Here is a 56,101-nt window from a genome sequence, read left to right on the forward strand (position 1 = left end):
CATCCCTGCCGGGTTACCCACGGCTCAATACCTGCGTTCGGCCATCGTGGTTAACGGGGCGTTCAGATCAAAAGCGAAAGCAACGCGAGGCGGCCTGCCGGCCGGCCTGGCTGAGAATGCAGTCTCTGTAGCCGCTGCCGAGCCCTAGCGAGGCTGCGATCGACCGCGAAGCGGGCGCAGGATCTTGAGACCGCTGGAGGACCTTCGGTCCTATCGCAGCCTCGCCAGGGCTCGGCAGCGGCTACAGGTTTAGCGCCGACTGGCAGGGCGCGCATTTTGATCTACCCGCCCCACCGGAACGAGCAACCGTGTCGAAACTCAAGCCGTTTCGGCGAAATTTTTTTGATCTCGGACCATAGCGTTCAGATCAAAAGCCAAAGCAACGCGGGGCGGCCTGCCGGTCGGCCTCGCGTCCGGGGTTGTGCGTAGGGGGCTTCTCGGTTCTTAACGCCCCAGCTTTTCCATCGCCGCATCCGCCAGGAAAGACGACCGGCTCTTGATGTTGTGCTCCCGTACAAAGCGGTCGATTCGTTGAATCACGTAGCCCGGCAGGGTCACATTGACCTTTTCGGTTTTGCCCAGGTAAGGCGTGATGTCGATATCCAGCATGCCCCAGCCCATCCCCTCGAAGTCGGGGTTGGCGCGGTGCGTGCCGGTGGGCGAGGGCAGGGGAATGGCTTGCCCCTCGCGGGCCAGTTCTTCGAGCATGACGTGGGCGATCTCGATGGCGGCGCTGTACGCGGCCTCGAAGGTGTCGCCGGCGGTTACCGCCCCAGGAATATCAGGAATCTGGATGCCGGTAGCAGTGTGCTCGTCACCCCACTCGATGCAGATGGGATATTGCACGGGGATCTCCTCAAAAGGTGCGAAGGCTGAAAGGGCTATATCAGCCCGGCCAGTTTCTGGATGGCCCTGACCGTCCCCCGTGGCAGATCCTTCTTCGGGTGAGGCACCGGAACGGTCTCGGGCCGATAGGGATGCTTGAACAGATGATGGCTGCCGGTAACGCGCTCCAGCACCCAGCCTGCGGCTTCAAGCTCCTTGATCAACTGTCTGCTTTGCACCTCCATCTCCTTATTGGGGTGAGAGGTGCTTTATAACTCCAGGCGCATAATAGCGCAGGTTGAATTGTGTGTCTGGAGTTATGTTTCGGGGCGTGTCATTCAGAGGGCGCGTCGCTATGGAATGGACGCTCCCTGTAGCCGCTGCCGAAGGCTGCGATCGGGCGCGAAGCGCCCGCCAAACCTGGCCACGCGGTGTAACAGATAAATCCGGGAGGCCGGATGTGCGCCTGCTACGCAGCCGATCGCAGCCTTCGGCAGCGGCTACAAACAGCCTCCCAGGCTCAATAGCGCTCAGGGCTCCTGCGCCGTGCGCCATTGAATCACCTCCAGCACCGCACACCCTTCCCGGGTCAGCAGATGCACGCCTCGGGTTACCCGCACCAGATCGCAGTCGGAAATATCTTTCAGGTTAAGCGTGGACAGACTGTCCATCAGGTCGCGCACCACGGTGAAACGATGGGCTGCGCTAGCCGCCAGATCGCTCAAAGGGGCGTCGGTATCGAGGTAGAAAACGGGAGCGTCGGCGTCGTGGGTATCGACGGGGGTGAAGCGGGAAATCGATTGATCGTCCATGGTCGTTACTCGTTGTAGAGCTTCCACCATTTGCGGCCAAGCAAATTGAGGGTGGCAGCTGTGTGAGGGTTGGCCGACCGGTTTACAACGACACCGGCACACCCGAAGGTGTCCCGCACACAGCCGCCATAACACAGAATCGCAGGCACAAAAAAAGCGTCTGCAATGGTGTTTGGACGCTGATGCGTCGTTGTAATTCGACCGGCCAAGGTCGTTCGCGGATTTTGCCGCGAGGGCGAACTATAGGGGCGACGCCTGAACGGCGCAACCGTGCGTTGGTGGGGATGTTTGAGTGGGTGTGTCGGGGCGTTAGCAGGGACGGTGGTGGGGCGTAATTACACCAGCTTGGTGCACCTGTTTGCGTTGGACCTATCCACCTAGAGCTTGAGGGACCTCGGTGTGAGGTAAAAAACAGGGATCTGGGACTCTTGCGGAATACTACCTACGCGTTAATGGAAAACCCTATTCCCTGCGCAGAGTTCAAATCGCGGCTATTGTCAGTTGAGGTGCTCTGCTTCGAATGATGTTTATGAATATGTAACTCAGGAACTGAACGGCCTTGGCTTTGCAGGCATATATGAGAGACCGCTTTTGACCAGAGGCGGCCCTTCGTGGATGGCCGCTTTTCGCCAAAAACGGGCCACTGACACGTTGTTAAGGCGTCAGTAATGTGCCCATGTCGCTTTTTGCTTCTCCCCTGATTTCGCGTTTCTGGCGCGACATTCAAGCGGGACAGGGAGTTAGGCATGGACAAGGAACGTTGTCAGGCACAATCGACGGAGACATTAAGGTATCTACTTATAATTAGACTGCCAAGGAGAATGTATGCCATCTCTAGATTTTGAGGTTGAAAAACAAGATTTTCGTGATTATTACAATGGGAATCACGGACTTCTGGATGGAGCAAAAAAATCCTTTATAACCTTGGTTGATTCTCTAATCAGAGGCTCGAGTGATATAGCTGTTTCAAAGATAGAGGGTCGCATAAAGGACAGGGATGAGTGTATTAAAAAGTTTAATCGAAAATATAGGGCGGATCTTGAAGCTAACAGTCAAGAGTATCGGATATTAGATCATATTACCGATCTAATTGGTGTGCGCGTGGTTTGTCTATATGAAGACGACATAGAAAAAATCAAAGCCCTTCTGAATTCGCATTTTGAAGTTATAGATATCACAGATAAAATTGCTCAGATTGAGAATACCGAAAACTCATTCGGCTATAAAGGCTTGCATTTAGACCTGAAGCTAAATGAAAAGCGAAAAGAGCTACCTGAATATTCACAGTTTGTTGATCTGGGGTTTGAGGTTCAGGTTCGCACGATAATTCAAGACTCATGGAGTGTTTTGGATCACAAGATTAAGTACAAAAAATCTATACCTATTAACCTCAAGCGAAGAATCAATTCTTTAGCCGCTCTATTTGAGGTTGCAGACCGAGAGTTTCGAGAGATTCGAAATGCCACTGAAGAAAGCATAAAGGCAGAGGATATCCCTCAGGAACAGATCACTAGAGAGTCTGATCAGATTGAAGCTGGGGAAGCGCCTCCAAGATTTAAACTTTCGCCCCTAAATGCATTTAGCTTTTTGAAGATTGCGCATCACTTTTTCAACGAATTCGATTTTGAAGCGCATAAGGTTGATGGATTTACGGAGGAAATTGTTTCCCTAAAGCCAGACATAAGTCGTGGAAAGTTCAATTTCTATATGAGAGAGAATATATCAAAAATTAAGAAGTATAAAGAATTTTTCGAAGATGCATATCCAAGTGATAAGCTAAATCCATACACAATAATCAGGCATTGTCTGTACTTGGGTGAAAAAGAAATATTCGAGAAGTTACTAACCAGTCAGGCCGCGGAAACTTTCGAATCTTGGTTGGCGGATAATCATTAATAACTGGTTCAAACTTTTTTCTCACTCATCGGGACGGGCTAATTCCCGCCCCTTAACCAAACGTTATGAAGGCTCAAGGACAGATATGAACACTCCAGACGAGGACGCGCGTGATGAGTGGTACTCTGGACTAGTTGATGAAATATCAGGGCAGGCAATTGATGAGTTCACATTTGATCGTTTACGATCTTACTATGTGAATAATGAAAATCTGGCCATAAATGCTGTGCTAATCTTTCGCGAGGCCCGCGAAGTTATGGGCAGTTCACCATCTTCTGCCCTTGTGCTCTTTACTACCGCAATTGAGCTTGGTCTAAAGCTTGCACTATTAAAGCCTGTAATATACGGGCTTGTTCACAATGATTCCGTTGCAGATCTGATTTCAGACCTCGCAGTTAAGCATAATGGGGTTGATAGATTTAAACCCCTGCTAGTTCGTATTCTTGGAGAGTATGGGGGTATTGACTTCAATTCGTTTAAAATTGAAGGGCATACCAAAACAATCTGGGAAGAAATTAATTCCCTGCAAGGTAGCAGAAATGCCGTTGTGCATAGAGGGGAGTTAGCTAGTAACGATATTGCCACTCTCGCAAAAGACGTTGCCACAATGATAATGGGTACGTTTCTACCTTGTGTATTGGATGGCTTAGGTTTAAAGCTGATAAAAGGTGGAGTGATTGAGAGTGACTAACAAAAGGTTTAAGTTCTCTCACTCGGGACGGACTAAGCTCGGCACTTAACCTGAGCGTTAGTAAGTTTCCGCAATAGAGGAAAGCAGCACTGATCGCGTAGTCGCTTTCGGTCGATTGCCTCAGTCATGAACGGTCGCAAACGGTCCTTTGTGGATTGTCAGGATGTAGGTGAAACTAAGAGCGACCCAGGGTTACAGAATGGTGGAGCCGAGAATGTCAGATAGAAAGGTTGTTTACCTCGACAGTAACGATTATTCGATTCTGAGCGAGCCCAGACTCGACGAGAGGCTGACAGGACTGAAAGAAAAGCTGCTGTATTTGAACAAACATACCGATGTAATGTTCGCGTTCTCTGGAGTGCATATTTCAGAGATGTCACCCATTGCTCAAAATCACGCCGATGCCGCGACCCGGCGAACATCCTTGCTCTCGTTGCTATGCCACCGTAACGCAATGATTTCATTCGACAGATTAATCAGATCCGAGCTGGAAAGGCTTGTAATGAGATCTGCCTTGCCGGTTGCAGCCATAGATACCAATGGAGAATGGTTTCCTGATTTTGGCTCGATCATCAGTCCTTTGGATGATCTCAATATTGAAGCTGTCGTCCAACAGCAAGCCGAAGATGCTGCCATGAACCGCAAGGCCAGAAGGATGCTGAAAAGCACAATGATCAGCAAAAATGGGGCTATTCGGTCAAATTTCGAGAGACTTCATGGGCGCATGGATCATCAAGAGCTGACCGACAAAGTCCCTATGCGACCTCGCGACGCACGTGTACTACAGCGATACGTTCTAGGACATGCAACACGAGCTGAGGCCGATGCAGCTTTTCTTGAGAGTTTGAGGGATCCAAGTTACATGATGCAGTGGTTCGCTGAGCATTATGGCCGTCTTGGCGCGGTCGGTGATTGGGTACGCCAACCGGCAAGAGATCTTCTCAATACCATGCAAGGCCATGTCAGCGACATTCGTGGACGACTTTCTGAAATGCCGCTTGAGGAAAGAAAAAAAGCGCTGAGTACGATTAGCGGTGCCCACTGGGCAAAAATACATGAGGCGAGTCTGCTCCAAATAGTGAATCGGCTTATTAGATCGTTGTTGCCTGGTGAATCTGTCTGTGATGACGTGGGGCTCGTAGATCAATACTGCCCCGGTTTATCAACCTGTTTACGTACTCTTTATTCATCCGTGCGTAACTCCTTTGGAGAAAATTCACGCGCCATGTCTCATAGCGATTTCGTTGATGCCCTTCATGCTACGTATGTCCCTTACGTATCGTTCTTCAGAGCCGACCGCTATATGACTCACATCATCCGGCCACATGCTGAGCGCTTCGGTACAAAGGTTCTGGGATCATTAGATGAGTTGGTAGAAGCAGTGGGGGACGAATAAATCCCACCGTTGATGACCAGAAATCGAAAAAAGGAGGGCAACCTTTATCCCCCTTCCAAGCGGCCGTTTCTAGTAGTTTGCCGCCGATTATGATCATTGCAACATATGGATCACTTTGTGGTTTTGCTCTCGTGGCGATTTCGTGAGTTAGAAAAGCTCCGAAAAGGTCTCCTTGATTGGCACAACCCAAGGGCATCTATCACCAAGTACAGAGGAGTTCGCGCCACACCCTCTAGGCTTACAGAATGTGCAACATCCATAACACACCCAGATAAACCACACCTATCCCCAACGGCAGCACACAAAGCAGTCGAACCTGCGAAAAGAGCGACGGCACGGCTTCCACCGGAGTCGACTCCTCCAGTTGCTGCAACGTCATGACCGCGACACCTTCTTCTGCTGGCGCATTGAGGCGGGCCTGGATCAGCGGTTCGACTTCTTCGACTTTGCGCATCAGGGTCCGGCCCCAGGTGAACAGGGCCGCGCCGACGAAGATCAGCAGGTAGATCACCAGGAATTTCCAGTGGGGCGGGTTGCTCAGGTGGATGAAGTCGGGGGTCGGGCTGTTGTCCCAGAACCAGTCCAGGGGCCGGGTGTTGTTGTGGACCATGGACACAAAGTCCTTGACCTGGCGGTTGAGGAGCGCCGCGGCGTCGCTGTAGCTGTTCATGCGCCAGTTGAGCATTTTCAGGGTGGAAAACACGGTGGAGATCAAGGCGCCGGTAAACAGCAATGCGCCTGCGGCGATGGACAGCCGGTATTTCAGTTGGGCCTGGGTGTAATTCATCTTTGCGTCCTGCGATGAAGAAAAGGGGCGCAATACTAATAGTTCGTCACCCCAGGTCGATAGGGGCGGCGCTGGTTCATGGGTTGGGGCCTCGAAGGTTTCAGCCGGCACGTCTGCGACGAACGTTACCGGCGCCGCGGCCTCTGGAGCTGAGCACCAACTACCGCTTCTGAAGGCGGACCCGAGACCAAAGCCCGGCACTGCCGGGCTTTTTTGTCTGCGCTCACCCGGCCCTGGCGCGTCTCCTATACTGATTCGCGCCGACAGGTTCACGGCGTACCCGAACGCCGTCGCAACAGCCGTCAGTTCCCTGACAATTACCCCTCCCAGTCACTGCAAGGAGACCAACCATGGCAATCCGCATTGGCGACGAAGCACCCGATTTCACTGCCGACACGACCGAAGGTCCGCTGCACTTCCACGAGTGGATCGGCGACAAGTGGGCGATCCTGTTTTCTCACCCGAAGGACTTCACCCCGGTGTGCACCACCGAGCTCGGTTATATGGCCAGGCTCAAGCCGGAATTCGACAAGCGCAACACCAGGATTGTCGGGCTCAGTATCGACCCGGTCAGCGACCATAAGGCCTGGGTCGGTGACATCCAGGAGACCCAGGGGCATGCGGTCAACTACCCGATGATCGGCGACGAAAACCTGGTGGTGGCCAAGCTCTACGACATGATCCACCCCAATGCCAGTGGCGGCGCGCGCACCGCCGTGGACAACGCCACCGTGCGTTCGGTGTTCATCATCGGCCCGGACAAGAAGGTCAAGGCCATGCTGATCTACCCGATGAGCGCCGGGCGCAACTTCGATGAAGTGCTGCGCCTGCTCGATTCCCTGCAACTGAATGCCAAGCACACCGTCGCCACCCCGGTGAACTGGCGCCCGGGCGAGGATGTGATCATTCCTACCTCGGTATCCGACGAGGACGCCAGGAAGAAATACCCGCAAGGCTTCAAGACGCTGAAGCCCTATCTGCGGGTCGTGGAGCAACCGAAGTAACGACCACCGACAAGGGCTCGCTCGCGGAGCAGGCCTGCGGGAACGACGCTACGCCGGACAGGGTTCACCCAGCAGGCCGCCGCGGCGCCGCAGTCACTTCCATGGGGTTGCTTTTAGCCAGGATGGGCAGCCACTGCCCATCCGCGGTTCGAACAGTCCGTTTTGCCTTCGACACCGCTGAGCGCAGGTCGAACCCTGGGCGCGGCTGGATCTGTTGACGCAGATGCTCGATGAACACGACCGGCGTATTGGCCTGAACCATGCACAGAATTTGTTGCCGATGAATGCTTGGCCGGTGCAGTAAGCTCGGCCGAGTCCTGGAGGCTGCTGATCTCTATAACGTCGTCGTCCTGGGGCCATGCAAGGCAAGTCGCTTTGGATTGTCCGCCCCCATGCTCTGCATCGGACCTGAAACCGATAAGATTCGCCAGCTCACACGGCATATGACGAGCAACGGCAAGGAGAAAACAGGATGGGCAAGATCAGGATAGCGACGCCGGCCGATGCTCCGGCCATTCAGGCAATTTACGCGCCTATGGTGTCGGATACGGTCATCTCGTTCGAGCTCATCCCGCCAACGATCGAGGAGATGGCGGGGCGGATCGAGGCGACACTGGCGACTTATCCCTATCTGGTAGCGGAGTTGGACGGCGCGGTCGTTGGTTATGCCTATGCCAGTCAGCATCGTGCCAGGGAGGCTTATCGCTGGTCGGTGGATGTCACGGTCTATATCGACCCCGCGGCACACCGCCGTGGCATTGGCCGCGCACTCTACCAGCGGCTCCTGCCGATCCTCGAGCAACAAGGCTTCCATGCCGCTTACGCCGGCATTGCCCAGCCCAACGCCGCCAGTGTCGGTCTTCATGAAGCACTGGGCTTCACCCATATCGGCACCTATCCCGAAGTGGGCTTCAAGCATGGGCAATGGCATGGTGTTGGTTACTGGCGCAAGCCGCTGAATACCGTGACGCCGCCGAGAGAAATCGTCGCGTTCAGCGAGGCGAGAGGATACGTGGAGCTGTAGGCCTGGATGAAGTCAGCCCGGGAGCGGGGCGCGCGGGCTGAGAGGCCATAGTGACATGCCTTATCGGCTTGGCAGTTTCTGGTCGTCAAGCCCAGGTTGCGAGGCCTCGAGGGCGGTAGCGTTTCCACTGAGAAATCTCGCCAGAAAGAGCGCCGTAAGGCCACCGAAGAACTGCGAAATGATGAAAGGCGCCGCGTCCGATAGGCGAATCCCTGAAAACGTATCGGTGAACGATCGGGCAAGGGTTACCGCGGGGTTCGCAAAGCTTGTGGATGAGGTGAACCAGTAAGCGGCCACCACGTAGGCGGCCACCACCTGCGGCACCTTCGCCTTGTGGTACTTGTCGCACAGCAGGATGGTGAGGACCAATCCAGACGTTGCCAGGTACTCGCTGAACCATTGCGAAGGCCCGGTGCGGACATGTTGGGAGAACTCCACCACCGGCAGTTCGAACATCAGGTGCGCAGCGAAAACCCCAAGGATCGCGCCCACCGTCTGTGCCGCGATATAGGGGCCTAGAAGCTTGGCGCTCAGCCCTCCACGCAGGTAGTCGACAACCGACACCACGGGATTGAAGTGCGCTCCCGAAAAGCTGGCGAAGCAAACGATCAGTACGTACAAGCTGGCCCCCGTTGCCAAAGCATTGGCAAGGAGCGCGAGTGCATCGTTACCGTTAGCCAGGCGTTGCGCCATGATTCCGGACCCTACAACGGTGCATAGCAGAATGGCGGCACCGAGCGTTTCAGCCAAAATTTTCCGTGAAGTACTCATCTGCAAGGCCCTGAGAAGGTAAGCGATTGAGGGACGCGGCTACAGCTAGCTGTAGCCGCAGACAGCGTTACGAGCAGCAGGACTTGGGTTTGATCTGTTCGGGCTGATGGCCTTCCACGACAAACACCGAGTTCTGCGAAGAAAGGTAGGCATCCTCGCAAGCCAGTTCGGTGGGCACACCGCGCTTATAGGCTTTGCCGCTATCACCGGTGAGTTCGCGAGCAGGTCCGCGGTAGATCACGGTCAAAGGATGACCCTTGCGAACCTGCGGCTTGGTGCCCGTGACCGTGACGGAGTAGAACTGAACGGAGCCGATCCGCTTGGTCGACGCGTCGTTCCTCGCTTCAATGTTTATCCCCGTCAAGCCGGCGTCTTGAAGCTGCTGGTAAAACGCCTGCTCCTGCAACACACCCGAATAGCAGGCCGACCACAGCTTGGTGTCCAGCTTCAGCTCGTCAGGTATGGCGACGTTCGAAACGTTGTCAGAGATTGCGAAGCGTCCTCCCGGTTTCAGGACCCGGTAGATCTCGGCAAAGACATTCTGCTTTTCAGTTTCTCCGACCAGGTTGATCACACAGTTCGAGATCACCAGGTCGATGGACTGGTCCTCCACCAGTGGATGGGCCTGGGCGCTGTCGCTGACGAATTGCTCGAAGTTTTTCCACGATGCCCAGTCAGTGCAGGGCTCGGTGCGCAGGCGCTCTTCAGCCAGATCCTGGTCAACCTTCAGATTGCTGGCCGATGCCCTGTGGAACTGCAGCGGGGCACTACCGGTTGCCTCTTGAAAGGCAGCCGCCTCGCCTCGGGCAATCTGCAACAGGCTCGGGTTGATATCGATACCGATAACGGCGCCCTTGCTGCCCGCGATCTGCGCTGCAACGTAGCAATTGAGGCCGGCGCCGGAGCCCAGGTCCAGGACCACATCGCCTTCGCGCACATACTGGGTCGGGTTGCCGCATCCGAAGTTGGCCTCGATGATCCGCTTTGGAATGTTCTTCAGGTACTGGGCGCCGTAGGCCTCGCTGCAACAGCTCTCGTTGAGCTGCGATTCGAGTACGACGTTGCCCTGACGAAGCGCCTCGGTGTAGTCCGCGATGATTTTGTTTTCAAGTGCAGAAGCCATTATTCATATCTCCCGTTTAGCAGCACGAACTACCATCGGCACAGCACGATTCTTCGGCAGAGCCAGTGATAGGAAGAAGCCCTTTGGTGACTTTGGGGTCCCGGATGGAGGGTGTGTTGCAGTCGAAGAAGCCACTCTTTTCCAACGGCGGCTCAACGTAGCAACGCACTGGAATGAACTGTCCTTGATAGGGCTGGCTCATCAGCAGATTGAAGGTCTTCTCGCACACTGCGGTACGCACGCCGCGAAGATAGGTATGGCCATCGTCGTCGACCGTGTGCTTCCAGGGACCTTTGTAGATAACGGCATGCCCCTGGTCGAGACATACGCCGGCTTTGCCCTTATAGGCACTGATAGTAAACAGGCGGTATTCGATGCCGTCCTGAATGCAGACGGGCACTTCAGAGGCCAGTGTGTAGGTGATGCCATGGAAGCCAACCTCACAGAGCTTCTCGGCAACAAGGGGCTCGGTTATCGCCGTCCGGCACTCCAGCCCCTCGACGACAAAGGGGCGAACTGAATCGGCTTGCTCATCCGCCAGAATGGCGGGAAACACCAGGCGCCCCTGTCGCTCCAGACGTTCATAGATCGACTGCGCGTAGTGGCTGAAATCGGGCTCGGCATTGAACCCTTCCCAGTAGATGGTTGAGAACGTGGCAGACGTGTCGTCGGTTCCGTTTGGCCTGCCCTGAGCGCTATTTACGCCTGGGCTGAAGGCACTACCCTGAGCTTGGCCATACTGCGTTGTGAACTCGTGACGACGAGGCTCAGGGCAGATGAAGAGGGTGTCTTTGCCGTCCGCCAGGACGCTCTTCAGGGACTCCGTGTGAGCTCGCCAGGCAATGTGACCCGGTGCCTGGAAACCCTCTGTTTGATTGGCCAGTCTGAGGGCCGCTTGGAGCAGGGAAAGTGAAGACATTGGTTATCTCCTTAGCACTTCAGGCAGCAGCGTTTGAATACACCTTCTTCGGGGGGCGTGACCGAGTCCATGAAGAGCTTGTCCAGGCGAGAATCCGAGTGCTGCCAGTCGAAGTGAAACTCGTGCTCCTCCAGCTTCAGCTCCTTGACCGAGGCGTTGTCGAGCAGCGGTGAGCCTTTGTACAGGTGCAGTCGGGTCTCGAACTGGATCGGGTCGACGATGTTCTCCAACTCGTTCCGGGCGATGAAATCATGGAGTTCGGCCATGTCCTCGAGGCTTACCCAAGGGTTGAACGTGATGAACGTCGGGTTGACCTTGACCCCGGCCTCTTTCAAGAACGCCAAAGCCTCCTCGATCATCGGCACATCCATCTCCTTGAAGACCTGATCGAGGACCTCCTGCTTGGGGAACTCCAGTGCGGTGGTGATGAAGGCCAGGCCTAGCTGGCCCATTTCCTCGATGGCTTCCTTGTTTTCCAGGATGTGGTCCACCCGAGTGGTGAAGTCGTACGTCAGCTCGGGAAACAGCGAATGCAGCTCGCGGATGATCTTCAGGCCGTGCTTCTTGGCATTGAAGAAGTCAGCATCGGTGAAGGTCAGGTGAGTCATTCCTTGCGCGACTAGGTTCGCTACGTCCCGTTCAACAAGATCATCGGAGACCAGCAGGACCTTGCCGTCATAGGCTGCGTACACCGAGCAGTAAGAGCACTTGTGGTGGCAGCCGCGGGAGCCCTCGACCCCACCCACGATGGCTTTTCTACCCAGCAGCTTTTCCAGCTGGGGCTGCGGGTATTTGTGAAGGGGAGGTGCCAGGTCTCGCCTCGGCAAACGAAATCCATCACGGATCAACTGGGGGACGACGATCTCACTGGAAAGGCCTCGGGTCCGATCGATGACTCCGCGCAAGTCTTGCTCTTGCTCCCCATTCAGGTGCTTTGCCAGGCTGACGATGGGTTTTTCCCACTCACCCGCGATCGCGTAATCACCGTACTTGGCAGCCAGGCTCTTTGCGTTGATGGTTGCGTACTGCCCAAAGAAGCAGATCTTCTGCTCCGGATTGGCTTCTTTCAGGGTCTTCGCCAACTGGGTGCCGGCGGTCAGCGAATCGAAAAGCGGCACGCAGATGAAGACGAGATCGGCATCGCCGAACCGCTCAACGGAGAGGCCCTCTACATAGATATCGATCAACTGCGCATCAATATCTGCATCAAGTAGAGCCGTGGTTGCAGATATCGCATTAAGCGGCTGATATCCCCCTTCAAATGTACTGGCGACCAAGTATTTCATTCTCTTTCTCCTTGAGTTCAGGCGCGACGATTCGGTGGCGAGAGCCACTGTGGGTGTTGCAAGAATTCGAAGTTGGATTCGAAGTTAAGGCGATACCAGCAACAGGGTGGCGAGGCCCGCCAATGCTTGCAGAGCTGAACCCGCTGTAATCAGGCGCATGTATCTTCCCGTGGGGTATTCAGGAAAAGCGTCTGACTTGACCAACCAGTAGTAACTGTCGTTGGGGAGAATGGCGATGAAAGACCCGAGGCAAACTGCAAAGGTAATGCTCATCAAGTCCACTCCACTGGATGCCAAGAGGGGAGTAAGAACAGGTGGAATTGCAGCAAAAGTTGCAAGCGAGGAGCCATTCAATGTTTTGAAAATGGCAGCCAACACGAACACTCCAACGAGAATATGCGTGGAGCTGCCTGAAGTGGCGAGCGTGTGTTCAAGCAGTTCCTTTGGAAGCACCTTGCCCAGTGCCAGGCCCAGTGCAGAGGCACAGCCGATGGTGAATAGCAGCGAGCTGGTCCTGCGCATGGCCTTGGACAGAAGATCCTGGACCTCGCCAGGCTTGCTGTTCAACGCAATCAGCAATGAGGTGGCGATCAGTGCGCCGGCCGGCGTCGTAAAGAACTCGATAGCCGGATGCTGGTTCTTCGGCATCACATATCCGCTGATCAGAAGTACGAAGAATACCGCCAGAGGCATGATCACTTTGGCAACCGAGTCTTGAGGCGTAGCAGCGCCGGTTGCACGATTGGCCGCTGGGAAGTCCGTCCGAGTCGTCCAATAGGTCCAGACCGACCCGGTTATCCAGGTGACAACGGTGAGCAGCAGCCCCAGATAGAGGAATCTCGGGTCATGAGTGTTCGCCCCTAATCCGATGCCGATGATCAGCGGGCCGGCAGGCATCAGCAGCTTGAATCCCGAATAGCACCCGATCGCGATGTACTTCTTGTGGTTTCCGGCTATCGGAGCCAGAGAGGCATAGGCCGTGTCGGGACACACCATCCCGGCGCCCAGCAAGGGTGAAAGCGATACGCCAAATTTGCCAAACGAGGCGCTGCCTCGCGCTGCTATCCAGCCTGCAATAAAGAACGCACTCAGAATGACAATGGCGAAATAGCCAAGGTTATTGCCGAAGCCTTTGCTGAGCGTTTCAAAGACGCTGCTACTGCTTGCGCCTCCAAGCAGGGGGAGCAAAATCGCACCTAGCAGCATGGCGACCGGCAGAGGAATGGAAGCGCTATTCCATAGGCTTCGTAGCCAGGGCCCCGTTTTAATCCTGAGCACTTGCGTCAACATCCCTGCACCCCCTAGCGTTACCGGAGCCTGTAACTGAGCGGCCTCATGGCCTTTCCGGGAACCTACAGTGGCAAAATACGTTGCGGCCCGCAACTAAAATTAAGAAACAATTTTGTGACATGCTTATATCCAAAATGATTGTCGCTATGCCTGCTAAGGTGCTATCTGCCTGAGTTCCCGAAATTTCGAGTCGTCCGCTATGCCAAAAATTGACCAGATCGACCAGGATGCAGAGGCGCTTTATGAGGCACTCAGTCACCTGGTTCGGGTCTACCAGTTCCGTGACCGGGACCGCAGTTGCTGCGAAGGCCTCTCCGTCACCCAATGCTATGCGCTTGAGCATGTGATCAAGGCCGGGCCCGTTCGTGTGCAGTCTCTGGCCAGTGAGCTTTTCCTCGACAAGAGCAACGCGAGCCGGCTGGTCGACTCGCTGGGCAAGCAGGGGTTGGTGCGTCGTATCCAGGACGTGACCGATGGCCGGGCGGTGGCAATCAGCGCCACGCCAGAAGGCTTGGCCGTGTATGAAAGGATTCGATCGGATCTGGTGGGAGAGGCCCGTCATCTTTCGAGCGACCTCTCGACAGAGGCGCGCAACGGTGCCATCGAACTGCTGCGTCGCTTCGCCAATGCCACCGAGCAGCGTTGCGGCCTGAAGGCGCCCGAAAATGACGAGTATCAGTCCCTCAAATGCTGCTGAGATGATGAGTGGGGGCTGCAGGCAAAGCGGGTGTATCAGGAGCGTCTGTACAAAAACCGCATAGCAGCCAGATATGAGTTCATTGAGTCCTTGCCGGGTTGTCCGGACGCAGGTCGAACCCTGGGTGATGCACCGCAAACCCTCATGCTCTGACAAGCGCTATCCTTGAGCCTTCCTTCCGCTGCCAGAGCCCGCCCATGCTCGATGTACAAGCCGTCTGCAAAAGCTACGCCACGCCCCAGGGCCCGTTGACGGTGTTGCAGGGGGTCGACCTGCACCTGGAGCAGGGCGGCAGCCTGGCGCTGATGGGCGAGTCGGGCAGTGGCAAGAGCACCTTGCTGCATTTGATCGCCGGCCTGGACAAGGTCGATCGCGGCAGCATCCGCATTGGCGATCAGCAACTGGAGCGGATGAATGAAAACCAGCTGGCCAACTGGCGGCGGACCGAAGTCGGGCTGGTGTTCCAGCAGTTCAACCTGATCGGCAGCCTGCGGGTGGAGGACAACCTGGGGTTCCAGGCGCGGCTGGCCGGGCGTTTCGATGAGCGTTGGCAGGCGCAGTTGGTGGAGCGTTTGGGCCTGGGGGATCTGCTGCGGCGCTACCCGGAGCAACTGTCCGGCGGCCAGCAACAGCGGGTGGCCCTGGGCCGCGCCCTGGCCGGCAAACCACGGCTGCTGCTGGCCGACGAACCCACCGGCAGCCTCGACGAAGCCACCAGCGACGACGTGCTGCAGCTGTTGCTGGAGCTATTGGCCGATACCCCCACCAGCCTGTTGATGGTCACCCACAGCCAGCGCGTGGCCAGTCGCCTGGGGCGGATCGCGCTGTTGCATGGCGGGCGTCTGGCCGGCGCGGGCGAGCACTGAGGTGCGGGTTTTCTGGCACAGCCTGCGGGCGCTGCTCAGCCATTGGCGGCGGCACCCGGTGCAGTTTTTCAGTGTGCTGACCGGGCTGTGGCTGGCCACCAGCCTGTTGACCGGGGTGCAGGCGCTCAACAGTCAGGCGCGGGACAGTTACGCCAAGGCCAGCCAGTTGATCGGCGGCGCGCCCCAGTCCAGCCTGGCCACGGCCAATGGCGCGCCGTTTTCCCAGGACGTGTTCGTCGGCCTGCGCCGGGCCGGCTGGCCGGTGTCGCCGGTGGTGCAAGGCCGGTTGACGCTCAAGGGCCATGAACAGCAGCGCCTGCAATTGCTGGGGATCGAGCCGCTGTCGCTGCCGGCCGGTTCGGCGGTCGCCGGCCAGGTGCTGGATTCCGCGCAAATGGTCGAATTCGTCAGCCCGCCGGGCAGCACCTGGATCGCCCCGCAGACCCTGCAAGCCCTCGGCTATCGCGAAGGCGATCGGCCGACCACCGCGAGCGGCCAGCCACTGCCGCCGCTGCACAGCCAGGCGGACATGGCCCCGGGGCTGCTGCTGGTGGACATCGGTTTTGCCCAGCCGCTGCTGGGCTTGCCGCAGCAGCTCTCGCGGCTGCTGTTGCCGGCGGATTTCGCCGCCAGCGCGCCGGCCTTGCCCGATGCATTCAAGGGCCTGCTGGTGCTCAAGCGCGGCAGTGAGGAAAACGATCTGGCGCGCCTGACCGAGAGCTTTCACCTGAACCTCGATGCCCTGGGTTTCCTGTCGTTCCTGGTCGGCCTGTTTATCGTGCACGCGGCCATCGGCCTGGCCCTGGAGCAGCGGCGCGGCCTGCTGCGCACCCTGCGCGCCTGCGGAGTCAGCGCGCGGATGCTGATGGTCTGCCTCTGTGTCGAACTGGGTGGCCTGGCCTTGCTCGGCGGCCTGGCCGGGGTGCTCAGCGGCTACCTGCTGGCCAGCGTGCTGTTGCCGGATGTCGCCGCCAGCCTGCGCGGCCTGTATGGCGCCGAAGTGGCGGGGCAGTTGAGCCTGAGCCCCTGGTGGTGGTTGGGCGGGATCGGCCTGAGCTTGCTCGGCGCCTTGCTGGCGGGGGCCAACAGTTTGCTGCGGGCGGCGCGTTTGCCGTTGCTGGCGCTGGCCGATCCCCAGGCCTGGCACCAGGCGTATGCGCGCTGGCTGCGGCGTCAGGCCTGGGTGGCGACGGCCCTGGCGGCGCTGGCGGGCGCGGCCTGGATCTGGGGCGACAGCCTGGGCAGCGGTTTTGTCCTGATGGCGGGCTTGCTGCTGGGGGCGGCCCTGGGGCTGCCGGTGTTGCTCAACGGGTTGCTCAGCGCGCTGCTCGGGCGCAGCCGTTCGGTGCTCGGGCAGTGGTTTCTCGCCGATTGCCGGCAGCAGTTGCCGGCCCTGAGCCTGGCGTTGATGGCGCTGCTGCTGGCCCTGGCTGCCAATATCGGCGCCGGCAGCATGACCGCCGGTTTTCGCCAGACCTTCGCCGACTGGCTCGAGCAACGCCTGAGCGCCGAGCTGTACATCAATCCGCAGACCCCGGCGCAGGCGCGGGAGCTGCAAGGCTGGTTGCCGGAACAACCTGCCATTGCCGCGGTGCTGCCCGTCCGGCAGGTGGCGCTGCAACTGCAAGGCTGGCCGGCGGACCTGTACGGGGTGATCGACCATGCCAGCTACCGCCAGCACTGGCCCTTGCTCGAAGCCCTGGGCGAGCAGCCCTGGACCCAACTGGCCAGCGCCGACACGCTGATGCTCAGCGAACAGACCGCGCGCCGGCTCAAGGTGCGGCTGGGCGATTGGCTGGAGATTCCCGTGCCGGTGGGGCAGTGGGCGCCGCAAGTGGTGGCGATCTACGCCGACTACGGCAACCCCAGGGGCCATCTGCTGGTGAATGCCGAGCACCTGCTGGCGCACTGGCCGCAACTGACGCCCAACCGCTTTAATCTGCGCATCGAGCCGTCCGCCGTGGCGCCGCTGGTAAGCGCCTTGCAGCAGCGTTTTGGCCTCGACGACAGCCGCATCGTCGAGCAGGCGCAGCTCAAGGGCTGGTCGAGCCAGATATTCGAACGCACCTTCGCCGCCACCGCCGCGCTCAACAGCCTGACCCTGGGGGTGGCCGGCGTGGCGCTGTTTATCAGCCTGCTGACCCAGAGCCAGAGCCGCCTCGGCCAGCTCGCGCCGCTGTGGGCGCTGGGGGTGAGCCGGCGCCAGCTGATGCTGCTCAACCTCGGGCAGACCTGGCTGCTGGCACTGCTGACCTTGCTCTTGGCGCTGCCGCTGGGCATCGCCCTGGCCTGGTGCCTGGACACGGTGATCAACGTCCAGGCCTTCGGTTGGCGCCTGCCGTTGCGGGTGTTCCCGTTGCAACTGGTGCAGCTGCTGGCCCTGGCGGTATTGGCTACCTTGCTTGCATCGGCCTGGCCGTTGCTGCGGTTGTATCGCAGCCAGCCGGCGGATCTGCTCAGGACTTTCGCCCATGAAGATTGAACGGCTGCTTGGCCTGTTGCTGGTGTCAGCCCTGTGCGGCTGCGATAAGGGCGACGAGCCGGCGCAAGGTTTCGCCGGCCTGGGCGAGGACGCCGCGGCGTTCACCCAGGTGGTGCCGGGGCGGGTGTTCAGCTTCCCGGCGGACCATGGCGTGCATGACGGTTTTCGCATCGAGTGGTGGTACCTCACCGCCGACCTCAAGGCCAGCGACGGCCAGCGCTTCGGCGTGCAGTGGACGTTGTTTCGCAGCGCCTTGCGCGCCGAGCCCGACCAGCCCGGCTGGCAGGCACCCAATGTCTGGCTCGGTCACGCCGCCGCCACCTCGGCCAACAGCCATCACGCCGCCGAACGTTATGCCCGCGGCGGAGTGGGGCAGGCCGGGGTGACGGTGCAGCCGTTCAAGGCCTGGATCGACGACTGGAGTTTTACCAGCCAGTCCGCCGGAGCCGATCCGCTGGCCGATATGCAATTGCAGGCCAGCGGCCCGGGTTTCGCCTACCGCTTGCAGCTGCGCAGCGACCGGCCCCTGGTGCTCCAGGGCGAGGGCGGCTACAGCCGCAAGTCCGAGCAGGGCCAGGCGTCCTATTACTACAGCCAGCCGTTTTTCCAGGCGAGCGGCAGCCTGCAGATCGACGGCCAGACCTATCAGGTCAGCGGCCCGGCCTGGCTCGACCGCGAATGGAGCAGCCAGCCCCTGGGGGCCGGGCAGAGCGGCTGGGACTGGTTCTCCCTGCACCTGGACAGCGGCGAGCGGCTGATGCTGTTTCGCGTGCGGGAAAACCACAAGCCGCCCTACATCACCGGCACCTGGATCGAGCCCAACGGCCACACCCAGACCCTGCACAAGGACGATATCCAGCTCACCCCACTGACGGACTCCAAGGTGGCCGGGCGCACGCTGCCCACCCGCTGGCATCTGCGCATTCCCGGCCACGGCCTGGATATCAATGCCGAGGCACTCAACCCCAAGGCCTGGATGAACCTGCGCATTCCTTATTGGGAAGGCCCGGTGCAGTTGAGCGGCAGCCATTCCGGCAGCGGTTACCTGGAGATGACCGGTTATTAACGAGGTATTCGTGAGTACCAGTCATTAGTTATTTACCCAATATTCATTTATCTCTCGCGTCAAACTGTGAGTGGTTTTTTGTTGAACTAATAAAGTGTCGATTCATGATTTCGACTCAATATTCTTTTCCCCTGCGCAGCATTTATCTTTTTTCTCAAAGACGGAGAATTCGCTCAACTTAAATATCACTGAGGTTCTCCGTCATGTTCAGCCTGAAAAAATCCGCAGCCCTGTTCCTTACCTTGCTGGCCTTGTCTTCCGTGGTCGGCGTGCAGGCCGAGGAGTCCGGCGCCTTTGTCGAAAGAAACCGCGCACTGAGCGCGGGCTCGACGCAAAACTGAAGTTTCAAGTTCAAGCGGCCGCTGCTGGAAAGTAGGCGGCCGACTCTTTTGTGTGGCTGAAAACTGGGTTGCAAAGTTGTTCGCCAACCCCGGAGAAAGTTATGAAACCAGGATTATCTGCGATGAAATCCAAACCCATGAAGTTTGCCGCGTTGTCGGCCGTCAGCCTGGCGCTGCTGTCGGCGTTGTCCGGCTGCGGTCCGGATCAGGTACTGGCCCCGCCTGCGCCGCCGACGGTTTCGGTGAGCCAGCCGGTGAGCCGGCAGATCATCGATTGGGACAGTTTCACCGGACGTTTCGAGGCGACCGATTCGGTGGAAGTGCGTTCGCGGGTCAGCGGCTACCTGGAAAAGGTCGCCTTCACCGACGGCGCCATCGTCAAGAAGGGCGACCTGCTGTTCGTCATCGATTCGCGCTCCTTCCAGGCCGCGGTGGTCCAGGCCCAGGGCAAGCTGGCCCAGGTACGTTCGCAGCTGGCCCTGGCCGAGCAGGAGTATGCCCGGGCCAAGGTGCTGATCGAATCGAAGACCATTGCCCGCAGCCTGTATGACCAACGCTTGCAGGCGCGGCAGGCGGCCCAGGCCGAAGTCCTGAGCGCCGAAGGCGCCTTGAGCAATGCCCGGCTTGACCTGGAGTTCACGCGCATCACCGCGCCCATGAGTGGGCGGATCAGCCGCAAGCTGATCAGCGAAGGCAACCTGGTCAACGGCGGCAACAACAATGCGACCCTGCTGACCACCATCGTGTCCCTGGACCCCATCGACATCTACTTCGATATCGATGAGCAGAGCTACCTCAAGTACCGCCGCCAGGAGCAGGGCGCCGCGGGCCAGAACCCGGTGCGCATCGCCCTGCCGGGGCAGAGCGAGCCGACCCTGAGCGGGCGCATGGACTTCATCGACAACCGCCTCGACCCGTCCACCGGCACCCTGCGCCAGCGCGCCCGGGTGGCCAACCCGGATTTGCGCCTGAGCCCGGGTCAGTTCGGGCGTGTGCAGTTCTCCGGGCGCCCGAGTTATCAGGCGCTGTTGCTGCCGGACACGGCGATCAGCGTCGATGCCACGCGCAAGGTGGTCTATGTGCTCAATGCGCAGAACCAGGTGGAACTGCGTCCGGTGCAACTGGGCAAGCTGCATGACGGCCTGCGCGAAGTCGCCAGCGGCCTGCTGCCCGAGGACCGGGTAATCGTCGACGGCATCCAGCGGGTGCGCGTCGGCGAGACCGCGACCGCCAGCGAGCAGGCCCTGGCGCTGGCGCCGAAGGCCTCGGCCAGCGAAGGAGCGCCGCTATGAACCTGGGGAAAATCTCCGTCGAACAGCCGGTGCTGGCGATCGTGCTGTCCATCGTGCTGATGATCGTCGGCGGCCTGGCCTACCTGATCCTGCCAACGTCCGAGTACCCGGACATCGCGCCGCCCACCGTGGTGGTGCAGGCGACCTACCCGGGCGCGTCGGCGCAGACCGTGGCCGAGACCCTGGCGATCCCCCTCGAACAGGAGGTCAACGGCGTCGAGGACATGCTCTACATGTACAGCCAGGCGACCTCCGATGGCAGCCTCAACCTGACCGTGACGTTCAAGAGCGGCACCGATGTCGACAAGGCCCAGGTGCTGGTGCAGAACCGCGTGGCCCTGGCCACGCCACGCCTGCCGGAGCCGGTACAGCGCAGCGGCGTGTCGGTGCGCAAGTCGTCGCCGACCCAGCTGTCGACCATCTTCATTTCCTCGCCCAAGGGCACCTACGACCAGCTCTACGTTTCCAACTTCGCTATCCGGACCGTCGCCGATACCCTCAAGCGCATCGACGGTGTGGGTGACATCAATCCGCTGGGCGCCCGTGAATACTCCATGCGCATCTGGCTCGACCCGGAGCGCGTGGCGTCCTTCAATCTGACGCCGGCGGACATCATTGCCGCGGTGCGCGCGCAGAACACCCAGGTGGCGGGCGGGGTGATCGCGCAACCGCCGGTGGCGTCCCAGGCCTTCCAGCCCAACCTGATTTTCGAAGGCCGCCTGAAAGAGCCAGCGGACTTCGACAACATCGTCATCAAGTCCGGCAGCGCCGGGCGCCTGGTGCGCCTGAAGGATGTGGCGCGCACCGAAATCGCCGGCCTGGCCTACGTCAACAACACCTATTACCTGCGCCATCCGGCCATCGGCTTACAGGTGCTGCAACGTCCCGGCGCCAATGCCCTGGCCACCATGAAGGTGGTCGAGCAGACCATGCAGGACCTGAGCAAGGAATTCCCCGAAGGCATCGAATACAGCATTGGCTACAACCCCACCGCGTTCATCGCCGACAGCATCGGCGAACTGGGCAAGACCATCTACGAGGCGGTGATCCTGGTAGTGCTGGTGATCCTGGTATTCCTGCAAGGCTGGCGTCCGTCGATCATCCCGATCCTGGCGATTCCGGTGTCGCTGGTGGGGACCTTCGCGGTCATGGCCATGCTCGGTTACTCGATCAACAACCTGACCCTGTTCGGCCTGGTGCTGGCGGTGGGCATCGTGGTCGACAACGCCATCGTCGTGGTGGAAAACGTCGAGCGCCATCTGGCCGAAGGCAAGAGCCCGTTGCAGGCCACGCTGATCACCATGCAGGAAATGGGTGGCGCGCTGGTGGCGATCACCCTGGTGCTCTGCGCGGTGTTCATTCCCACGGCGTTCATTCCGGGGATCTCCGGTGAGTTCTTCCGTCAGTTCGGCATCACCATCGCGGTGGCCACGGCGATCTCGCTGTTCAACTCGGTGACCCTGTCGCCGGCGCTGGCGGCAATGATTCTGCGACGCCACGACCCCAAGGCGCATCAGGCGCCACGGCGCGGTGTGGCCGGCCGGCTCACGCGCGCAGCGGAAGGTTTCAACCGCGGCTTCCTCAAGCTTTCGGTGGGGTATGCCGGCAGCGTGCGGGGGCTGGTGGCGCGGACTCCATTGATGCTGGCGATCTACGCGGTATTGATCGCGGCCACGGCTTACCTGCTGGTGTCCACGCCCAAGGGCTTCATTCCGGCCCAGGACCGCGGTTACCTGGTGGTGATCGTGCAACTGCCGGAAGGCGCTGCGCTGGAACGCACCAACGAGATTTCCCGGCAGATCGAAGCCATCGCCCTGCAGGTGCCGGGTGTCGATCGGGTGCCGACGTTCTCCGGATTCTCCATGGTCACCGGTACCAGCTCTTCCAACTCGTCCGGCCTGGCGCCGGTGTTCGAGCCCTGGTCCAAGCGCAAGCTGCGCGGCCTGACCTCGGACAAGATCGCCGCCGACCTGCGTGAGCGCCTGAAAGTGGTCAGCGGCGCGTCGGTGATTGTCGCCACGCCGCCTCCAGTCCAGGGCCTGGGCAGCACCGGCGGCTTCTCCATGCGCCTGCAGGACCGTGCCGGCCTGGGCAGCCAGGCCCTGGCCAAGGCCACCGAGCAACTGATCGCCGCGGCCAATGCGACCCAGGGCATGACCGGTGTCTACTCGCCGTTCTCGGCCCGTACGCCGCAGGTGTTCGTCGAGCTGGACCGTGAGCGCGCCGAGATGCTCGGGGTGCCCAGCAGCCAGATCAACCAGGCCATCGAGACCTATTTCGGCTCGACCTACATCAACGACTTCAACCTGGTGGGCCGCACCTATCGGGTGACGGCCCAGGCAGACTTGCCGTACCGGGTCACGCCAGAGGACCTGGCGCGGGTCAAGGTGCGCAACGAGGCCGGTGACATGGTGCCGATCGCCAGCGTCACGCGGTTGCACGAGTCGCTGGGGGTCGAGCGTTTCCCACGCTACAACCTGTTCCCGACCGCGGAAATCAACGGCGACACCTTGCCCGGGCTGGGCTCCGACTTCGCCCTGCAAACCATGGAGCGCCTGGCCGAGCAAACCCTGCCACCGGGCATCACCTACCAGTGGACCGACCTGAGCTATCAGCAGACCACCGCCGGCAACATGGGCCTGCTGGTATTCCCGCTCTGTGTGATCTTCGTCTACCTGGTGCTGGCCGCGCAGTACGGCAGCTGGAGCCTGCCGCTGGCGATCCTGCTGATCGTGCCCATGTGTCTGCTGGCCGCCGCCGGTGGCGTGCGCCTGATGGGCCTGGACATCAACATACTGACCCAGATCGGTTTCATCGTGCTGGTGGGACTGGCGGCGAAAAACGCCATCCTGATCGTCGAGGTGGCGCGGCAGCAGGAGCAGGACGGGCAGGGCATCGTCGATGCCGTGGTGGAGGCGTGTCGCCTGCGCCTGCGACCGATCCTGATGACCTCCCTGGCCTTCATCCTCGGTGTGCTGCCGCTGGTGCTGTCCGAGGGCGCCGGTTCGGAAATGCGCCAGGCGGTCGGTTCGGCGGTGTTCTTCGGCATGATCGGCGTGACCCTGTTCGGCCTGCTATTCACCCCGATCTTCTATGTCCTGATCCGCCGTCTCGCCGGGGGCGAGCGGCGGTTGCAGGCCCCATCCAGCGTCTCTGCTTCGGGAGTGGTCCATGAATAACCTGCTGCGTTTTCCCGCCCTGGCCTTTACCGCGGCGCTGCTTGCGGCCTGCGCCGCGCCGACCTTGCCACCGGCTGTCGAGGCGCCCGCCGGGCGTTTCGTCAATGCGCCGCAAATACCGGCGGCGGGCATTGCCGAGCAATGGTGGACGCTGTACCACGACCCCTTGCTCGACCGCCTGGTGGCGCGGGCGCTGGAGGAAAACCTCGACCTGCAGATCGCCCTGGCGCGGATCGATGCCAGTCGTGCCTTGCGCGGCGTCGCGGCCGCCGGCGCGAGCCCCGAGCTGAACCTGGGGGCCAGCGCCGCCCGGCAACGGATCTCGGCGGACCAGGCCGGGTTCAGCGACCCCTTGATTACCGAGCCGCTGAGCCTGGGTCTCGATGCCTCCTGGGAGATCGACCTGTTCGGGCGGATTCGCGAAGGCGTGCGGGCCGCCGATGCCGAGCTGCAGGCCAGCGCGGAAGAGGCGCGTGGGGTCAAGGTGGCGCTGGTCACTGAGGTGGTGCAGGCCTATGCCCAGGCGCGGGGGCTGGAAGAGCGCCTGAGCATTGTGCGGCAGAACGCCGAGAGCCAGAGCCGCACCCTGCAACTGACCGAGCAGCTGTATGCGGCGGGCAGCAGCCCGCAGGCCGATCTGCTGCGGGCGCGTTCCCAGTCGGAATCCACTGCGGCCCAGGTGCCGGCCCTGCAACTGGAGTGGCAGCGCTCGTTGCACCGCCTGGCAGTGTTGCTGGCGCAGCCGAGCGAGGCGCTGTACCAACAGTTCGCCGCCAGCCCGGCGCAACTGAGCGAGGTGGATCTGGTGGCTGCCGGCACCCCGGCCGACCTGCTGCGTCGGCGTCCCGACATCCGTGCCGCCGAGGCCCGGCTGATCGCTGCCTACGCGCGGGTCGGGGTGGCCAAGGCCGACCTGCTGCCGCGCCTGAGCCTGTCGGCGGCCCTGGGCTCGCTGGTCGATGGTGTCAGTGCCGCGAACCTGGCCAGCTCGACTTTCTGGCTGGCCGGTATCAATGCCAGCGTGCCGCTGCTGGACGGCGGACGCCGGCGCGCGGTGGTGGAACTGCGCGATGCCGAGGGGCGCCAGGCCTTGCTCGGCTATCGCCGTACCGTGCTCGGCGCGGTGGCGGAAGTCGAGTCGGCCCTCGCCGCGGCCCGGCGCAATGCCGAGAGCCAGCAGCATCTGGCCAGTGCCGCGGCGCAGGCCAGTTCGGCGGCGCAGCAGATCCAGCGCTCCTGGGCCGCCGGCGAGGCGCCGTTTCTCGATGTGTTGCAGGCCCAGCGGGTCGAACTCACGGCACAGAACGCGCTGTCGCGGATCAAGACCGCGCAGTTGCAGAACCAGGCTGTGCTGGTGCGGGCGCTCGGTGGTTGAACAGGGAGCAACGAATCTGTGGTTCGCGGCGGCATGGGCATTTACAGCGTCTATGCTCAAGCGGCACCGCGCACCTGAAAGGCGCGGGTCTTGTCTTCAATTACAAGGATGAATGTCTATGAAGCCGCTTCACTCTCTGGCCAAAGCCGTTGCCTTGGCCACTCTGTTGTCCGCTGCCAGCCTGCATGCCCATGCCGCCGACATTCCGTTGGCCGGTACCGTGGAGGCCGATGAATTGGTGACCAAGGTGCTCTCCGTGGATGCCGCCAAGCATCGCGTGGTGCTGGAAGGCGCCCAGGGCCAGCCGGTGCATGTGCAACTCAGCGATCAGGCCAAGGACCTGGGCAATTTGAAGGTGGGCGATCAGGTCAATGTGCGGGTCACCCACGCGGTAGTGGCGGTGCTGGACACCGATGTGGAAAAAGGCCTGCCGAATTCCGCTGAGCGTGCCGGGGTGGTTCGCGCCACCAAGGACAACCCCAACCCGGGCGGTGAAGCCTATCGCCAGGTGCAGGTGCAACTGAAGATCACCGACATCGACCTGAAGAACAACCAGCTGACCTTCCAGGGGCCGGCGGGCAACAAGAAGGTCCTGGACGTGGAGAAACCGGAAGTCCAGGCCCGCCTGAAAGACCTCAAGGTCGGCCAGAGTGTGGTGGTGACCTACACCGATGTGTTGCAAGTCACGACACAGCACGAAGGTTGACTGAGACCGGGCGCTGGTCGCTGTGGCGGCCGGCGCGCCGGATCTCGGGAGGTCCGTGCGGGGAGTTGAACGAAGGTGAGCGGAATGACAAATTTTCCGTCAGCTTTGTGTTCAGAATTCTTCAGAATATGTGCACGGACTTTCTTTTCCTGTTCGATTAAAATAGTTCTCGTTCGCCCGGTGCAAGGGCTCTTTACCGGTGCATGGATTGCCAGGCCAGAGCACTGGGCGAACACCCTCTTCGGGGTTCCCGCCCCACGATTTCCGTAACGCCGCTCATGCAGCCCGCACAGGTTCGACGCCTGTTGCCAGCGGTTGCCAGGAGCGCTCGGCTCCCCCTCCAGCAAGACGCCTTAGCGACACAGCCGCCTGCTGCATTGCCTGTGGCCTTGGCCAGCTTCAGCCTCGGGGCACGGTGGTGCACAGCTGCAGGCCCAGCGCGCGCATGACCTTGACCACGGTATCGAAGCGCGGCTTGGCCCCCGGGGCAAAAGCCTTGTAGAGGCTGGCCCGGCCCTGGCCGGTGGTCTTGGCAATCTGCGTCATGCCCCGGGCCCTGGCGACGTGGCCCAGGGCGCGGATCAGTTCGTCGGTATCGCCATCGGCCAGGACCTGGGACAGGTATTCGCTGATCGCCTGGTCGCTGTCGAGCAGGGCGGCGATGTCGAAGGGAACCAGTGTGTCGGACATATCAGAACTCCTTGGCCAGGGAACGGGCCTGGCAGATATCGGCGGGCTGGCTGGACTTGTCGCCACCCAGCAGCAGGACGACGAGGGTATTGCCGCGAACCGTGAAATAGAGGCGGTAGCCGGCGCCTGTATTCACGTGCATTTCCGAGAGACCGCCGCCGAGGTTTTTCACATCGCCCAGGTTGCCCGCCGACGCCCGCTCGATACGCCGAGCGATGGCTATCCTGGCGCGCAGGTCCCGTAGTGTGGTGTGCCATTGGGCAAAGACGGTCGTCTGCAGGATCTCGTAATCCATGAGGACTGTATCCATATAGAGACAAAATAAAAAGGGGTAACGACCCCCAGGCGACTGACGGTGCACCTGAAGGCGTCATGGGAAGGTAAGCAGGAGGGGAGTGGGCGAGGCGGGCTGTTTCGTATCGGCATGTTGTCGATCAGGGCTGGCGAAACACCCTGTAGCCATTGCCCTGCTGTGGCTGCTGGAAAGGGCCAGCATCAGCCGTTCTGGCTGATGCTGTGGGACGCAAAATCAGAGAGTGGGCAGGCCCAGCGCCGCGGCGCATTCCTGGAGCGAGCGCTGTTGGGTGTCGGCGTACAGCTGCAGTTCATCGATGGTCGGGCGCCCCAGGGCCCGCTCGAAAGCCTGCCGGTTGGAGTGGCCGGCGTAGTGGCTTTGCGCATCGTCGCCCAGGTTGGACTGGAAGATCCCGGCGGCGCTGACCGGCAGGAAGTCCTCGTACACCAGCGGCTCGGCCCGCACATACCCGGCGCGGATCAGCGCCTCCAGGCTCGTCGGCCGATCCGCCTGCTGGCGCGCGGCCAGGCCCTGGTCGCTGACGAAGTAGCGGAAGTACGCCAGGCCCTGTTCACGCATGGCTTCATGGTTGTCGGGAAAGGCGCGGAAGTGCTCGGCCATCAGTGTGTTGTAACGCTGGGCGTTGGCTTCGTTGGGGAAGTCCCCGAGGGCGTCGCGTGCAGCGTTCAACAGTTGGTCGTACAGCGCCCGGCCTTTGGGGGTGAGGGCGGCGCCGCGCTGTTCGATCTCGCCGAAGCGCGCGCTGTGGCTGCCGCGGCTGTCGGGCTGGTCGGTGAAGGATACGGCTTCCTCCAGCGCCTTGAAGCTGGTCTGACGCAGCAGGATCGGGCATTCCCGGCGCGGCGGGCCTTCGATCACCGCCTTGGGCGTGATGCCGTGGGCGGGCATCAGTGCTTGCACCTGGTCGATGTCCAGGGTGCGTGGCGTCAGGTGGTTGATGTGCGGCCCCTTGAACGCCACCACGTCGGCGATCAGCCGGTGCTGGGCACTCAGTTGCTGGTACTGCCCGGCCGTGACCGTGGCGCTGTGGTGCCAGCGGAAGGTTTCCAGGGCCTGCTCGACGAATTCCTCGGCGGCGCGGTCATCGAGGCCGCCCTGGGTTTCGGCCTGATCGATCAGGGCCAGGGCGCGCGGGGTGAAAATGCTCCGGCGCGCCAGCACCGATTCGGCGAAGTCGCGCAGCTGCGGATTGTCGATCAGCTCCAGGCGCAGCAGCGAGGTGAAGACCCGGAACGGGCTGACCTGCAGGGCGCTTTCATGCACTGCGCGAAAGGCCGTGGAATGCACCGGCACCCCGGCCGGGGTGAGGTCGTAGTAACCCACCGGCTGCATGCCCATGACCGCGAACAGCCGGCCCAGGGTCGCCAGTTCCGTGGCGGTACCGACGCGAATGGCGCCGTGGCGTTCCAGGTCCAGGCGCTGGATTTCGCCGGTGCTGCGCAGCTGGCGGGCGATCCTCTCGTCGCTGCCCAGGACCCCGGCGTTGACCTGGGCCACCAGCTCCATCAGGGCGCCGTACAGCGGCACTTCCTCGCGGTACATGTCCGACATCGCCCGTGAAAAACGTTGGCGGATCAGGTCTGGGCTGACGAAGCTCTGCAGGCTCATAAACAAGGATTCCCGGCGTAGTGAGACAAAGAGGGTAGCGGTGTTGGCTGGGCCTGATTCTGGTCGGCGCGGGGTGTACTGACAAACGAAGTTTCTTCCGGACTTCATTCTGCAAATGAATGCAGGCGGGCAGGGCGGCTGCACGGTTTCCAGTGGGCGGGCATGGGCCCTCGCGGCCAGGCGAGCCGTAGCGGTTTCCGGGGGGCTGAGCGGTGATGGCTATTTGCCGTTGCGCTGATAGACTTCTGAACACGACCGCATCCCATGGCTTGCGTACCGTTCAACGGAGGCGACTTGGCCTTGACGCCGCACAATGGAGGAAAGGGACTTTCACTGGCCAGGAGGCTATACAAGACGCGAATTCTGGGGCTGGCCCTCGGTTTCCTTTGCGTGTCCGCGGGCATGTACCCGCTGCGCCCGCCGCCCTGGGTCTGGGCGTTCATGCTGTTCAATGCCTTCATCTGGCCGCACCTGGCATACCAGTGGGCGCGCCGCTCGGCAGTGCCGTTTCGCGGCGAGCATCGCAACCTGTTGATGGATGCCTTCCTCGGCGGGTTCTGGGTGGCGGCCATGCACTTCAACCCGCTGCCGACCACCACCACCCTGTCGCTGATGGCGATGAACAATATCGCCCTGGGCGGCGTGCCGTTTTTCCTTGCCGGTTGCCTGGCGCAAGCGCTGGGGATCGCTGTCGGGCTGCTGCTGTTCGGCGTCGGGTTCGTGGCCCAGAGCAGTGCGCTGCAACTCTATGCCTGCCTGCCGATGCTGACCCTGTATCCGCTGGCCCTGGGGTTTATCTGCTACCAGCAGGCCAATGTCCTGTCCCGGCACAAACGCGAATTGCTGGCCCTGAGCCGCACCGACAGCCTGTCGGGCCTGCTCAATCACGGGGCCTGGAAGGACCAGCTGGAAATCGAGTTCCAGCGTTGCCGGCGCCAGGCCTCGACCCTGAACCAGGGCGGCGCCATCGCGCTGATCGACATCGACCATTTCAAGGCCATCAACGACACCTACGGCCATGTCGCTGGCGACATCGTGTTGCGCCAGCTGAGCAAGCTGCTCAAGCAGAACCTGCGGATCAGCGACCAGGCCGGGCGCTACGGTGGCGACGAGTTCTGCGTGATCCTGCCGGACGTGCCGCTGGAGCATGCCGCCGAACTGATGGAGGCCTTGCGTTGCCGTTTCGGCGGTTTGGGCTATGAGCAGAATCCGGCCCTGCAGGTCAGCCTGAGCATCGGCCTGGCCGCCTATTCCCCGGACCACAGCGATGCCCTGGACTGGTTGAACGATGCCGACCAGGCCTTGTACGAGGCGAAAACCACCGGCCGCAACAAGGTCAGCTGCCGCCGCGGCGACCACTCGCCAAAGGCCCTGCTGAACTCCTTGTGAGGCCGCTCGCAGAGCATTGCGCCAGCATGGAGGGTGGCGAATTTGTCAGGTAGGGTGGGCGGGCACCTTCCGACACGAAACAAGGACCGATTCATGACGCAGATTTCCCCTCGCTCATTGCTGGCCGCCCGTATCGGCCTGACCCTCGCCCTTGGCCTGCTGGCCACCCACGCCAGCGCCGCCCCCCACCCCCAGGTACAGAACGATGCGCAGCAATACCAGGGCGACGCCCTGAAACTGCTGGAGCGCCTGGTGAACATCGACTCGGGCTCCGGCTACGAGGCGGGGCTGAACCAGGTGAGCGACATCGCCATCGCCGAGCTGGAAAAACTCGGCGCCAGTATCGAGAAAGTCCCCAACGGCGCTGCCGGCGGAAGCCATGTGCTGGCCACCCTCAAGGGCACCGGCAAGGCCAGGATCCTGCTGATGGCGCACATGGACACGGTGTTCAAGGAAGGCACCGCGGCCGAGCGGCCGTTCCGCATCCAGGACGGTCGCGCCTACGGCCCCGGGGTGATGGACGACAAGGGCGGCATCGTCGCCGGGATCTATGCGCTGAAGGTCCTGGATAACCTCAAGTTCAAGGACTACGCGCAGATCACCTTCCTGCTCGACGCCAGCGAGGAAACCGGTTCCGAGATCGCTACCGACTTGATCAAGAAAACCGCCAAGGCCCACGACGTGACCCTGAACCTGGAACCGGGGCGCCCGGCCGACGGCCTGGTGGTGTGGCGCAAGGGCAGCGCCACGGCGCTGGTCGAGGTCAAGGGCAAGGCGGCTCACGCCGGCGTCGCGCCGGAGCTGGGGCGCAACGCGGCGATGGAAGCGGCGCACCAGATCCTGCAACTGGGCAAGCTGGGGGATGAAGCGAAGAAAACCACCATCAACTTCACCGTGCTCAAGGCCGGCGACCGGACCAACGTGATTCCCGACCAGGCCACCGCCAAGGCGGATGTGCGGGCGGCGGTGCCGGAGGAGTTCGACCGCATCGAGAAGGACCTGGCGCGGGTGTCGGCCAACAAGCTGATCGCCGACACCGAAGTCAAGACCACCTTGCAACGCGGCTTGCCGCCGATGCCGCAGACCGAGCAGTCCGACGCGCTGGTGGCCATGGCCCAGGGCATCTACGGCGAGCTGGGGCGCAAGCTGACCATCGAGGGCAGCGGCGGGGCGGCGGACTCCAGCCTGTCGGCCGGCGTCGGTACACCGACCCTGGATGGCTTCGGCATCGTCGGCGGCAATATCCACACCCCCGAGGAATACGCCGAAGTCGAGAGCGTGGCGCCGCGCATCTACCTGTTGGCGCGGATGATCATGGAGCTGTCGGCCAAGCACTGATCGCAGGAACAGACGCACGGCATTTTCTGCATGGCCGGACCCTGTAGCCGTGTAGCCCTGTAGCCGCTGCCGAGCCCGCGAGGCTGCGATCGACTGCGCAGCAGGCGCAAGGATCTCAAGACCGCTGGAGGACCTGCGGTCCTGTCGCAGCCTCGCGGGCTCGGCAGCGGCTACAGGAATGGCTACAGGCGCTCACGATCTGCATGCCTATACTCGAAAGCCTCGTCCCCCACAGCGGAGCTTTCAATGAGCAGCAACCACCTCACCGAATACTCTGACGCCAGCCCCGAAGTGCGGGCGGTGTTCGATGACATCATGCGTACCCGTCAGGTCGACCAGGTGAACAACTTCTGGAAATGCCTGGCGGCCCATCCGCCGACCCTGCGGCGTACCTGGGAGAGCCTCAAGGAGATCATGGCGCCGGGGGCGCTCGATCCGTTGACCAAGGAGCTGATCTACGTGGCGGTCAGCGTCACCAACAACTGCCCGTATTGCATCGCTTCGCACACCGCCGCGGCGCGCAAGGCAGGGATGACAGAGGCGATGTTCGGCGAGTTGCAGGCGGTGGTCGGCATGGCCAACGAAACCAATCGCCTGGCCAACGGCTACCGGGTGCCGCTGGATGATGCGTTCAAGCTTGAATGAGCCTGTGACCCGCAGGGCTGCGGCCCTCGGCGCTGCTCGTATCGGCCAGCGCCGTCATCAGGTTTTCAGGCCGCCGCTGCCTTGGCCTGGGTGGCGAGCAGCGGCACGGCGCGCACCAGGTCGCCGGGTTGCAGTTGCAGGCGCTTGGCGCTGAGGCGGTCCACCAGCAGGCAGCCGGACACCAGGCGGCCGCGGGCGCTGGTGACGCGGCAGCTTTCCAGGCGGCGGTTGTGGATCAGCCAGGTCGGCGCATCGTCGTCCGGGGTGCCCACCAGCAGCGGCAGCACCTGGCTTTCGCGCACCGCGCGGACTTTGCTCAGCTCGGCCTCGATCACCGGCCCGCCGTCGAAGATGTCGATATGGCCCTGATGGGCAAACCCTTCGTGGCGCAGGATGGCCAGCGCCGCCTCGGCGTTTTCGTGAGCCTGGCCGATCGCGGCCTGGGCCGGTTCGCTGAGCAGGCAGGTGTACAGCGGCTGGCGCGGCAGCAGTTCGGCGATAAAGGGTTTGTGGCCGAGGCTGGAGAGGTGGTCGGCCTGGACGAAATCCATCTGCAGAAAGTGCCGGCCCAGGCTGTTCCAGAACGGCGAGCAGCCGTTCTCGTCGCCCTTGCCGCGCAGCTCGGCGATCAGCTTGTCGCCGAACAGGTGCGGGAACTCGGCGACGAACAGCAGGCGCGCCAGGGACAGCAGGCGGCCGTTGCTGTCACGGCGCTGGTCGGGGCGCAGGAACAGCGAGCAGAGCTCCGATTGGCCGGTCATTTCATTGTTCAGGAACAGGGTCGGGATCTGCCGCCGGATCCCCAGGTTCGGCGCCGAATTGACGGTCATGCCGACCCGGTAGCTGTACCAGGGTTCGCGCAGGCCCACGGCGCCGGTCAGGGCGCTGATGCCGACCACTTGCTGGTCGTCGTCTTCGAGCACGAACAGGTAGTCGGCGTCGGCCCGTTCCACCTGCTCGGCAAAGGTCCGCTGGGCCCAGCGGATCCGATGGGTCAGGCGATCCTGGTTGGCCGGCAGAGTGGTCAGCCCCAGGCCCGCGCGCTGGGCCAGGGCCATCAGCGCGGGCAAGTCAGTCATGCGTACCGGGCGAACGATCATGATGCAGCTCCTTCTGCGCGCCTGTTGCGGCGGCGAATGCAAACGTGTCCGGGATTCTTCATAGGGCGACCAGCCGTACCGGGTCGCCGGTTTGCAGTTGCAGGGCCTGGAAGCTTTCCGGGTCCAGGTTGACCAGGTCCCCCGGCGCTTCGTCCAGGTGCACCAGGGCGGCCCGGTATTGCCCCAGCCGCTCGTTGCTCGCCAGCCAGGCCCGGCCGCTGCCGCTCTGCGGGCCCGGGCAGGCGTTGGCGATCAGGCTGTGGCGGATGGAGCGAACGCCGTTGTGGCGGGCGTACAGCGTCGGGCCGCCGTCGAACAGGTCGACATAGTGGTTGGCTTCGAACCCCTCGCGCAGCAGGATCTCGTAGGCCTCGCGACCCTGCGGGTGGACCTGGCCGATGCAGTCCTGGGCCGCCTTGGGCAGCATCGGGATGTAGATCGGGTATTGCGGCATCAGGTCGGCGAGGAAGCTGCGGCTTTGCAGGCCGCACAGGCGCTCGGCCTCGACATAGGGCAGGTCGAAGAAGTGCTTGCCCAGGGCATCCCAGAACGGCGAGTGGCCATCGTCGCTGCTGTAGCCGACGATCTCGGTGATGCTGGTGTCGGCGAAGCGCGCGCCATGGGCGGCGATAAACAGCAGGCGGGCCCTGGAGAGCAGCTCCGCCATGGGCGTGCCGACCAGGTCCGGGTCGATATGAAAGCCGCGCAGCAGGCTGTGGTTGCTCAGGTCCTGGCACAGCGACAGGGTCGGCACGCCGTGCTGCACGTTCAGCTCCCGCGAGCTGCTGACGAAGGGTCGGTTGCGCAGGCTGTAGAAGGGCGCGGAAAACCCGGCCATGGCGAGGATTTCCGAGCAACCGCGCAGCTGGCCGCGGGCCGGGTCGTGCAGGACAAAAAAGTAGTTCTCCGGTCCCGGCGCCTGCACGTTGGCGGCGAAGGAGGCGCAAGAGTCGAGAATCTTGTCCAGCAGGTGCTGTCGATCGTCCGGCAGGGACGTCACCCCCACCAGGCTTTCACGGGCCAGCCGTTGCAACTCCGGCAAATCGTCTGGCGCAACTGGGCGTAAGACCAGCATGGATGTACTCCTGTATCAAAATGATCGACGCCTGGCCGCGAGACCTGGGGCGCCGAACCTGACAATCACTGTCGGTTTCCACGCATTACTGCCACGGCCCGCGAGGGCGGGCGGTGGCACGCAGGCACCTGTCGGCGCCCGCTCGGATTCGCCGGGGCACCTTCATGGTGCCGCGGCGGCCGGGGGTGTTGATTAAAGTGGATCGGCCAGCGCCGTATTGGCGCCCAGCTTGTTGAGGAAAAACAGGTAGACCAGGCCGATGGCAATCCAGATGCAACCGAGTTTCTGCGCGTCGACCCCCATGTTGTACATGATCGCGCAGACAATTAGGAAGCCGATCACCGGACAAATCAGGTGACGCACCACTTGGGCCGACTTGTTGCGGCGCCAGTAGTGATTGATCACGGTCAGGTGCAGCAGCATGAAACCGCTCAGGGCGCCGAAGTTCACCAGGGAGGTGAGGGTGTCCACCGAGTTGATGAACAGGTAGCAGATCAGCAGCGACAGCACCGCCACCAGGTAGATGCTGACGTGCGGCGTGTTGTGCCTGGGGTGGACCTTGGCCAGGATCTTCGGCAGCTTGCCGTCGCGGGCCATGCCGAACAGCAGGCGCGACACCGCCGCTTGCGAGGTGATGGCCACCGCCACGCCCCAGGCCAGTGCGGTGGCCACCGCGGTCAGGGTCGCTAGCCAGCTGCCGCCGGCGATTTCGGCGATCTCGTAAAAGGCCGTGTCGGCCGACTTGAAGCCCATGCCGGCGGCCAGGTCGGTGGCGATCCAGGTCTGCACCACGAAGATCGCGCCCATCACCAGCAGGGTGATCAGCGCGGCGCGGCCGACGCTCTTGCCCGGCTCGCTCTTGATCTCTTCGGCCAGGGTGGAAATGGCATCGAAACCGAGGAACGACAGCACGGCGATCGACACGCCCTGCATCAGCATGCCGAAGTGAAAATGCTCCGGACTGTACAGCGGCGCCAGGGTCAGCTGGCCGTTACCGGTGCCACCGTGCAGGGCGTTCCAGGCGTAGAACAGGAAGATCCCCAGTACCACCAGCTGCGCCAGGAGAAACACGATGTTCATCCGTGCGGTGAAGGTGATGCCACGCAGGTTGACGAAGGTGGCGCTGACCAGGAACGCGAGGATGAAGCCGACCTTGGGAATGTCCGGGTACAGGTGGTTCAGCGCCATGGCTGCGTAGACGTACAGCAGCGGCGGGATCAGCAGGTAGTCGAGCAGCATCAGCCAGCCGGCGATGAACCCGACATGGGGGTTGAGCCCGCGCTGGGCGTAGGAGTAGACCGAGCCGGCGATGGGAAAGGCGCGGGCCATGCTGCCGTAGCTGAGGGCGGTGAAGAGCATCGCCAGCATGCCGATGATGTAGGCCAGCGGCACCATGCCCGGTGCTTCCTGGTTCACATAGCCATAGACCCCGAACGGGGCGATCGGGATCATGAAAATCATCCCGTAGACCACCAGGTCGCGCAGCGTCAGGCCGCGCTTGAGTTCCTGTTTGTAGCCGAATTCTTCAATCTCCATGAAGAGGTTCTCCTTGTCAGCCAAAGGGGGGGCGGATGCCTGACGCTGATGTCGATGAACGACCAGATAGCGGCAGGCAATGTATTTGAACCTGGCAGGTTTAAAGACACGCCACGGCGGTTTTTTATAGTTGTTGTACCGGTACAGCAAACAGCTTTTTTACAACCACAGCTCCATCCTGGTTCACAGCCTTTTCTACAACAGCGGTGCCAGATAATCCGTCCAGCACTGTATGGCCTGCGGGGTGCGCAGCAGGTCGTTGCGCACCTCGATCAATACCGAATCCAGGCCGCGGGCATCGCCGTGGGCCGGCACGGTCATGTCGCCCAGGGCGTCGATCTTGTACGGCTCGTTGCCGGCGATCTTCACGTCGTGGACCGACATGCCTTCCAGCAGGCGCCGGGCGTAACCCTCGGCGCGATCGAACAGCACGCCCATCTCCAGCGTGCGGCGCTGGCCGTAGTACAGCGGGGTGAAACTGTGGATGCCCACCACCCGCACCGGCCGGCCCGCGGCCAGGCGCGCATCGATCAGCCCGCTCAGGCGCGCATGAAAGGGCCTGAACAGCTGCTTGCGGCGGTACTCGCGGGTGGCTTCGTCGAGGTGCTGGTTGCCCGGGATCTGGTAGATCTCGCTCTGCAACGGAATGCTGTCGTGGGCCTGGCACGGGCGGTTGAGGTCGATCAGCAGCCGCGAATAATTGGCCGTCAGCAGGGTGGCGCCGAGGGTCTGCGAGAGGTTTTCCGCCAGCTCCAGGGCGCCGGGGTCCCAGGCGATGTGCTCTCGCGCTGCTTCCGGGTCCAGGCCGAGGTCGTTGAGCGCCGCCGGGATATAACGGCTGGCGTGTTCGCAGACGAGGATCAGCGGGTGCGCGGAGTCTTCTCGCAGCAGCCGGTAGGCCGGTCGGGTGTACAGCCCCAGTTCAGCGGTTTCAGTACAGGTGTGCATAGTGCTCACAGAGTTGGGCAGGGGTCAGGTGCTCGGTCAGTTTCACTTCCTGGTGTTTGACGGCGAAATAGGTTTCCAGCAGCGGGGCTGGCAGGGCTTGCAGCAGTTCCGGGCAGTTGCGCAGGCAGTCCAGCGCCTGCGGCAACGAGGCCGGAAGGGCGACGATGCCGCGCTCCTGGCGCTGTTCTGCGCTCAGTTCGTCCGGCACTTCGTCGGTCACGGCGCGCAGGGGCAACTGCTGTTCGATGCCCAGGCGCCCGGCGATCAGCACCGCGGCCATGGCCAGGTGCGGCGAGGCGGTGGCGTCCAGGGCGCGAAATTCCAGGTTGTACTGCGGCGCCACGGGCTTGCCGCCGATGCTCACGGTGGGGCAGATGCGCAGCGAGGCTTCGCGGTTGCGCTGGCCCAGGCAGGCGTAGGAAGCGCTCCAGTGATGGGGCTGCAAGCGCGCGTAGGAAATCGGCGTTGGCGCGGTAAAGGCGCAGAGCGCGGGCAGGAACTTGAGCACCCCGGCCGCCCAGAATTGGCCGAGGGACGACAGGCTGTTGGCCCGTCCTTCCTCATACAGCACCGGCGTGCCATCCAATTTCTGCAGGCTCAGGTGCAGGTGCACGCCATTGCACACTGCGTGTTCCGCGGTCTTGGGTGCGAAGCTCAGGCCGTGGCCGAGTTGCCGGGCGATCTCGCGGGTGATCTCGCGCACGTTCACCGCACGGTCGGCGGCGGCCACGCCCTGGGTCGGGCGGCAGGTGATTTCGTACTGGTGCTTGCCGTATTCGGGCAGGAACATTTCCGGCTCGACGCCCGCGGCGCGCAAGGCGCTGAGCAGCCAGCCGCCGAAGTCCGCGCCCTGGCGCTGGGCCTGCAGGGAGAAGGCCAGGCGTTCCGGTTGCGCAGTGGCGCTGTACAGGTTGAATTCGTGCTCGAAGGCGGCGGTGACCTGCAGCCCCAGCTCGCTGGCGTAGCGCTGCACTTCGTTGCGCAGCAGGGTGCGCGGGCAGGCGGCCCAGGGCTGGCCGTCGGTCTCGCAGATGTCGGCGTGGATAAAGTCCAGCGGCGAGGCGCTGGCGTCCGGGCCGTTGCCGACCTGGACCCGGCTGGCCAGGTCGGGGATCAGCCGCAGGTCGCCACGGGCGCCCCAGGGGTTGGGCTCGGCAATGATGTCCTGCGGGGTCAGCGCGCTGTTGGCCGGGACCCAGCCGCAGCCGGCGCTGGTGTAGCTGTCCAGTTCGTCGCTGGGGAACGAGCGGCCACGGCTGACGCCGATCAGGTCGGTGGTGAGCAGGGTGGTCATGGCCACCGGCTGCAACGGCTCGTTGTTCCGGCTCATGCCTGCATCTCCCGCAGGCGGCCGAGCACGGTCCGGGTATCGGTGATCCAGCAGTAGCCCTTGATCGCATTCAGGCAGGCCTGGTGCCGGGCGTCGGTGTAGGTGGCGCAGGCGTCTTCCACCAGGGTCACCAGGTAACCGCGGTCGGCGGCGTCGCGCACCGCCATGTCGACGCACTGGTCGGTGACGATGCCGGCGACGATCAGGTGGCGGGTCTGCAGGTTGCGCAGCACGTAGTCGATGTTGGTCGAGTTGAAGACCCCGGAGGAGGTCTTGGGCAGGACGATTTCGTTCTCCTGTGCCGCGAGCGGCTCGATGATCGCCGCCTGCGGGCTGCCCTTGGGCAGGTGCATGTCCGACAGCTTGTGGTCCAGCGAGCGGTCGCGGCCATCGGCGGTCAGGCTTTCGATAATGGTGTGCAGCACGTTCTGCCGGGCGCCGCGCATGGCCGCCAGGAGCTTCTGCTGGTTGGGAATCACCTGCTCGCGGGTGCGCTTGATGAAGTACTCGGCATCCGGCACCTGCAAATGCGGGTCGAGCTGCGGGTCGAGCCAGGCCCGTTGCATGTCCACCAGCAGCAGGGCGGTGTGATCGAGGGTGAATGGCAGGTCGCGAGGCGAGTGGTGGGGAAGGCAGACCATCCTTATTTGTCCTCCAGCAGGTGAGTGGCGAATTCGTTGCGCAGGGCGTCGATGCCTTCCAGGCGTCGGTCCAGGTCGGTGCTGCGCAGGCTCAGGCTGGCGACCAGCGCCTCGACCTGGGCCAGGGCCGGCACCAGGGTGTCGAAGGCCGAGGCCGACTCCACCGGGGCGCTGATGATCAGGTCCGCCAGCTCCCGCAGGGGCGAGGCGTAGATGTCGGTGAACAGCACCACCCGCGCATGCCGCGCCTTGGCCGCGCTGGCCACGCGCAGGGCCTGGCTCTGGTAGCGGCGGTAGTCGAACAGCAGGACGATGTCCTGGCGCTGCACGTCATACAGGCGGTCGGGCAGTTGCGCGTTGTCGTCCAGGGCCATGCAGCCGGGGCGCATCAGGCGCAGGTGATTGAGCAGGTAGCTGGCGAGAAAGTTGCTGAAGCGCCCGCCGTAGCAGTACAGCGCGTGCCGGCTGTCCAGCAGCCAGTCGACCAGGATGCGCACGTCTTCGGGCTGGGTCAGGGCCTGGGTCTGTTCCAGGCTGCGCAGGCTGCCTTGCAGGTAATGGCTCCAGGCATCGTCCCGAGGGACCTGGGCCCGCGGTTGCAACAGGGTGCTGGGCGAACGCAGGCGATCGTCCATGTCGCTGAGCAGCGCTTCCTGGAACTGCGCATAACCGCCGAAGCCGAGTTTTTTCACCAGCCGCACGATGGTCGGGTCGCTGACGCCGGCGTGCTCGGCCAGCCGCGACATGGGCCCCAGGCCGTTGCGCGGGTAATGGTCGAGCAGGGCACGGATGACCTTGCGCTCCGAAGGCGTGAGGTCGAGGGCCGGGTCGGTGATCTGGTCTCTGAGAGACGGCATAAAACGCCTTCGCGAGTGGAATGTCGTTTTTGTTTCACTGAAAGTGAAAACAGTATTTATGTAATTTACGCTACATGTCTAGTGAAAAATGGAAGCGCCCGCAAACGCCCCAAAAGAGGGCGAAAAAGCCCAGGTTTATTGGCTGTTCGAGGTTTTTTGGGGCACGCCATCAGCGCGGCAGGGTGCCGCGAAAGGCCGCGCTCAGGGCGCGCAGGGTTTCCTCGGAGCGGGCGTCGGTGGGCCGCGCAAGCAGGACGATTTCGCTGACCGGCAGCAGCGGCAGGCCGAGGCATTCGCCAACCTCCACCGCACCGGCCGGCGCCACCCGATGGGCCAGCGCCGCCACTCCGAGTCCGGCGCTGACCGCGGCGCAGACGGCCATCACGCCACCTCCGATAAACACTTCGGTCCAGGGAATGCCGGCGTCGTCCAGCACGCGCACGGCGATATGCCGCACGCCACAGGGCGCGGCCATGGTCGCCAGCCGCAGCGGGGTACCCGGCGCCTGCTGCCAGGCCGGCGCGGCGAACCAGCCGAAGCGCTCGACCACCAGCACCTCGCCATCCTGGCGCGCGCCTTCGTTGCGCACGATGACCGCGTCCAGTTCCTCGCGGTCGAAGGCCGCCGTCAGGTCCCGGGAGGAGGCGATGCGCACCTCGATGATCAGCAACGGATCGTAGGCGGCGATGCGGCTCAGCAGCTGCGGCAGTTCCGCGCCGGCCACGTGGTCGCTGATGCCGATGACCAGCCGTCGCGCCGGCGCCGCCTGCATGTCGCCCAGGGCCCGCTCATGGGCGCGCAGCAGGTCGCGGGCGGCCTGCATGAACTGCTCGCCGACCGGGGTCAGGCGCACATGCCGCGGCGTGCGCTCCAGCAGGCGATAGCCGAGGCGTTCCTCCAGGCGCTTGAGCTTGAGGCTGATGGCGGCCTGGGAGGTGTCCAGCGCCTGGGCGGCGCGGGTGAAGCTGCCGAAGTCGGCGATCAGCACGAAGGCGTGCACGGTGTCGATGTCCAGCGGCCTGAGGGGTTCGCTCATATCGGATACTTATCGCAGATATATTTGGCGATATCTTGTTGTAATGGCTGGCCCTGCGCAAGCTGGCAGCACCTTCACGCACAGGAGCATCGCCATGTTGGCCAAACAGTATTCGCACCGCCTGCCCGCCGATTACGACATGGGCGTGATCCGCCATCGCGCCGCGGATCGCGGGCCCTTGTGGGACGAGGTCGACGGTTTGCTGTTCAAGGTCTTCGCCGGCCAGGAGCGGGGCGTGCACGGCGCGCGGCATAACCTGTACGCCTCGATCTACCTCTGGGCCGATCCGGCGGGCGCCGCGCGGTTTCTCATGGGCAGCGGTTTCGACAGCGTGATCGACTCGTTCGGCCGTCCGTACATCGAGTCCTGGCTGCCCCTGGACTGGCGCCGCGGTTCCAGCAACCAGGCGCGGACTCTCTATCGCGAACACCTGGCGATCGATCCGCTGGCGGACCGCGCCAGGTTGCTGGCCGAGCAGGTCGAACACAATCAACGGCTGGCCGATGACCCGGACACCTTCGCCGTGTTCGTCGCCCTCGACCTGCAGGCCTGGGAGCTGGTGCGCTTCACCCTTTCGGCCAGCGCGCCCGACAGTACACGCGGCGCCGAGCGCTATGAGGTGCTGTACCTGGCCCGGCCGGGGCTCGCCAGCGCTTAAGTCTGGCGGCGACAAGTTGGGAATCCCCCGGCGACACATGATACAAACGCAGCCACATTGCCCCCTGCGTCCATTCAACGTCGAGAGATTCCCCGTGCCGGCCACCCGCTTGACCCTGATCTGCCATGCCCGGACCGTCGCCCAGAAGTTGGCGTGTTTTCCGCTGGACGAGCCGCTGGAGATGGACTGGCAGGCGCAGACGGGCTCGCGGGCCGCGGCGTTCAAGCGTGCGCCGCGCCTGCTCAGCGCTCCTGAGCAACGGGCGCGGCAGACCGCTACCTTGTATGGCGCCAGCGTGGAAACGGTGCCGGCGCTGCGCGACTGTGACATGGGCCGCTGGCAGGGCCTGTCCATTGACGATCTGCACCGTGAGCAGCCCGAGGCCCTGCAAACCTGGCTGGCCGACAGCCACTCGGCGCCCCACGGCGGCGAGTCGGTGGCGCAGCTGTGCGAGCGGGTCGCGGCGTGGCTGGCGACGCTGAGCGAGCAGCCCGGGCATGTGCTGGCGGTGACCCATCCGCGGGTCATCCGCGCGGCGCTGCTGCACGTCATGCAATGCCCGCTGGCCAGTTTCAATGCCATCGATGTCGAGCCGCTGGCCCAGGTCGAACTGCGCTTCAATGGCCGCTGGAGATTGCGCCTGGATCAGCGCGATTAGCGGGCTTGGCTCGGCGTGGCCTGGGGATTTTTTCGCGAGCAAGCTCGCTCCTACCGGGTTGGCGCAAATCATGGTAGGAGCGAGCTTGCTCGCGATAGGCCGCAGAGCGGCCGCCCTGTGACGCGCCGTCGCAACCCAGCCATACTCCATCCCCCGAGCAGCACCCGAGACCCGCTCCCATGAAAACCCTCCTGATCATCGGCATCGGCGCCGGCAACCCCGACTACATCACGATGCAGGCGGTCAAGGCGCTCAATCGCACCGATGTGTTCTTCCTGATGGACAAGGGCCAGAGCAAGGACGCGCTGATCGACCTGCGCCGGGAAATCTGCGAGCGCTACATCGAGCAGCCCGGCTACCGGTTTGTCGAAGCGCAAAGCCCGGAGCGGCTGCGCGGCGCCGAGGTGGATTACCGGGCCAGCGTCGCCGAGCTGAACCGCGACAAGCAGCGCACCTTCGAGCGCCTGATCGACGAGGAACTGGCGGACGGCGAAACCGGCGCCTTCCTGGCCTGGGGCGATCCGGCGCTGTACGACAGCACCATTCGCATCCTGCAGGCGATCCTGGCCAGCGGCCGCTGTGCGTTCGAGTTCGAGGTGATCCCCGGCATCACCAGCGTCCAGGCCCTGGCGGCGCAGCACAAGGTGCCGTTGAACCGCATCGGCCGCTCGGTCGAGATCACCACCGGCCGGCGGCTGGCGGCGGGGCAGGTGAGCGATGCCGACAGCCTGGTGGTGATGCTCGACGCCGAGGATGCCTATCGCCAGGTGGCGGACCAGGATCTGCAGATCTACTGGGGCGCCTACCTCGGCACGCCGGAGGAGATCCTGATTGCCGGCCGGCTCAAGGAGGTCGCCGGGCAGATCCAGCAGGTGCGCAAGGCGGCGCGGCAGGCCAATGGCTGGATCATGGACACCTATCTGTTGCGTAAGCCCGAGGATTGAGGGGGGCTTCTATAGGTGCGAGGCTTGCCCGCGATAGGGTATTCGGTCGGCGAGGTACAGGTTCGACGCTCTCTCCCAAGACGTTCTCCACACGACTTGCAGGTCGCAATCCAGGCACGAAAACCCGAAAACATGCAGGGATCGGCGGGGTTTTCCGCGGTCATTGCACCAGCACAGGGCGGGCTCGGCGTCGTCCTGATCGGGAAGTGGTTTTTCTGTAAGTATTTGTCGCATAAACACAATTTGCCGCCCGGGCGCCGCTCTAGACTGCTGGCCACTTCGATTTCCCCCAATCGAACCTTTCTGCCAATAAGAGCCTCCGTCTACGGGAGTTATAAATGAAGAAGCTTGTGATGTTCGGTGCCCTGGCACTGTCCATGCTGTCCCTGACCGCCGTGGCTGACGATGCCAAGCCGATCCGCATCGGTATCGAAGCCGGCTACCCGCCATTCTCGATGAAAACCCCCGACGGCAAGCTCACCGGCTTCGACGTGGATATCGGCGATGCGCTGTGCGAGCAGATGAAAGTCAAATGCACCTGGGTCGAGCAGGAATTCGACGGCCTGATCCCAGCGCTGAAAGTGCGCAAGATCGACGCCATCCTGTCGTCCATGACCATCACCGACGATCGCAAGAAAAACGTCGACTTCACCATCAAGTACTACCACACCCCGGCGCGCTTCGTGATGAAGGAAGGCACCGAGGTCAAGGACCCGCTGACCGAACTCAAGGGCAAGAAAGTCGGGGTGCTGCGCGCCAGTACTCATGACCGTTTCGCCACCGAAGTGCTGGTGCCGGCCGGGATCAACCTGGTGCGTTACGGCTCCCAGCAGGAAGCCAATCTGGACATGGTGTCCGGTCGCATCGACGCGCTGCTGGCCGACTCGGTCAACCTCGACGACGGTTTCCTGAAAACCGACGCCGGCAAGGGCTTCGCCTTCGTCGGTCCCGAGTACAACGATCCGAAATACTTCGGTGGCGGCGCCGGCATCGCCGTGCGCAAGGGCGATACCGCCCTGGCCGAGAAATTCAACACCGCCATCACTGAAATCCGCGCCAACGGCAAGTACAAGGCCGTGCAGGACAAGTACTTCAAGTTCGACGTCTACGGCGAGTAATTCGCTGCACTGAAAAAGGCGGCTACCGTGAAGACGGCGCCGCCTTTTTTTGTGGGTGCGATTTGCCGGCCCGAACAGGAGCAGGGCGATCCCCTGTAGCCGCTGCCGCAGGCTGCGCCAAGGTCCGCAGGACCTTCAGCGATCTTGAGGGCGTCACGGCCGTGCCAGCCGAACGCAGCCTGCGGCAGCGGCTACAGGAAGCTCGCGCCGCCTGGCAGCGGACGACGACCTTTTCACGGCCGCGCAAATGCCTCAGGCTACGGCCCCCGCCGAACTCCATTTTTCTTCCGGAGCCCTTCATGCAACGCATCGACCATTCCTTGCCCTGGAGCCACCTGGGCACCCAGCGCCAGCTCAGCGTGTTCCGTTTTGGCAGCGGCAGCCGCAAGGTCTATATCCAGGCCAGCCTGCACGCCGACGAACTGCCGGGCATGCGCACCGCCTGGGAACTGAAAAAACGCCTGAGCGAACTGGAAGCCCAGGGGCAGCTCAAGGGCGTGATCGAACTGGTGCCGGTGGCCAACCCCATCGGCCTCGACCAGCATTTGCAAAGCAGCCACCTGGGGCGGTTTGAAAGCGGCAGCGGGAAGAATTTCAACCGCGCCTTCGTCGAACTCAGCGGTCCGGTGGGCGACCTGATCGGTGACCGCCTGGGCAGCGATGCGGCGGCCAACGTCGCCTTGATCCGCCAGACCATGGGCGAAGTCCTCGACCGCCTGCCGGCCCCGGCCTCGCAACTGCAAGCCCTGCAACGCCTGCTGTTGCGCCATGCCTGCGACGCCGACATCACCCTCGACCTGCACTGCGATTTCGAGGCGGCGATCCATCTGTACGCGTTGCCCCAGCACTGGCCGCAGTGGCAGTCCCTGGCCGCGCGGCTGAAGGCCGGGGTGGCGCTGCTTTGCGAAGACTCCGGCGGCAGCTCGTTCGACGAGTCCTGCTCCACGCCCTGGCTGCGCCTGGCCCGCGACTTCCCGCGGGCAGCGATTCCAGCGGCCAACCTCGCCACCACCCTGGAGCTGGGCAGCATGGGCGACACCCGGGTCGAACAGGCCCAGGCCAACTGCGAAGCGATCCTCGGTTTTCTCGCCGAGCAAGGGTTGATTGATGGCCACTGGCCGGCTACTCCGGACGCCTGCTGCGAGGGCATGCCGTTCGAAGGCACCCAATATCTGTTCGCCCCGCACCATGGGGTGGTCAGCTTCCTGCGTGAGGCCGGCGAGTGGGTGGAGCGGGGCGACGCGATCTTCGAGGTGGTCGACCCGCTGAACGACATCGTCACCGTGGTGCGTGCCGCCACCAGCGGCGTGCTGTTCGCCCTGGACCGCAGCCGCTACACCGAGCCGGGTATCTGGCAGGCCAAGGTCGCCGGCCGCGAACCTATCCGTAGCGGCAAGCTGACCAACGATTGAAGCCGGCCTTGATATTCAGGTGGTTCCCTGTAGGAGCGAGCTTGCTCGCGATGGCCGCTACGCGGCCAAAACAACCAGGCAACGGGCGCTTTCCCCCGGTGTCATCAGAAGGACATCCCATGTTCAAGTTCCTGGCCCTGTTGCTGCTGTGCGTGTCTGCCTCCGTCCAGGCCCAAGGCGCACTGCACGACGACCTGCCACTGCTCTATCTGGAACAGGCCCCGGCCGACGCGCGCGACCGGCCGTTGGTGATTTTTCTCCACGGCTACGGCAGCAACGAAGAGGACCTGTTCGGCCTCAAGGACGGGTTGCCGGCGGACTACACCTACCTTTCGGTCCGGGCGCCGCAAACCGTGGAAGAGGGCAGTTACCAGTGGTTTCACAAGCAGGGCGAAGGCGCTTATGACGGGGTGACCGCCGAGTTGGCCGACGGTGCGAAGCTGATCGACGCGTTCGTCCGGCAGGCGGTCGCCAAGTACCACACCCGCGCCGACCGGGTGTTCCTGGTGGGCTTCAGCCAGGGCGCGATCATGTCCTACGAACTGGGCCTGCGCCATCCCCAGGCGGTCCGTGGGATTGCCGCGCTGAGCGGGAAGATCCTGCCGGTGCTGCGCTCGCAGCTCAAGAGCGGCGAAGGCCTGGAGCAACTGGCGATCTTCATCGCCCATGGCACCGCGGACATGCGCCTGCCTTACAGCGACGGTTCCGAGGCCGACAGCCTGTTGCGCGGGCTGGGCCTGGCTCCGCAGTTCCATGCCTACCCGGGCATCGGCCATACCATCAGCGACAGCGAACTCCAGGACCTGAACCGCTGGTTGCTCAGCCTCAACCCTTGAGGCGGATGAACCCGTAGCGGCCGCTGTCGCTGCGGGTTCCTGAGGGCTTACTTGCCGACGATCTGGCTGACCAGCTTGTCGTGATTGGCCTTGTCGTTGATCCGCGAAATCACCTGCACCACCGCCATGCGGTTGCCGGAGCCGGCGAGCAGGGTGGAGCTCTGGGTCATGCCGCCGCCCTGGGTCGCGGTGCTGTCGATCTGGCGCAGGCCGAGGCCGCCGCGGGTCATGCTTTTTTCGCTTTGCTTGCTGAAATCCGGCAGGGCCGCCGCCTGTTGCGAGAGGAAGCCCGAGACCGCGCTGTCGAGGAACTGCGCGTCGTTGTCCTTGGCCTGCACCGCATCGGGGATCAGGTTTTGTGCGGCGATGACCACGGTCTTGGTGCTGGCGTTGGTGTACATGGTGCCGGTGGCGCCGGCGGTGCCGCTGGCTTCGTCGCCGGCCGGCAGCGGGTTGGCGATGAAACCCTTGGGCAGGCTGAACTTGAACTTGCCGCCGAGCATCGAGACGGTCTCGACCTTGGCCTTCTTGTTCGTCGGCTGGGCCGCGGACACGTCCAGGGCGCTGAAACCGGCCAGCGCCGCCAGGACCAGGACCGCGGCGTGTTTACCGAACAGGGGCATGCAGATTCTCCAGAGTGAACGCGTTGGGGGCGCGCATCTTCCCACGGCTGTCGCGGGGCACTCCAGCGGGATATGCGGTGGCACGGAATTTCGGATAAAAGGGCGCGGGAGCGGCCTTCGTGGCGCTTGTCGGACGCTCCTCAACCCTGGGTAGAGCGCGCGCCCGAGGTCGCCAGCACCGCCCCGGCGATAATCAGCAACGCCGGCACCAGCAGCCACACACTGGCCGGGCTTTGCCCGATGACGATCAGCAGCAGGGTGGAGATCAAGGGCGCCAGATACGACAGCGCGCCGAGCGTGGCCAGGTTGCCGTGTTTGGTGGCGTGGTCCCAGGCGAAGAAGGCCAGGCCGACCGGGCCCAGCCCCAGGCCGAGGATCGCCAGCCATTGCTTGAAGTCCGGTTGCACCGGGCTTTCGAACATCAGGTGGCAGAGCGCCCCGGCCAGCGCCACCAGCCCGCAGATGCCGCCGATCAGGCTGCTGGGCACGCTGCTGAAACGGCGGTTGAGCACCGAGTAGCCGGACCACACCAGGGCGCAGCCGAACGCCGCCAGGTAACCCGCCATCGGCATCGCGCCGACCTGGCTGGCAGCGCGCTGTTGCATGATGAACGCGGTGCCGGCCAGCCCCAGCAAGGCGCCGGTCAGTTGCCGGTCGCGCAGCGGTTCGCCGCCGGCCCGGGCCGCCAGCAGGACGATCAGCAACGGCCAGAGGTAGGCGATCAGGCTGGCCTCGGCGGCCGGCGCGGCTTTCAGGGCGAAGAAATACAGCGCGTGGTAGGCAAAGATCCCGCCGAACCCCAGGGCCCAGACCGGCCAGGGCTGGCGCCAGCCACGAAAACCGGCGCGCCCCCGCAAGCCGAGCAATACCAGGCTGGCGCCGCAGGCCACGGCAAAGCTCAGGGCCAGCAACTGGAAGGGGGGAATGCCGGCGGTGAGGGTGGTCAGCAGCGCCAGGCATGACCAGAGAAACACCGCGATCACGCCGATGGCGGTGGCGGCGCCGCTGCGGGAGGGGGCGAGGCGGGTTGAGTGGATGGCGGTCATAGGCACACCGAGGCAAGGGCGGTGTGGCCAGCATAGAAGCCGCCGCGACGGCGGTATTGATCAGGCCTGCCGAACTCTTGTCGCAGCCTGCGCCTGGGTGTCGCGAGCGGCCTTGCGCAGGGCGGCCGGGGTCTGGTTGCGGGCCTTTTTCAAGGCGTGGGTCAGGGCGCTCTGATCGGCGTAGCCGACCCGCTGGGCGATCTCGCTGATGGGCAGCAGGGTACGGCCGAGCAGGTCGATGGCGCGGTCCAGGCGCAGGGTCGAAATATAGGCGAAAGGCGTGCTGTGCATGTCCCGCTCGAACAGCAGGTACAGGCTGCGCTCGCTGACCCCCGCGGCCTGGGCGATGGCGCGGGCGCTCAGCGGGCTGCCCAGGTGCTGTTCGATATAGGCCAGGGCCCGCGCCAGTGCCTGGCGTTGCGGCGCGCTTGGCGTCGGGCGGGCCAGGCAGGCCAGCAGCAGGGCGCTCCAGGCGCTGGCGACCGGGCTGGAGGAACTGAGCAAGGCGCCGCTGTGGCTGGCATAGCCGAGCAGGTGGCGGATCTGCGGGTCGATGGCGAAGAAGCGGCTATCGGCCAGGGACGGCTCGCTGCCGGGGCTATCCAGGTCGAGCACCAGAAAGGTGTTACGGCGCTCGGCCAGGAAGCTATGCCGGGCGCCCGGGGCAATCACCACGCCCTGGCTGGCATCGACCTTGCCGCCGCGGCCGTCCACCTCGATCTCCATTGCCCCCGACTGCGGCAGCACGATCTGCGGAAAATCGTGGTCGTGCAGCTCGACCTGCCCGGAATACGAACGCATCGCCAGGGCGACAGTGGGTTGGGCTGGAGTGTTCATGGCGCGGCTCCGAGGGTGGCTGCCCCGCATCATGCCTGAAAATGCGGGTGCTGTAGGAGTGGTTGGGCGGTGTGGGATGGTTGGGGAAAAGGGGGCTGGCTCAGCTGTTGTGGTGATTGACACACCGCTATCGCGAGCAAGCTTCGCTCCTACAGAAGCAAGGCGGCAAAAGGCCGGGGCAGGGCGCTATCAAGGCTTGGGCCGGTCCGCTGAAACGTCTAAGCTGGGCCACCGTTCCAGCCTTCCGGATGCCCGCGTGAAATTCACTCTCCCCAAAGTCGGTACCGCACCCTTCTGCCCGCCGGAAGTCGCCGGCACCATCGTCGTCGATCCCACCGCGCCGCTGTTCAAACGGATCCTGCGCTTCGCCGGCCCCGGCCTGCTGATTTCCATCGGCTACATGGACCCGGGCAACTGGGCCACCGCCATCGAGGCCGGCTCGCGTTATGGCTACAACCTGCTGTTCGTGGTGCTGCTGGCGAGCCTTGCGGGCATGGCGGTGCAGTGCCTGTGCTCGCGCCTGGGCATCGCCACCGGGCGCGACCTGGCGCAGCTTTGCCGGCAGCGCTACAGCACCCGCACGGCACGGACCCAGTGGCTGCTGGCGGAGGTGTCGATCATCGCCACCGACCTTGCCGAGGTCCTGGGCTGCGCCCTGGCGTTCCACCTGTTGCTCGGGGTTTCGCTGACCACCGGGATTGTCATCACCGCCTTCGACACCCTGTTGATTCTCGCCTTGCAGAACCGCGGCTTCCGCCGGCTGGAGGCGATCATGCTGGTGCTGGTGGGCACCATCGGCCTGTGCTTTTTCGTCGAGCTGCTGTTGATCAAACCCTACTGGCCGGACGTGGCGCGAGGCTTCACGCCATCGCTGGCGGCGATCGGCGAGGCGCCGCCGCTGTACCTGGCGATCGGCATCCTCGGCGCCACCGTGATGCCGCATAACCTGTACCTGCACACCTCCATCGTGCAGACCCGCCTGGTGGGCCAGGACGAGGCCAGCCGGCGGGATGCGATCAAGCTGGCGCGCATCGACACCATCGGCTCCCTGGCCTTGGCGCTGCTGGTCAACGCGGCGATCCTGATCCTCGCCGCCGCGGCCTTCCACGGTACCGGGCACACCGAGGTGGTGGAGCTGCAGGACGCCTATCACCTGCTCGATCCGCTGGTGGGCGGGGCGCTGGCCAGCGTGCTGTTCGGCGTGGCCTTGCTGGCCTCGGGGCAGAGCTCGACCTTCACCGGCACCATCGCCGGCCAGGTGATCATGGAGGGCTACCTCAACCTGCGCCTGCCGTGCTGGCAACGGCGCCTGATCACCCGTGGCCTGGCACTGGTGCCGGCCTTCGTCGGCGTGTGGCTGATGGGCGACGGCGCGGTCGGCCAGCTGCTGGTACTGAGCCAGGTGGTGCTCAGCCTGCAACTGCCGTTCGCCCTCTACCCGTTGATCCGCATGACCAGCGACCCGCAGTTGATGGGCGTGTTCGTCAACCGCTGGCCGACCCGCATCCTCGCCTGGAGCCTGTTCGCGATCATCAGCGGGGCCAATGCCTGGCTGATTGCGCAGTTGGTGGTGTAAGCACGCAACTGCATGTGGCGATGACTGGGACAGGCTAGATCATGAGAAGGGCCCTTGAACGGCTTTCAGCAGAGGCCTTTTGTCAGGATTGATAGTGGGTCGCTTTGACTGCGACGACTTCCAGCAAGAGAGTCAGCACCAGAAACCAGCCAACGCACTGCGATACAATCAATCTGCTTTTAAGCGGCTCAGGAAAGTTGGTGACATCTTCCTTGTCCATCAAACCGTGTCGGGTGAGATAGGGGGCGAGCAACAAGCCGCTCCCCACCACGCCCGCCAGCGCCATTTTTCCCCAGGGTCCACTCTGGAGATGGAACTTGTACCTGTTGACCAATAAGCAGTGCCTGGAGCTGCTCAGCAAGATACCCATGTGCCGACAACCCAGGTACAGGTAATACCCACCCAAGCCGAACATGCCTAGAAAGGTGGTCCCGATACAGGCACCCAGCACGATGTGTGCGGTGGTAATGATCATTCACTTCCCTGCTTCATAGATAAGCTCCCCCAAAAACGCCCCGGCCGACTCTCCACCTGTTCCAAGCCCGTAAGCAATCCCACCAGCTACCACCAGACCGCACGTCACAGCCCCGACACCCATGGTCGGAACCCCGATCGCTACGCAAATACCCCCTGCGACGCCTGTCCCCAGTAGCGGACCTGTGATGACTCCGCCAGCTATCCCACCGGTCAGGCTTCCGGCCTCGGTGAGTTTCACCTTCTCGCAGGCGTCTTTGTTGCCTGCTGTACAAACATCCTGAACCTTCATGTATGACGCCTCTCCACTGAGCGCCATACCGAGCCAGCCGCCATATTTAAGCACTCTGGAAGCCCTTGAAATGCCCTCCATGTGTGTGGCGTAACCCGGTATCTGGCCCGCTGCGCCCGCTTGGGTCCAACGGTGGACCAGGCGGCTGCTGGAAATTCCCAGGGCGCTTTTGAGCTTTGGATGCTCGGGAAAGGCAACGCTCATTTTGGTGATACCGATCAACTGGCTATCCAGGCGTGTAAACAGCTTTCGTCTCTCGCTAAAGAACTCGGCGCTACGCAGGTGCCCATCTCGTTGGAAGAACGTCTGGTGGAGCCTCTCGATATCCTGCAAGGTGCCTTTCAATTCGTTGACATGGCTACCAATCGCCGCTGTTCCCACGCCAGTAGCTGTTCCGCTGTATGCAAGGATCGAGGCCACCTGAGACCTGTACTGAAGCATGAATGTCGTCTCTTCATCCGTAAGAGATTCCAGTTCGATGCTGACCTTTTCGGCAGCCTCCATCAACAACGACTCTTCCCGGGTACACAGGTTATTGTCGGGATGGCTCAACACTACGAGGTGTCCTGGTCTTAGTCGCTCCGGTAGCTGGGAATTGAGCTGGCGAAATTTCTCCAGGACCGCCGGATCGGGTTGGCCGAAAAGAAGCGTTTCAAGGGCGGCACGGCTTATCGGCGACTGGACGATATGAAAGCCCGGCTCCACGCTTTGGTGGTCGGTGAGCATGGGGCGCAGTTCCGGGACGATTTCTGCACCCTTGAAACGCATCCCGCGGGCCTGCTCGCCGGGTACAGAGTCCGCGAATTCATTCTGTGGCCATCCCTCCTGTATCGCCTCGGCCCAGCGCTGCGAGTTCGCGACTCCCAGTGGCAGCCATTCGGGGTGGATGGGGATGGGCGGCTGGTCTTCCGAGAGAGTCGATTTCTGAGTGGCGACAAGGCGGTGGGTCCCTGTGGGACAGCCGCATTGCACCAGGCTGCCGTCGACCGCCGTGGGTTGTCGGGTATCCAGCCAGGTGTCATGTCCTTCGATGATGAAACCGACCGTCTGGCACATGGGGCACCAGACGGTATCAGTGACACGGGCGACTCTTTGGCCCTCGATGAATGATGTATCGGATCCCGATATGACCACACCTCCAGTAGTGGTGGGGTCGCCTTGTCGTGCTACGAAAGCCATGTTGCAACGTCCTGTACATGAGGTTTTCCTCGGGAACGTAGCAACGCCTTTCAGGCAAAAAAATCGGGGGAATCTGAAAGGCTGGCGGTAATTGTCTGCCTGATATTTTTCTTGCAACCCCTCTTGCTGGATCAGCCTTCGCAGCTCAATCCAACGCCTGGGCAGCGAACAGCGCGACCTGGGCATCTTCCCCGGACTTGACCCCGGACACGCCGACGGCGCCGATCACCTGGCCGTCGAACACCACGGGCACGCCACCTTCCAGCGAGGTCAGCAGCGGCGCCGAGAGAAACGCCGTGCGTCCGCCGTTGACCATCTCTTCATAACCCTTGGACTCGCGTCGGCCGAGGGCGGCGGTGCGGGCCTTTTCCACGGCGATATAGGCGCTGATCGGCGAGGCGCCGTCCAGGCGTTCGAGGGCCAGCGGGTGGCCGCCGTCGTCGACGATGGCGATGCTCACCGGCCACTGGTTGCGCTCGGCCTCGTCCCGCGCGGCGATAAGAATGCGCTGGACTTCGCGATGACCCAGGATGGCTTTGCTGTGCATGGCGTGCTCCTTTCAAGGGGTATTGGGTTGAGGGGAAGAATCCAGGGGCGGCAGGGCGGCCTCGACCAGCTCGATCCAGTGCCGCACCGGGGTGCGTCCGGCGCCGTCGAGGTGGGTCTGGCAGCCGATATTGGCGGTGACTATGAGCTCGGGGCGGCCGCTTTCCAGGGCATTGAGCTTGTTGTCGCGCAGTTGTCGCGCCAGCTCGGGCTGGGTCAGCGAGTAGGTGCCCGCCGAGCCGCAGCACAGGTGGCTGTCGGGCACCTCGGTGAGTTCGAAACCCAGGCGCTTGAGCACCGCCTCCACCGCGCCGCCGAGTTTCTGCGCGTGCTGCAGGCTGCACGGACAGTGGAAGGCCAGGCGCTGGTCGCTGTGGGCGTGCAACTGTTCCAGCGGTTCGTCGCGCAGCACTTCCACCAGGTCCCGGGCCAGGGCGCTGACCCGCTCGGCGCGGGCGGCATACCGCGGGTCGTGGGCCAGCAGGTGGCCGTAATCCTTGATAAAGGCGCCGCAACCGCTGGCGGTCTGCACCAGGGCTTCGGCGCCGTTTTCCAGGTGCGGCCACCAGGCGTCGATATTACGCCGGGCCCGCTCCAGGCCGGCGTCCTGGGCGTCCAGGTGATAATCCACGGCGCCACAGCAGCCGGCCTCGGCCACCGGCTCCACGGCGATGCCCAGGCGGTCGAGGACCCGCGCCGTCGCGGCGTTGGTGTTGGGCGACAGGCTCGCCTGCACGCAACCTTCCAGCAGCAAGATACGTCGCGCGTGGGCCGTGGTTGGACGCGTCTTGGCCGGCTGTACCTGGCGCGGCAGCTTGCCCTGCACGGCCTCGGGCAGCCAGGGGCGCAAGGTGGCGCCGGTGCCGATCAGCGCCTTGAACAGCGCCGGGTTCGGCGCCAGGGCGCGCAGGCCCTGGCGCAGCAGGCGCTGGCCGAGGGGCCGGGGGACGGCGGCATCGACCACGGCGCGGCCGATGTCCAGCAGGTTGTGGTAGTCCACCCCGGACGGGCAGGTGGTTTCGCAGTTGCGGCACGACAGGCAGCGGTCCAGGTGTAGCTGGGTCTTGGCCGTGGCCTCGTGGCCTTCCAGCACCTGCTTGATCAGGTAGATACGCCCCCGCGGCCCGTCCAGTTCGTCGCCCAGCAGCTGGTAGGTGGGGCAGGTGGCGTTGCAGAAACCGCAATGCACACAGGTGCGCAGGATGCTTTCGGCTTCCGCGGCGCGGGGTAGCTGGCGCGCCTGTTCGCTCAAGGTGGTTTGCATGCTGCGGGTCTCCGTTCAGAGCTCGGCGTAGAGCCGGCCGGGGTTGAAGATCCCTTGCGGGTCCAGTTGCGCCTTGAGCTGGCGGTGGTAGCGCAGCAGCACCGCCGGCAATGGCTGGAACGGGCTGTCCAGCAGGCCGTGGCTGTAGCAGGTGGCGTGGCCACCGACGCGCTCCGCCAGGCTGCGGATGCGCTCCGCGGGTGCCGCGGATTTCAGCCAGCGCTGGGCGCCGGCCCAATCTATTAACTGCTGGCCGGGCAGCTCCAGGACGCCGGTGTTATTGGGCAGCGACAGGCGCCACAGCGGCAGGCCTTCGTCGAAGAACGCCAGGCGTTGCTCGTTGAGGTCGGCCCAGTAATCGGCGGCCAAGGGCTCGCCACCCAGGCGATCGCGGGCCGCGGCCACCGAACCTTCGCCGCCCTCCAGGCGCAGGTGCAGGCGCTGGCCGTCATGGCTGGCGGCGCTGATGGGCAGCGGTTGCTGGCCCCAGTCGGCGAGCCGGGCCAGGGCCTTGGCGCTGTCCATTTCCAGGCTCAGGCTGAGGCACTGGCGGGGTTTGGGCAGGACCTTGAGCGACACCTCGGTGAGCACCCCGAGGCACCCGTAGCTGCCCACCAGCAAGCGCGAGAGGTCGTAGCCGGCGACGTTTTTCATCACCTCGCCACCAAAGCGCAGAAGCTTGCCGGTGCCGGTGATCACCCGGCTGCCAAGCACGAAGTCACGCACCGAGCCAGCCCAGGGTCGCCGCGGGCCGGACAGCCCGGCGGCGACCATGCCGCCAACGGTGGTGCCGTCGCCGAAGGCTGGCGGCTCGCAGGCCAGCATCTGCCCGGCGGCATCCAGCGTTGTCAGCAGTTCCTGCAATGGCGTGCCGGCGCGGACCGTCACCACCAGCTCGGTGGGGTCGTAGCTGACGATGCCGCGATGGGCGCGGGTGTCGAGCACCTCGCCGGCGGTCATGCGGCCGAGAAAGGCCTTGCTGTTGCCGCCCTGGATCAGCAGCGGCGTGCCGTCGGCCAGCGCCTGCCCGACCTGTTCCAGCAGTGCGCCGCTGGCGTCGTTATCCGCGTGTGCCGTCATCAGAAACGCTCCAGCTCGGGGAAGGGCAGTTGCCCGGCGTGCACGTGCATGGCGCCGAATTCGGCGCAGCGGTGCAGGGTCGGGATGTTCTTGCCGGGGTTGAGCAGGCCGCCGGGATCGAAGGCCGCCTTGACCGCGTGGAACAGGGTCAGCTCGTCGCTGTTGAACTGGGCGCACATCTGGTTGATTTTCTCCCGGCCGACCCCGTGTTCGCCGGTGATGCTGCCGCCGACCGCGACGCACAGTTCGAGGATCTTGCCGCCCAGGGCTTCGGCGCGGTCCAGTTCGCCGGGCTGGTTGGCGTCGAACAGGATCAACGGGTGCATGTTGCCGTCGCCGGCATGGAACACGTTGGCCACCCGCAACTGGTACTCGGCGGCCAGCGCGGCGATGGCCTTGAGCACCCCCGGCAGTGCGCGGCGCGGGATGGTGCCGTCCATGCAGTAGTAGTCCGGCGATAGCCGGCCCACCGCCGGGAAAGCGTTCTTGCGCCCGGCCCAGAAACGCACTCGCTCGGCTTCGTCGCGGGCCTGGCGGACCTCGGTGGCGCCGGCCCGTTCGAGCACCGCGCGGACCCGGTCGCAGTCGTCGTGGACATCGGCTTCGACACCGTCTAGCTCGCACAGCAGGATGGCCTCGGCGTCCACCGGGTAGCCGGCGTGGATGAAGTCTTCGGCGGCGCGGATCGCCAGGTTGTCCATCATCTCCAGGCCGCCGGGGATGATGCCGGCGGCGATGATATCGGCCACCGCGCGGCCGGCTTTTTCCACCGAGTCGAAGGCCGCCAGCAGCACCTTGGCCAGTTGCGGCTTGGGCAGCAGCTTGACCGTGACTTCGGTGATGATCCCGAGCAGGCCTTCGGAGCCGGTGAACAGCGCCAGCAGGTCGAAACCGGGGGCGTCCAGGGCGTCGCTACCGAGGGTCAGGCGTTCGCCTTCGACACTGAGGATCTCCACCTTGAGCAGGTTGTGCACGGTCAGGCCGTATTTCAGGCAGTGCACGCCGCCGGCGTTTTCCGCGACGTTGCCGCCGATGGAACAGGCGATCTGCGAAGACGGATCGGGGGCGTAATACAGGCCGAACGGCGCGGCGGCCTGGGAGATCGCCAGGTTGCGCACTCCGGGCTGGACCCGCGCGGTGCGGGCGGCGGGGTCGATATGCAGGATCTGGTTGAAGCGCGCCATTACCAGCAGCACGCCTTGTTCCAGGGGCAGGGCGCCG

Annotated in this window: 53 protein-coding genes (1 of these 53 cut by a window edge); 24 read left to right on the plus strand and 29 right to left on the minus strand. The window is 63.2% G+C overall.

Annotated elements, in window-relative coordinates; translation table 11 throughout:
* Positions 1-444 precede the first annotated feature (444 nt).
* The 3 genes from PVZ80_RS26230 to PVZ80_RS26240 all read right to left on the minus strand — a co-directional run bounded on the left by PVZ80_RS26230 (position 445) and on the right by PVZ80_RS26240 (position 1,637).
* The gene (locus tag PVZ80_RS26230; RefSeq protein ID WP_007923747.1) at positions 445-846 is read right to left on the minus strand and encodes a type II toxin-antitoxin system HicB family antitoxin; all 402 of its coding nucleotides are present in this window, start codon (positions 844-846) and stop codon (positions 445-447) included.
* A 35-nt stretch (positions 847-881) separates the two neighbouring features.
* Positions 882-1,064, minus strand: coding sequence for a type II toxin-antitoxin system HicA family toxin (locus PVZ80_RS26235; RefSeq protein WP_009048155.1), 183 nt, complete (start codon positions 1,062-1,064; stop codon positions 882-884).
* A 291-nt stretch (positions 1,065-1,355) separates the two neighbouring features.
* Positions 1,356-1,637, minus strand: coding sequence for a hypothetical protein (locus PVZ80_RS26240; RefSeq protein WP_273864771.1), 282 nt, complete (start codon positions 1,635-1,637; stop codon positions 1,356-1,358).
* An 825-nt stretch (positions 1,638-2,462) separates the two neighbouring features.
* On the opposite strand from PVZ80_RS26240, the gene PVZ80_RS26245 reads away from it, so the two are divergent.
* The 3 genes from PVZ80_RS26245 to PVZ80_RS26255 all read left to right on the plus strand — a co-directional run bounded on the left by PVZ80_RS26245 (position 2,463) and on the right by PVZ80_RS26255 (position 5,620).
* Positions 2,463-3,533 (plus strand): GTP pyrophosphokinase, encoded by a 1,071-nt coding sequence (locus PVZ80_RS26245; protein ID WP_273864772.1) that lies wholly within the window; start codon positions 2,463-2,465, stop codon positions 3,531-3,533.
* Between the two features lie 85 nt (positions 3,534-3,618).
* Positions 3,619-4,224: a hypothetical protein gene (locus tag PVZ80_RS26250; RefSeq protein ID WP_273864773.1), complete on the plus strand. Its 606-nt coding sequence runs from the start codon at positions 3,619-3,621 to the stop codon at positions 4,222-4,224.
* A 214-nt stretch (positions 4,225-4,438) separates the two neighbouring features.
* Positions 4,439-5,620, plus strand: coding sequence for a hypothetical protein (locus tag PVZ80_RS26255; protein WP_273864774.1), 1,182 nt, complete (start codon positions 4,439-4,441; stop codon positions 5,618-5,620).
* 238 nt (positions 5,621-5,858) lie between these two features.
* On the opposite strand, the gene PVZ80_RS26260 is transcribed toward PVZ80_RS26255, so the two are convergent.
* Complete coding sequence (locus tag PVZ80_RS26260) at positions 5,859-6,407, minus strand: YniB family protein (RefSeq protein ID WP_273864775.1); 549 nt, start codon at positions 6,405-6,407, stop codon at positions 5,859-5,861.
* A 350-nt stretch (positions 6,408-6,757) separates the two neighbouring features.
* Here PVZ80_RS26260 and PVZ80_RS26265 point away from each other — a divergent pair, with 350 nt between their 5' ends.
* The gene (locus tag PVZ80_RS26265; protein ID WP_101282099.1) at positions 6,758-7,411 is read left to right on the plus strand and encodes a peroxiredoxin; all 654 of its coding nucleotides are present in this window, start codon (positions 6,758-6,760) and stop codon (positions 7,409-7,411) included.
* A 472-nt stretch (positions 7,412-7,883) separates the two neighbouring features.
* On the plus strand, positions 7,884-8,435 hold the full coding sequence (locus PVZ80_RS26270) for an arsinothricin resistance N-acetyltransferase ArsN1 family B (RefSeq protein WP_028682904.1): 552 nt from the start codon (positions 7,884-7,886) through the stop codon (positions 8,433-8,435).
* Between the two features lie 60 nt (positions 8,436-8,495).
* Here the strand turns inward: PVZ80_RS26270 and PVZ80_RS26275 are convergent, their stop codons facing one another.
* From PVZ80_RS26275 to arsQ, 5 genes are all read right to left on the minus strand, one after another.
* Positions 8,496-9,206, minus strand: coding sequence for an aquaporin (locus tag PVZ80_RS26275; protein WP_009048163.1), 711 nt, complete (start codon positions 9,204-9,206; stop codon positions 8,496-8,498).
* 67 nt (positions 9,207-9,273) lie between these two features.
* Positions 9,274-10,329, minus strand: coding sequence for an arsinothricin biosynthesis methyltransferase ArsM (arsM, locus tag PVZ80_RS26280; protein ID WP_053268628.1), 1,056 nt, complete (start codon positions 10,327-10,329; stop codon positions 9,274-9,276).
* Positions 10,330-10,345: 16 nt separating this feature from the next.
* The gene (locus PVZ80_RS26285) at positions 10,346-11,248 is read right to left on the minus strand and encodes a methyltransferase type 11 (RefSeq protein ID WP_273864776.1); all 903 of its coding nucleotides are present in this window, start codon (positions 11,246-11,248) and stop codon (positions 10,346-10,348) included.
* 11 nt (positions 11,249-11,259) lie between these two features.
* The gene (arsL, locus tag PVZ80_RS26290; RefSeq protein WP_273864777.1) at positions 11,260-12,534 is read right to left on the minus strand and encodes an arsinothricin biosynthesis radical SAM protein ArsL; all 1,275 of its coding nucleotides are present in this window, start codon (positions 12,532-12,534) and stop codon (positions 11,260-11,262) included.
* A gap of 84 nt (positions 12,535-12,618) precedes the next feature.
* Positions 12,619-13,824, minus strand: a complete 1,206-nt coding sequence (arsQ, locus tag PVZ80_RS26295; RefSeq protein WP_273864778.1) for an arsinothricin export permease ArsQ — start codon at positions 13,822-13,824, stop codon at positions 12,619-12,621.
* A 199-nt stretch (positions 13,825-14,023) separates the two neighbouring features.
* On the opposite strand from arsQ, the gene PVZ80_RS26300 reads away from it, so the two are divergent.
* From PVZ80_RS26300 to PVZ80_RS26340, 9 genes are all read left to right on the plus strand, one after another.
* Entirely contained in the window at positions 14,024-14,521 is a 498-nt protein-coding gene (locus PVZ80_RS26300; RefSeq protein ID WP_009048168.1) for a MarR family winged helix-turn-helix transcriptional regulator, read from the plus strand.
* A 197-nt stretch (positions 14,522-14,718) separates the two neighbouring features.
* Positions 14,719-15,387, plus strand: coding sequence for an ABC transporter ATP-binding protein (locus PVZ80_RS26305; protein WP_124336311.1), 669 nt, complete (start codon positions 14,719-14,721; stop codon positions 15,385-15,387).
* Positions 15,353-17,869, plus strand: a complete 2,517-nt coding sequence (locus PVZ80_RS26310; RefSeq protein WP_273864779.1) for an ABC transporter permease — start codon at positions 15,353-15,355, stop codon at positions 17,867-17,869. Before PVZ80_RS26305 ends, PVZ80_RS26310 begins: the two co-directional genes overlap by 35 nt.
* Positions 17,859-18,935 carry a lipocalin-like domain-containing protein gene (locus PVZ80_RS26315; protein ID WP_273864780.1) on the plus strand — a complete coding sequence of 359 codons (1,077 nt, stop codon included), beginning with the start codon at positions 17,859-17,861 and terminating at the stop codon, positions 18,933-18,935. The genes PVZ80_RS26310 and PVZ80_RS26315 overlap by 11 nt, the downstream gene beginning before the upstream one ends.
* 203 nt (positions 18,936-19,138) lie before the next feature.
* Positions 19,139-19,276, plus strand: coding sequence for a hypothetical protein (locus PVZ80_RS26320; protein ID WP_016705072.1), 138 nt, complete (start codon positions 19,139-19,141; stop codon positions 19,274-19,276).
* Positions 19,277-19,377: 101 nt separating this feature from the next.
* Complete coding sequence (locus tag PVZ80_RS26325; protein ID WP_009048173.1) at positions 19,378-20,568, plus strand: efflux RND transporter periplasmic adaptor subunit; 1,191 nt, start codon at positions 19,378-19,380, stop codon at positions 20,566-20,568.
* Entirely contained in the window at positions 20,565-23,747 is a 3,183-nt protein-coding gene (locus PVZ80_RS26330) for an efflux RND transporter permease subunit (protein WP_273864781.1), read from the plus strand. The genes PVZ80_RS26325 and PVZ80_RS26330 overlap by 4 nt, the downstream gene beginning before the upstream one ends.
* Entirely contained in the window at positions 23,740-25,122 is a 1,383-nt protein-coding gene (locus PVZ80_RS26335; protein ID WP_009048175.1) for an efflux transporter outer membrane subunit, read from the plus strand. Before PVZ80_RS26330 ends, PVZ80_RS26335 begins: the two co-directional genes overlap by 8 nt.
* 118 nt (positions 25,123-25,240) lie before the next feature.
* The gene (locus PVZ80_RS26340) at positions 25,241-25,828 is read left to right on the plus strand and encodes a hypothetical protein (protein ID WP_028682910.1); all 588 of its coding nucleotides are present in this window, start codon (positions 25,241-25,243) and stop codon (positions 25,826-25,828) included.
* 399 nt (positions 25,829-26,227) lie between these two features.
* Here the strand turns inward: PVZ80_RS26340 and PVZ80_RS26345 are convergent, their stop codons facing one another.
* From PVZ80_RS26345 to hglS, 3 genes are all read right to left on the minus strand, one after another.
* On the minus strand, positions 26,228-26,518 hold the full coding sequence (locus tag PVZ80_RS26345; RefSeq protein WP_038631365.1) for an addiction module antidote protein: 291 nt from the start codon (positions 26,516-26,518) through the stop codon (positions 26,228-26,230).
* Between the two features lies 1 nt (position 26,519).
* On the minus strand, positions 26,520-26,813 hold the full coding sequence (locus PVZ80_RS26350; protein ID WP_273864782.1) for a type II toxin-antitoxin system RelE/ParE family toxin: 294 nt from the start codon (positions 26,811-26,813) through the stop codon (positions 26,520-26,522).
* A gap of 234 nt (positions 26,814-27,047) precedes the next feature.
* Positions 27,048-28,442 carry a 2-oxoadipate dioxygenase/decarboxylase HglS gene (gene hglS, locus PVZ80_RS26355; protein WP_273864783.1) on the minus strand — a complete coding sequence of 465 codons (1,395 nt, stop codon included), beginning with the start codon at positions 28,440-28,442 and terminating at the stop codon, positions 27,048-27,050.
* A 264-nt stretch (positions 28,443-28,706) separates the two neighbouring features.
* Here hglS and PVZ80_RS26360 point away from each other — a divergent pair, with 264 nt between their 5' ends.
* The 3 genes from PVZ80_RS26360 (at position 28,707) to PVZ80_RS26370 (ending at position 31,814) form a co-directional block, all read left to right on the plus strand.
* Complete coding sequence (locus PVZ80_RS26360) at positions 28,707-29,831, plus strand: diguanylate cyclase (RefSeq protein ID WP_150085185.1); 1,125 nt, start codon at positions 28,707-28,709, stop codon at positions 29,829-29,831.
* 93 nt (positions 29,832-29,924) lie between these two features.
* Complete coding sequence (locus tag PVZ80_RS26365) at positions 29,925-31,169, plus strand: M20/M25/M40 family metallo-hydrolase (protein WP_150085186.1); 1,245 nt, start codon at positions 29,925-29,927, stop codon at positions 31,167-31,169.
* Positions 31,170-31,415: 246 nt separating this feature from the next.
* Positions 31,416-31,814, plus strand: coding sequence for a carboxymuconolactone decarboxylase family protein (locus tag PVZ80_RS26370; RefSeq protein WP_110175421.1), 399 nt, complete (start codon positions 31,416-31,418; stop codon positions 31,812-31,814).
* 65 nt (positions 31,815-31,879) lie between these two features.
* Here the strand turns inward: PVZ80_RS26370 and astA are convergent, their stop codons facing one another.
* From astA to PVZ80_RS26410, 8 genes are all read right to left on the minus strand, one after another.
* Positions 31,880-32,914: an arginine N-succinyltransferase gene (gene astA, locus PVZ80_RS26375; protein WP_009048183.1), complete on the minus strand. Its 1,035-nt coding sequence runs from the start codon at positions 32,912-32,914 to the stop codon at positions 31,880-31,882.
* 58 nt (positions 32,915-32,972) lie between these two features.
* Positions 32,973-33,989 (minus strand): arginine N-succinyltransferase, encoded by a 1,017-nt coding sequence (locus PVZ80_RS26380; protein ID WP_009048184.1) that lies wholly within the window; start codon positions 33,987-33,989, stop codon positions 32,973-32,975.
* A 192-nt stretch (positions 33,990-34,181) separates the two neighbouring features.
* Positions 34,182-35,525, minus strand: a complete 1,344-nt coding sequence (locus tag PVZ80_RS26385) for an APC family permease (protein ID WP_009048185.1) — start codon at positions 35,523-35,525, stop codon at positions 34,182-34,184.
* Positions 35,526-35,720: 195 nt separating this feature from the next.
* Positions 35,721-36,473, minus strand: coding sequence for an N-formylglutamate amidohydrolase (locus PVZ80_RS26390; RefSeq protein ID WP_028682915.1), 753 nt, complete (start codon positions 36,471-36,473; stop codon positions 35,721-35,723).
* Complete coding sequence (locus tag PVZ80_RS26395; RefSeq protein ID WP_273828907.1) at positions 36,457-37,803, minus strand: glutamine synthetase family protein; 1,347 nt, start codon at positions 37,801-37,803, stop codon at positions 36,457-36,459. The genes PVZ80_RS26390 and PVZ80_RS26395 overlap by 17 nt, the downstream gene beginning before the upstream one ends.
* The gene (locus PVZ80_RS26400; protein WP_081362122.1) at positions 37,800-38,444 is read right to left on the minus strand and encodes an isochorismatase family cysteine hydrolase; all 645 of its coding nucleotides are present in this window, start codon (positions 38,442-38,444) and stop codon (positions 37,800-37,802) included. Before PVZ80_RS26400 ends, PVZ80_RS26395 begins: the two co-directional genes overlap by 4 nt.
* A 2-nt stretch (positions 38,445-38,446) precedes the next feature.
* On the minus strand, positions 38,447-39,301 hold the full coding sequence (locus tag PVZ80_RS26405) for a MurR/RpiR family transcriptional regulator (protein ID WP_009048189.1): 855 nt from the start codon (positions 39,299-39,301) through the stop codon (positions 38,447-38,449).
* 169 nt (positions 39,302-39,470) lie between these two features.
* Entirely contained in the window at positions 39,471-40,337 is an 867-nt protein-coding gene (locus tag PVZ80_RS26410; RefSeq protein WP_273864784.1) for a LysR family transcriptional regulator, read from the minus strand.
* A 94-nt stretch (positions 40,338-40,431) separates the two neighbouring features.
* Here PVZ80_RS26410 and PVZ80_RS26415 point away from each other — a divergent pair, with 94 nt between their 5' ends.
* From PVZ80_RS26415 to PVZ80_RS26440, 6 genes are all read left to right on the plus strand, one after another.
* Positions 40,432-40,995, plus strand: a complete 564-nt coding sequence (locus tag PVZ80_RS26415; protein ID WP_016702754.1) for a DUF4865 family protein — start codon at positions 40,432-40,434, stop codon at positions 40,993-40,995.
* 94 nt (positions 40,996-41,089) lie between these two features.
* Positions 41,090-41,653 carry a histidine phosphatase family protein gene (locus tag PVZ80_RS26420; protein WP_273828905.1) on the plus strand — a complete coding sequence of 188 codons (564 nt, stop codon included), beginning with the start codon at positions 41,090-41,092 and terminating at the stop codon, positions 41,651-41,653.
* 179 nt (positions 41,654-41,832) lie between these two features.
* Positions 41,833-42,597, plus strand: coding sequence for a precorrin-6A synthase (deacetylating) (cobF, locus tag PVZ80_RS26425; RefSeq protein ID WP_028682920.1), 765 nt, complete (start codon positions 41,833-41,835; stop codon positions 42,595-42,597).
* A 338-nt stretch (positions 42,598-42,935) separates the two neighbouring features.
* A complete protein-coding gene (locus PVZ80_RS26430) occupies positions 42,936-43,715 on the plus strand; it encodes an ABC transporter substrate-binding protein (protein WP_009048194.1) in 780 nt (259 codons plus the stop codon).
* 299 nt (positions 43,716-44,014) lie between these two features.
* On the plus strand, positions 44,015-45,127 hold the full coding sequence (locus tag PVZ80_RS26435; protein WP_009048195.1) for a succinylglutamate desuccinylase/aspartoacylase family protein: 1,113 nt from the start codon (positions 44,015-44,017) through the stop codon (positions 45,125-45,127).
* 119 nt (positions 45,128-45,246) lie between these two features.
* The gene (locus PVZ80_RS26440; RefSeq protein WP_273864785.1) at positions 45,247-45,963 is read left to right on the plus strand and encodes an alpha/beta hydrolase; all 717 of its coding nucleotides are present in this window, start codon (positions 45,247-45,249) and stop codon (positions 45,961-45,963) included.
* Positions 45,964-46,010: 47 nt separating this feature from the next.
* Here PVZ80_RS26440 and PVZ80_RS26445 read toward each other — a convergent pair whose 3' ends face one another.
* The 3 genes from PVZ80_RS26445 to PVZ80_RS26455 all read right to left on the minus strand — a co-directional run bounded on the left by PVZ80_RS26445 (position 46,011) and on the right by PVZ80_RS26455 (position 48,469).
* Positions 46,011-46,586 carry a hypothetical protein gene (locus PVZ80_RS26445; RefSeq protein ID WP_016702759.1) on the minus strand — a complete coding sequence of 192 codons (576 nt, stop codon included), beginning with the start codon at positions 46,584-46,586 and terminating at the stop codon, positions 46,011-46,013.
* 140 nt (positions 46,587-46,726) lie between these two features.
* The gene (gene yddG, locus PVZ80_RS26450; protein ID WP_016702760.1) at positions 46,727-47,632 is read right to left on the minus strand and encodes an aromatic amino acid exporter YddG; all 906 of its coding nucleotides are present in this window, start codon (positions 47,630-47,632) and stop codon (positions 46,727-46,729) included.
* Between the two features lie 60 nt (positions 47,633-47,692).
* Entirely contained in the window at positions 47,693-48,469 is a 777-nt protein-coding gene (locus tag PVZ80_RS26455) for an AraC family transcriptional regulator (protein WP_124344929.1), read from the minus strand.
* A 256-nt stretch (positions 48,470-48,725) separates the two neighbouring features.
* On the opposite strand from PVZ80_RS26455, the gene PVZ80_RS26460 reads away from it, so the two are divergent.
* Positions 48,726-50,045: an Nramp family divalent metal transporter gene (locus tag PVZ80_RS26460; RefSeq protein WP_273864787.1), complete on the plus strand. Its 1,320-nt coding sequence runs from the start codon at positions 48,726-48,728 to the stop codon at positions 50,043-50,045.
* An 82-nt stretch (positions 50,046-50,127) separates the two neighbouring features.
* Here PVZ80_RS26460 and PVZ80_RS26465 read toward each other — a convergent pair whose 3' ends face one another.
* The 6 genes from PVZ80_RS26465 to glcD form a co-directional block, all read right to left on the minus strand.
* Entirely contained in the window at positions 50,128-50,520 is a 393-nt protein-coding gene (locus PVZ80_RS26465; RefSeq protein WP_016702762.1) for a hypothetical protein, read from the minus strand.
* Positions 50,521-51,990 carry a PAAR domain-containing protein gene (locus PVZ80_RS26470; protein ID WP_029526429.1) on the minus strand — a complete coding sequence of 490 codons (1,470 nt, stop codon included), beginning with the start codon at positions 51,988-51,990 and terminating at the stop codon, positions 50,521-50,523.
* 145 nt (positions 51,991-52,135) lie between these two features.
* Positions 52,136-52,537: a heme-binding protein gene (locus PVZ80_RS26475; protein WP_009048202.1), complete on the minus strand. Its 402-nt coding sequence runs from the start codon at positions 52,535-52,537 to the stop codon at positions 52,136-52,138.
* Positions 52,538-52,549: 12 nt separating this feature from the next.
* Entirely contained in the window at positions 52,550-53,800 is a 1,251-nt protein-coding gene (gene glcF / locus PVZ80_RS26480; RefSeq protein ID WP_273864788.1) for a glycolate oxidase subunit GlcF, read from the minus strand.
* Between the two features lie 15 nt (positions 53,801-53,815).
* Complete coding sequence (gene glcE / locus PVZ80_RS26485; RefSeq protein ID WP_273864789.1) at positions 53,816-54,880, minus strand: glycolate oxidase subunit GlcE; 1,065 nt, start codon at positions 54,878-54,880, stop codon at positions 53,816-53,818.
* Positions 54,880-56,101, minus strand: partial view of a glycolate oxidase subunit GlcD gene (glcD, locus tag PVZ80_RS26490; protein WP_009048205.1) — the 3' portion only. It continues 278 nt past the right edge of the window; the window shows 1,222 of its 1,500 coding nt (coding positions 279-1,500); its start codon lies off the right edge, out of view; the stop codon is at positions 54,880-54,882. Before glcD ends, glcE begins: the two co-directional genes overlap by 1 nt.

The sequence above is a fragment of the Pseudomonas sp. B3G-3 genome (assembly GCF_028640915.1).
In the GTDB taxonomy this organism is placed as follows: Bacteria; Pseudomonadota; Gammaproteobacteria; order Pseudomonadales; family Pseudomonadaceae; genus Aquipseudomonas; species Aquipseudomonas chlororaphis_I.

Coding starts and splice junctions, on each gene's coding strand:
- PVZ80_RS26240 (WP_273864771.1), bottom strand. CDS start 1,637: ATGGACGATCAATCGATTTCCCGCTTCACCCCCGTCGATACCCACGAC.
- PVZ80_RS26245 (WP_273864772.1), top strand. CDS start 2,463: ATGCCATCTCTAGATTTTGAGGTTGAAAAACAAGATTTTCGTGATTAT.
- PVZ80_RS26250 (WP_273864773.1), top strand. CDS start 3,619: ATGAACACTCCAGACGAGGACGCGCGTGATGAGTGGTACTCTGGACTA.
- PVZ80_RS26255 (WP_273864774.1), top strand. CDS start 4,439: ATGTCAGATAGAAAGGTTGTTTACCTCGACAGTAACGATTATTCGATT.
- PVZ80_RS26260 (WP_273864775.1), bottom strand. CDS start 6,407: ATGAATTACACCCAGGCCCAACTGAAATACCGGCTGTCCATCGCCGCA.
- PVZ80_RS26265 (WP_101282099.1), top strand. CDS start 6,758: ATGGCAATCCGCATTGGCGACGAAGCACCCGATTTCACTGCCGACACG.
- PVZ80_RS26270 (WP_028682904.1), top strand. CDS start 7,884: ATGGGCAAGATCAGGATAGCGACGCCGGCCGATGCTCCGGCCATTCAG.
- PVZ80_RS26275 (WP_009048163.1), bottom strand. CDS start 9,206: ATGAGTACTTCACGGAAAATTTTGGCTGAAACGCTCGGTGCCGCCATT.
- arsM (WP_053268628.1), bottom strand. CDS start 10,329: ATGGCTTCTGCACTTGAAAACAAAATCATCGCGGACTACACCGAGGCG.
- PVZ80_RS26285 (WP_273864776.1), bottom strand. CDS start 11,248: ATGTCTTCACTTTCCCTGCTCCAAGCGGCCCTCAGACTGGCCAATCAA.
- arsL (WP_273864777.1), bottom strand. CDS start 12,534: ATGAAATACTTGGTCGCCAGTACATTTGAAGGGGGATATCAGCCGCTT.
- arsQ (WP_273864778.1), bottom strand. CDS start 13,824: ATGTTGACGCAAGTGCTCAGGATTAAAACGGGGCCCTGGCTACGAAGC.
- PVZ80_RS26300 (WP_009048168.1), top strand. CDS start 14,024: ATGCCAAAAATTGACCAGATCGACCAGGATGCAGAGGCGCTTTATGAG.
- PVZ80_RS26305 (WP_124336311.1), top strand. CDS start 14,719: ATGCTCGATGTACAAGCCGTCTGCAAAAGCTACGCCACGCCCCAGGGC.
- PVZ80_RS26310 (WP_273864779.1), top strand. CDS start 15,353: ATGGCGGGCGTCTGGCCGGCGCGGGCGAGCACTGAGGTGCGGGTTTTC.
- PVZ80_RS26315 (WP_273864780.1), top strand. CDS start 17,859: ATGAAGATTGAACGGCTGCTTGGCCTGTTGCTGGTGTCAGCCCTGTGC.
- PVZ80_RS26320 (WP_016705072.1), top strand. CDS start 19,139: ATGTTCAGCCTGAAAAAATCCGCAGCCCTGTTCCTTACCTTGCTGGCC.
- PVZ80_RS26325 (WP_009048173.1), top strand. CDS start 19,378: ATGAAACCAGGATTATCTGCGATGAAATCCAAACCCATGAAGTTTGCC.
- PVZ80_RS26330 (WP_273864781.1), top strand. CDS start 20,565: ATGAACCTGGGGAAAATCTCCGTCGAACAGCCGGTGCTGGCGATCGTG.
- PVZ80_RS26335 (WP_009048175.1), top strand. CDS start 23,740: ATGAATAACCTGCTGCGTTTTCCCGCCCTGGCCTTTACCGCGGCGCTG.
- PVZ80_RS26340 (WP_028682910.1), top strand. CDS start 25,241: ATGAAGCCGCTTCACTCTCTGGCCAAAGCCGTTGCCTTGGCCACTCTG.
- PVZ80_RS26345 (WP_038631365.1), bottom strand. CDS start 26,518: ATGTCCGACACACTGGTTCCCTTCGACATCGCCGCCCTGCTCGACAGC.
- PVZ80_RS26350 (WP_273864782.1), bottom strand. CDS start 26,813: ATGGATTACGAGATCCTGCAGACGACCGTCTTTGCCCAATGGCACACC.
- hglS (WP_273864783.1), bottom strand. CDS start 28,442: ATGAGCCTGCAGAGCTTCGTCAGCCCAGACCTGATCCGCCAACGTTTT.
- PVZ80_RS26360 (WP_150085185.1), top strand. CDS start 28,707: ATGGCTTGCGTACCGTTCAACGGAGGCGACTTGGCCTTGACGCCGCAC.
- PVZ80_RS26365 (WP_150085186.1), top strand. CDS start 29,925: ATGACGCAGATTTCCCCTCGCTCATTGCTGGCCGCCCGTATCGGCCTG.
- PVZ80_RS26370 (WP_110175421.1), top strand. CDS start 31,416: ATGAGCAGCAACCACCTCACCGAATACTCTGACGCCAGCCCCGAAGTG.
- astA (WP_009048183.1), bottom strand. CDS start 32,914: ATGATCGTTCGCCCGGTACGCATGACTGACTTGCCCGCGCTGATGGCC.
- PVZ80_RS26380 (WP_009048184.1), bottom strand. CDS start 33,989: ATGCTGGTCTTACGCCCAGTTGCGCCAGACGATTTGCCGGAGTTGCAA.
- PVZ80_RS26385 (WP_009048185.1), bottom strand. CDS start 35,525: ATGGAGATTGAAGAATTCGGCTACAAACAGGAACTCAAGCGCGGCCTG.
- PVZ80_RS26390 (WP_028682915.1), bottom strand. CDS start 36,473: ATGCACACCTGTACTGAAACCGCTGAACTGGGGCTGTACACCCGACCG.
- PVZ80_RS26395 (WP_273828907.1), bottom strand. CDS start 37,803: ATGAGCCGGAACAACGAGCCGTTGCAGCCGGTGGCCATGACCACCCTG.
- PVZ80_RS26400 (WP_081362122.1), bottom strand. CDS start 38,444: ATGGTCTGCCTTCCCCACCACTCGCCTCGCGACCTGCCATTCACCCTC.
- PVZ80_RS26405 (WP_009048189.1), bottom strand. CDS start 39,301: ATGCCGTCTCTCAGAGACCAGATCACCGACCCGGCCCTCGACCTCACG.
- PVZ80_RS26410 (WP_273864784.1), bottom strand. CDS start 40,337: ATGAGCGAACCCCTCAGGCCGCTGGACATCGACACCGTGCACGCCTTC.
- PVZ80_RS26415 (WP_016702754.1), top strand. CDS start 40,432: ATGTTGGCCAAACAGTATTCGCACCGCCTGCCCGCCGATTACGACATG.
- cobF (WP_028682920.1), top strand. CDS start 41,833: ATGAAAACCCTCCTGATCATCGGCATCGGCGCCGGCAACCCCGACTAC.
- PVZ80_RS26430 (WP_009048194.1), top strand. CDS start 42,936: ATGAAGAAGCTTGTGATGTTCGGTGCCCTGGCACTGTCCATGCTGTCC.
- PVZ80_RS26435 (WP_009048195.1), top strand. CDS start 44,015: ATGCAACGCATCGACCATTCCTTGCCCTGGAGCCACCTGGGCACCCAG.
- PVZ80_RS26440 (WP_273864785.1), top strand. CDS start 45,247: ATGTTCAAGTTCCTGGCCCTGTTGCTGCTGTGCGTGTCTGCCTCCGTC.
- PVZ80_RS26445 (WP_016702759.1), bottom strand. CDS start 46,586: ATGCCCCTGTTCGGTAAACACGCCGCGGTCCTGGTCCTGGCGGCGCTG.
- yddG (WP_016702760.1), bottom strand. CDS start 47,632: ATGACCGCCATCCACTCAACCCGCCTCGCCCCCTCCCGCAGCGGCGCC.
- PVZ80_RS26455 (WP_124344929.1), bottom strand. CDS start 48,469: ATGAACACTCCAGCCCAACCCACTGTCGCCCTGGCGATGCGTTCGTAT.
- PVZ80_RS26465 (WP_016702762.1), bottom strand. CDS start 50,520: ATGATCATTACCACCGCACACATCGTGCTGGGTGCCTGTATCGGGACC.
- PVZ80_RS26470 (WP_029526429.1), bottom strand. CDS start 51,990: ATGGCTTTCGTAGCACGACAAGGCGACCCCACCACTACTGGAGGTGTG.
- PVZ80_RS26475 (WP_009048202.1), bottom strand. CDS start 52,537: ATGCACAGCAAAGCCATCCTGGGTCATCGCGAAGTCCAGCGCATTCTT.
- glcF (WP_273864788.1), bottom strand. CDS start 53,800: ATGCAAACCACCTTGAGCGAACAGGCGCGCCAGCTACCCCGCGCCGCG.
- glcE (WP_273864789.1), bottom strand. CDS start 54,880: ATGACGGCACACGCGGATAACGACGCCAGCGGCGCACTGCTGGAACAG.